Source organism: Pseudovibrio ascidiaceicola (assembly GCF_900114245.1).
Classification (GTDB): Bacteria; Pseudomonadota; Alphaproteobacteria; order Rhizobiales; family Stappiaceae; genus Pseudovibrio; species Pseudovibrio ascidiaceicola.
On the sequence record NZ_FOSK01000004.1, the window covers coordinates 230687 to 288357 of the forward strand.

The 57671-nt window shown below is 51.3% G+C and carries 57 protein-coding genes (2 of these 57 running past the window's edge); 13 read left to right on the forward strand and 44 right to left on the reverse strand.

Annotation, left to right across the window (positions count from 1 at the left end; genetic code table 11):
- The 3 genes from BM231_RS09600 to BM231_RS09610 all read left to right on the forward strand — a co-directional run.
- Window positions 1-503, forward strand: the 3' portion of a protein-coding gene (locus tag BM231_RS09600; protein WP_063295182.1) for a LysR substrate-binding domain-containing protein. It extends 391 nt beyond the left edge of the window; 503 of the gene's 894 nt are visible here — the last part of the coding sequence; its start codon lies off the left edge, out of view; the stop codon is at window positions 501-503.
- 110 nt (window positions 504-613) lie between these two features.
- Window positions 614-1465, forward strand: coding sequence for a 2,3,4,5-tetrahydropyridine-2,6-dicarboxylate N-succinyltransferase (dapD, locus tag BM231_RS09605; RefSeq protein WP_093518841.1), 852 nt, complete (start codon window positions 614-616; stop codon window positions 1463-1465).
- A gap of 199 nt (window positions 1466-1664) precedes the next feature.
- On the forward strand, window positions 1665-2123 hold the full coding sequence (locus BM231_RS09610) for a DUF4265 domain-containing protein (RefSeq protein ID WP_063309551.1): 459 nt from the start codon (window positions 1665-1667) through the stop codon (window positions 2121-2123).
- Window positions 2124-2771: 648 nt separating this feature from the next.
- Here BM231_RS09610 and BM231_RS09615 read toward each other — a convergent pair.
- The 8 genes from BM231_RS09615 to BM231_RS09650 form a co-directional block, all read right to left on the reverse strand.
- Window positions 2772-3389, reverse strand: a complete 618-nt coding sequence (locus BM231_RS09615; RefSeq protein ID WP_063309534.1) for an HAD family hydrolase — start codon at window positions 3387-3389, stop codon at window positions 2772-2774.
- A 94-nt stretch (window positions 3390-3483) separates the two neighbouring features.
- Window positions 3484-3954: a dienelactone hydrolase family protein gene (locus BM231_RS09620; protein WP_093518843.1), complete on the reverse strand. Its 471-nt coding sequence runs from the start codon at window positions 3952-3954 to the stop codon at window positions 3484-3486.
- Window positions 3955-4159: 205 nt separating this feature from the next.
- Window positions 4160-5341, reverse strand: coding sequence for an acetate/propionate family kinase (locus BM231_RS09625; RefSeq protein ID WP_057464150.1), 1182 nt, complete (start codon window positions 5339-5341; stop codon window positions 4160-4162).
- 25 nt (window positions 5342-5366) lie between these two features.
- Window positions 5367-6788, reverse strand: a complete 1422-nt coding sequence (locus tag BM231_RS09630; RefSeq protein WP_093519154.1) for a bifunctional enoyl-CoA hydratase/phosphate acetyltransferase — start codon at window positions 6786-6788, stop codon at window positions 5367-5369.
- Between the two features lie 364 nt (window positions 6789-7152).
- Complete coding sequence (locus tag BM231_RS09635; protein WP_208860242.1) at window positions 7153-7662, reverse strand: pilus assembly protein N-terminal domain-containing protein; 510 nt, start codon at window positions 7660-7662, stop codon at window positions 7153-7155.
- A 140-nt stretch (window positions 7663-7802) separates the two neighbouring features.
- Entirely contained in the window at window positions 7803-8672 is an 870-nt protein-coding gene (locus tag BM231_RS09640; protein WP_093518847.1) for a C40 family peptidase, read from the reverse strand.
- 63 nt (window positions 8673-8735) lie between these two features.
- Complete coding sequence (locus BM231_RS09645) at window positions 8736-9086, reverse strand: MarR family transcriptional regulator (protein WP_093518849.1); 351 nt, start codon at window positions 9084-9086, stop codon at window positions 8736-8738.
- Window positions 9087-9197: 111 nt separating this feature from the next.
- The gene (locus tag BM231_RS09650; protein WP_093519156.1) at window positions 9198-10580 is read right to left on the reverse strand and encodes a leucyl aminopeptidase family protein; all 1383 of its coding nucleotides are present in this window, start codon (window positions 10578-10580) and stop codon (window positions 9198-9200) included.
- 212 nt (window positions 10581-10792) lie between these two features.
- On the opposite strand from BM231_RS09650, the gene BM231_RS09655 reads away from it, so the two are divergent.
- On the forward strand, window positions 10793-11575 hold the full coding sequence (locus tag BM231_RS09655; protein WP_093518851.1) for a tetratricopeptide repeat protein: 783 nt from the start codon (window positions 10793-10795) through the stop codon (window positions 11573-11575).
- Between the two features lie 4 nt (window positions 11576-11579).
- On the opposite strand, the gene BM231_RS09660 is transcribed toward BM231_RS09655, so the two are convergent.
- From BM231_RS09660 to BM231_RS09720, 13 genes are all read right to left on the reverse strand, one after another.
- Complete coding sequence (locus tag BM231_RS09660) at window positions 11580-12554, reverse strand: type II secretion system F family protein (protein ID WP_167550285.1); 975 nt, start codon at window positions 12552-12554, stop codon at window positions 11580-11582.
- Window positions 12555-12564: 10 nt separating this feature from the next.
- Window positions 12565-13584, reverse strand: coding sequence for a type II secretion system F family protein (locus BM231_RS09665; RefSeq protein WP_093518853.1), 1020 nt, complete (start codon window positions 13582-13584; stop codon window positions 12565-12567).
- On the reverse strand, window positions 13577-15058 hold the full coding sequence (locus tag BM231_RS09670) for a TadA family conjugal transfer-associated ATPase (protein WP_093518855.1): 1482 nt from the start codon (window positions 15056-15058) through the stop codon (window positions 13577-13579). The genes BM231_RS09665 and BM231_RS09670 overlap by 8 nt, the downstream gene beginning before the upstream one ends.
- 41 nt (window positions 15059-15099) lie before the next feature.
- Complete coding sequence (locus tag BM231_RS09675; RefSeq protein WP_093518857.1) at window positions 15100-16380, reverse strand: CpaE/TadZ family protein; 1281 nt, start codon at window positions 16378-16380, stop codon at window positions 15100-15102.
- 11 nt (window positions 16381-16391) lie between these two features.
- Window positions 16392-17126 carry a CpaD family pilus assembly protein gene (locus tag BM231_RS09680; RefSeq protein ID WP_084403579.1) on the reverse strand — a complete coding sequence of 245 codons (735 nt, stop codon included), beginning with the start codon at window positions 17124-17126 and terminating at the stop codon, window positions 16392-16394.
- An 11-nt stretch (window positions 17127-17137) separates the two neighbouring features.
- On the reverse strand, window positions 17138-18589 hold the full coding sequence (locus BM231_RS09685; protein ID WP_093518859.1) for a type II and III secretion system protein family protein: 1452 nt from the start codon (window positions 18587-18589) through the stop codon (window positions 17138-17140).
- 10 nt (window positions 18590-18599) lie between these two features.
- Window positions 18600-19379, reverse strand: coding sequence for a Flp pilus assembly protein CpaB (gene cpaB / locus BM231_RS09690; RefSeq protein WP_093518861.1), 780 nt, complete (start codon window positions 19377-19379; stop codon window positions 18600-18602).
- A 230-nt stretch (window positions 19380-19609) separates the two neighbouring features.
- Window positions 19610-20122 (reverse strand): A24 family peptidase, encoded by a 513-nt coding sequence (locus BM231_RS09695; RefSeq protein ID WP_093518863.1) that lies wholly within the window; start codon window positions 20120-20122, stop codon window positions 19610-19612.
- 108 nt (window positions 20123-20230) lie between these two features.
- Complete coding sequence (locus tag BM231_RS09700; RefSeq protein WP_093518865.1) at window positions 20231-20446, reverse strand: hypothetical protein; 216 nt, start codon at window positions 20444-20446, stop codon at window positions 20231-20233.
- A 132-nt stretch (window positions 20447-20578) separates the two neighbouring features.
- The gene (locus BM231_RS09705; protein ID WP_208860244.1) at window positions 20579-21523 is read right to left on the reverse strand and encodes a 2-hydroxyacid dehydrogenase; all 945 of its coding nucleotides are present in this window, start codon (window positions 21521-21523) and stop codon (window positions 20579-20581) included.
- A gap of 89 nt (window positions 21524-21612) precedes the next feature.
- A complete protein-coding gene (locus tag BM231_RS09710) occupies window positions 21613-22611 on the reverse strand; it encodes a carbon-nitrogen hydrolase family protein (protein ID WP_093518869.1) in 999 nt (332 codons plus the stop codon).
- A 255-nt stretch (window positions 22612-22866) separates the two neighbouring features.
- The gene (locus tag BM231_RS09715) at window positions 22867-23865 is read right to left on the reverse strand and encodes a carbon-nitrogen hydrolase family protein (protein WP_093518871.1); all 999 of its coding nucleotides are present in this window, start codon (window positions 23863-23865) and stop codon (window positions 22867-22869) included.
- A gap of 10 nt (window positions 23866-23875) precedes the next feature.
- The gene (locus BM231_RS09720) at window positions 23876-24301 is read right to left on the reverse strand and encodes a VOC family protein (RefSeq protein WP_063295161.1); all 426 of its coding nucleotides are present in this window, start codon (window positions 24299-24301) and stop codon (window positions 23876-23878) included.
- 172 nt (window positions 24302-24473) lie between these two features.
- Between BM231_RS09720 and BM231_RS09725 the strand changes: the two genes are divergently transcribed.
- Complete coding sequence (locus BM231_RS09725) at window positions 24474-25391, forward strand: LysR substrate-binding domain-containing protein (RefSeq protein WP_093518873.1); 918 nt, start codon at window positions 24474-24476, stop codon at window positions 25389-25391.
- 4 nt (window positions 25392-25395) lie between these two features.
- Here the strand turns inward: BM231_RS09725 and BM231_RS09730 are convergent, their stop codons facing one another.
- On the reverse strand, window positions 25396-26619 hold the full coding sequence (locus BM231_RS09730) for a DNA recombination protein RmuC (RefSeq protein ID WP_208860245.1): 1224 nt from the start codon (window positions 26617-26619) through the stop codon (window positions 25396-25398).
- 232 nt (window positions 26620-26851) lie between these two features.
- Between BM231_RS09730 and def the strand changes: the two genes are divergently transcribed.
- The 4 genes from def (at window position 26852) to truA (ending at window position 30035) form a co-directional block, all read left to right on the forward strand.
- Window positions 26852-27379, forward strand: a complete 528-nt coding sequence (gene def / locus BM231_RS09735; RefSeq protein ID WP_093518877.1) for a peptide deformylase — start codon at window positions 26852-26854, stop codon at window positions 27377-27379.
- A 139-nt stretch (window positions 27380-27518) separates the two neighbouring features.
- Entirely contained in the window at window positions 27519-28457 is a 939-nt protein-coding gene (fmt, locus tag BM231_RS09740; protein WP_093519160.1) for a methionyl-tRNA formyltransferase, read from the forward strand.
- Window positions 28458-28512: 55 nt separating this feature from the next.
- Window positions 28513-29052 (forward strand): GNAT family N-acetyltransferase, encoded by a 540-nt coding sequence (locus tag BM231_RS09745; protein WP_063309516.1) that lies wholly within the window; start codon window positions 28513-28515, stop codon window positions 29050-29052.
- Between the two features lie 152 nt (window positions 29053-29204).
- Window positions 29205-30035 (forward strand): tRNA pseudouridine(38-40) synthase TruA, encoded by an 831-nt coding sequence (gene truA / locus BM231_RS09750; protein ID WP_093518879.1) that lies wholly within the window; start codon window positions 29205-29207, stop codon window positions 30033-30035.
- 62 nt (window positions 30036-30097) lie between these two features.
- Here truA and BM231_RS09755 read toward each other — a convergent pair whose 3' ends face one another.
- From BM231_RS09755 to BM231_RS09860, 22 genes are all read right to left on the reverse strand, one after another.
- Complete coding sequence (locus BM231_RS09755; RefSeq protein WP_093518881.1) at window positions 30098-30916, reverse strand: DUF2189 domain-containing protein; 819 nt, start codon at window positions 30914-30916, stop codon at window positions 30098-30100.
- Window positions 30917-31010: 94 nt separating this feature from the next.
- Window positions 31011-31619 carry a hypothetical protein gene (locus BM231_RS09760; RefSeq protein WP_093518883.1) on the reverse strand — a complete coding sequence of 203 codons (609 nt, stop codon included), beginning with the start codon at window positions 31617-31619 and terminating at the stop codon, window positions 31011-31013.
- 24 nt (window positions 31620-31643) lie between these two features.
- Entirely contained in the window at window positions 31644-32813 is a 1170-nt protein-coding gene (gene dapE / locus BM231_RS09765) for a succinyl-diaminopimelate desuccinylase (RefSeq protein ID WP_093518885.1), read from the reverse strand.
- A gap of 102 nt (window positions 32814-32915) precedes the next feature.
- Window positions 32916-33359, reverse strand: a complete 444-nt coding sequence (locus BM231_RS09770; protein WP_093518887.1) for a DUF805 domain-containing protein — start codon at window positions 33357-33359, stop codon at window positions 32916-32918.
- Window positions 33360-33609: 250 nt separating this feature from the next.
- Window positions 33610-34659 (reverse strand): histone deacetylase family protein, encoded by a 1050-nt coding sequence (locus BM231_RS09775; RefSeq protein WP_093518889.1) that lies wholly within the window; start codon window positions 34657-34659, stop codon window positions 33610-33612.
- Window positions 34660-34706: 47 nt separating this feature from the next.
- A complete protein-coding gene (locus BM231_RS09780; RefSeq protein ID WP_093518891.1) occupies window positions 34707-35699 on the reverse strand; it encodes an aldose epimerase family protein in 993 nt (330 codons plus the stop codon).
- Window positions 35700-35841: 142 nt separating this feature from the next.
- A complete protein-coding gene (locus tag BM231_RS09785) occupies window positions 35842-36351 on the reverse strand; it encodes a retropepsin-like aspartic protease family protein (RefSeq protein ID WP_208860246.1) in 510 nt (169 codons plus the stop codon).
- A 182-nt stretch (window positions 36352-36533) separates the two neighbouring features.
- Complete coding sequence (locus tag BM231_RS09790; protein WP_093518893.1) at window positions 36534-37196, reverse strand: phosphoribosylanthranilate isomerase; 663 nt, start codon at window positions 37194-37196, stop codon at window positions 36534-36536.
- Window positions 37197-37367: 171 nt separating this feature from the next.
- The gene (gene upp / locus BM231_RS09795; protein WP_063309508.1) at window positions 37368-37997 is read right to left on the reverse strand and encodes a uracil phosphoribosyltransferase; all 630 of its coding nucleotides are present in this window, start codon (window positions 37995-37997) and stop codon (window positions 37368-37370) included.
- Window positions 37998-38124: 127 nt separating this feature from the next.
- Entirely contained in the window at window positions 38125-39360 is a 1236-nt protein-coding gene (locus BM231_RS09800; RefSeq protein ID WP_063309507.1) for a DUF1688 family protein, read from the reverse strand.
- Window positions 39361-39603: 243 nt separating this feature from the next.
- Window positions 39604-40605, reverse strand: coding sequence for an adenosine deaminase (locus tag BM231_RS09805; protein WP_093518895.1), 1002 nt, complete (start codon window positions 40603-40605; stop codon window positions 39604-39606).
- 3 nt (window positions 40606-40608) lie between these two features.
- The gene (locus BM231_RS09810; RefSeq protein ID WP_063291341.1) at window positions 40609-41484 is read right to left on the reverse strand and encodes a phytanoyl-CoA dioxygenase family protein; all 876 of its coding nucleotides are present in this window, start codon (window positions 41482-41484) and stop codon (window positions 40609-40611) included.
- A gap of 250 nt (window positions 41485-41734) precedes the next feature.
- On the reverse strand, window positions 41735-42955 hold the full coding sequence (locus BM231_RS09815) for a phosphopentomutase (RefSeq protein ID WP_063317513.1): 1221 nt from the start codon (window positions 42953-42955) through the stop codon (window positions 41735-41737).
- A gap of 99 nt (window positions 42956-43054) precedes the next feature.
- Entirely contained in the window at window positions 43055-44371 is a 1317-nt protein-coding gene (gene deoA / locus BM231_RS09820) for a thymidine phosphorylase (RefSeq protein WP_063305557.1), read from the reverse strand.
- Window position 44372: 1 nt separating this feature from the next.
- A complete protein-coding gene (gene deoC / locus BM231_RS09825; protein ID WP_093519164.1) occupies window positions 44373-45152 on the reverse strand; it encodes a deoxyribose-phosphate aldolase in 780 nt (259 codons plus the stop codon).
- A gap of 14 nt (window positions 45153-45166) precedes the next feature.
- Window positions 45167-45973 carry a purine-nucleoside phosphorylase gene (locus tag BM231_RS09830; RefSeq protein WP_063286755.1) on the reverse strand — a complete coding sequence of 269 codons (807 nt, stop codon included), beginning with the start codon at window positions 45971-45973 and terminating at the stop codon, window positions 45167-45169.
- 2 nt (window positions 45974-45975) lie between these two features.
- Window positions 45976-46380, reverse strand: a complete 405-nt coding sequence (cdd, locus tag BM231_RS09835) for a cytidine deaminase (protein WP_063291339.1) — start codon at window positions 46378-46380, stop codon at window positions 45976-45978.
- A gap of 11 nt (window positions 46381-46391) precedes the next feature.
- Window positions 46392-47360 (reverse strand): ABC transporter permease, encoded by a 969-nt coding sequence (locus BM231_RS09840; protein ID WP_093518897.1) that lies wholly within the window; start codon window positions 47358-47360, stop codon window positions 46392-46394.
- Between the two features lie 10 nt (window positions 47361-47370).
- Window positions 47371-48474 carry an ABC transporter permease gene (locus BM231_RS09845; RefSeq protein WP_093518899.1) on the reverse strand — a complete coding sequence of 368 codons (1104 nt, stop codon included), beginning with the start codon at window positions 48472-48474 and terminating at the stop codon, window positions 47371-47373.
- 61 nt (window positions 48475-48535) lie between these two features.
- Entirely contained in the window at window positions 48536-50074 is a 1539-nt protein-coding gene (locus BM231_RS09850; protein WP_093519166.1) for an ABC transporter ATP-binding protein, read from the reverse strand.
- Between the two features lie 306 nt (window positions 50075-50380).
- Complete coding sequence (locus tag BM231_RS09855) at window positions 50381-51379, reverse strand: BMP family lipoprotein (protein ID WP_082596979.1); 999 nt, start codon at window positions 51377-51379, stop codon at window positions 50381-50383.
- Between the two features lie 69 nt (window positions 51380-51448).
- On the reverse strand, window positions 51449-52429 hold the full coding sequence (locus BM231_RS09860; RefSeq protein ID WP_181951976.1) for a sugar-binding transcriptional regulator: 981 nt from the start codon (window positions 52427-52429) through the stop codon (window positions 51449-51451).
- Window positions 52430-53118: 689 nt separating this feature from the next.
- On the opposite strand from BM231_RS09860, the gene BM231_RS09865 reads away from it, so the two are divergent.
- The 4 genes from BM231_RS09865 to hrpB all read left to right on the forward strand — a co-directional run.
- Window positions 53119-53934: a DUF1194 domain-containing protein gene (locus tag BM231_RS09865; protein ID WP_057464190.1), complete on the forward strand. Its 816-nt coding sequence runs from the start codon at window positions 53119-53121 to the stop codon at window positions 53932-53934.
- A 261-nt stretch (window positions 53935-54195) separates the two neighbouring features.
- Window positions 54196-54624: a methylglyoxal synthase gene (locus BM231_RS09870; protein ID WP_093518901.1), complete on the forward strand. Its 429-nt coding sequence runs from the start codon at window positions 54196-54198 to the stop codon at window positions 54622-54624.
- 14 nt (window positions 54625-54638) lie between these two features.
- Window positions 54639-55682, forward strand: a complete 1044-nt coding sequence (locus tag BM231_RS09875; RefSeq protein ID WP_093518903.1) for a glucokinase — start codon at window positions 54639-54641, stop codon at window positions 55680-55682.
- Between the two features lie 99 nt (window positions 55683-55781).
- Window positions 55782-57671: the 5' portion of an ATP-dependent helicase HrpB gene (gene hrpB / locus BM231_RS09880; protein WP_093518905.1), read on the forward strand. The gene runs 564 nt beyond the window's last position; 1890 of the gene's 2454 nt are visible here — the first part of the coding sequence; its start codon is at window positions 55782-55784; the stop codon falls past the right edge of the window.

Here is a 57671-nt window from a genome sequence, read left to right on the forward strand (position 1 = left end):
TTGACCGGGAGTCCTATGATTGCGCAATCCGGTTGGGGGATGGGGCCTGGCCGCATGTTGAGAGGCACCAGCTCTGGCAGGAAGATCTGGTTGTTGCCTTTGCTCCTCAGCTGAGCAACGGCGATCCGAACCCTGATATCAAGCTGCTTGATAAACTGAAATTGCTGCATACCTCCTCCAGACGTGAAGACTGGCCGCGTTGGTTGAATGGCACTGGCTTGCCGCACCCGGATCAGACCTCTGGTGCGATGTTTGAAAGCCGGAACATGGCTATTCAGGCTGCGGTTGCGGGCATGGGTGCGATTGCGATTGATACCCGCTTTGTTGAACAGGAAGTGGCAGCTGGTCATCTGGTGGTTCCGGACTGGCCGCGTCTTTCTCTGGAAAGTGGCTATTGGTTTGTACGTAATGCGAACCGTCCTTTGACCCGTCCGGTAGCTTCCTTCCACAAATGGCTGATGGAACAATCCCAGCAGCCATTCAAGGCACATGAAGCAACCTAAATTGATACATGAGACAACCGGAAGTCTGAGAGTATTGACTTCTGGTTGGGGCTTGCGTACCCCTCGGTAGCTCTAATTCGAAACCCATTAATTATGAGAGTCTGCCGCCAATGAGCCAGATTGATCTTGCTGCCCTTGAGGCCACCATCAACGCTGCATTTGATGACCGTGATAACATCAGCACCGACACCACAGGTGACGTGCGTGATGCAGTAAACACCGCACTGAACCTTATGGATCACGGCAAGTTGCGCGTTGCGGAAAAAACCTCTGGCGACTGGGTTGTTAATCAGTGGGCCAAGAAGGCAGTTCTGCTTTCTTTCCGTCTGAACCCAATGCAGATCATCAAAGGTGGTCCGGACCAGGCTCCTTGGTGGGATAAAGTTCCTTCCAAGTTTGACGGCTGGAGCGCGATCGACTTTGAAGAAGCTGGCTTCCGCGCTGTTCCTGGTTCCATCGTTCGTCGCTCTGCATTCGTTGGCAAGTCCGCTGTTTTGATGCCATCCTTCGTAAACCTTGGTGCGTTTGTTGACGAAGGCACAATGGTTGACACCTGGGTGACTGTTGGTTCCTGTGCTCAGATCGGTAAAAACGTTCACCTTTCCGGTGGTGTTGGCATCGGTGGTGTTCTTGAGCCACTTCAGGCAGGCCCGGTTATCATTGAAGACAACTGCTTCATCGGTGCTCGCTCCGAAGTTGTTGAAGGTGTTGTTGTTCGTGAAGGTGCAGTGCTCTCCATGGGCGTGTTCATCTCCGCAACTACCAAAATTGTGGACCGCACCACCGGTGAAATCTTCTACGGTGAAGTGCCTGCATACTCTGTTGTTGTTCCGGGCTCTATGCCAGGCAAGCCGCTTCCAGACGGCACTCCAGGTCCAAACCTGGGCTGTGCGGTTATCGTGAAGCGTGTTGATGCACAGACCCGTGCGAAGACCTCTGTGAACGATCTTCTGCGCGACTAAGTTTCCGATCACATCTGATCGATCAAAGCCGGGGCAAACGCTCCGGCTTTTTCTTGCTTACTTCCTTCAAATTTCCTCTGTTCTGCAGCTGGGCTTAACCTAAATTGCAGCCCGGTTACGCTATGAACACATTCCCTCAAGATGTCGGTTGCTTCGCCCGAACGCATGAGTATATTGCGCTTAGAATTTGTGAGGCCCCATGAATAAGAATAGCAATCTGCACAAACTTGTTTTCCAGCTGGATCCACATGACTGGCACGGCATTGACAGTGAAACTGTGTGGGTACGCTCGCTCGGTGGCAATCGCTATAAGCTTGAAAACACACCCTTCTTTGCTTGCGGCGTTGCCAATGGTGATGAGCTGCTTGCCAACCGACAAAAAGGGCAGCTTGTTTTTGACAGGGTCGATAAGGCATCGGGTCATTCAACCTACCGGATCATGGTGGAAGAGACGACACAGCCAGAAGAATTCTCCAAGCAGTGGTCCAAGTTGGAAAAGCTTGGCTGTACATGCGAGGACATTGACGCTGATCCACCGCTGTTCAGCGTAGATATTCCGGCAAAGGTCGACATCCATGTCGCCTACTCCATTCTGGAAGAAGGCGAAGGCCTTGGCATCTGGGCTTTTGAAGAAGGTCACTGCGGGCACAAGGTCTAGCATTTCAGCCCGCTCAAACTGACAAGCACGAATATCACCGCTGGATCATCCCGGCGGTGTTTGTGTTTGAGGTTCCCGCTTAACGGGTGGAGCAAGGCGAACAGGCTTTGCCTGCGCTACTTGTTAGATATGTTTCTTCGGCAATGGCTGTTCGCCTCGCCCGGGTCTTTTATCATGAACGCGCGGGCTCCCTCTCGAACAGACGTGAATGACACGTTCCCGTGTCACTGACAGGTTTCCCCGTCATTGGCAGTTTCCTGCCGGTGACAGATAGGAACTATCTGTCATAACCGGACGCCCTCCGGAACGACCCCAAGCTCCCTACTACCACTGTGGTCTCAATAGGGTATGGCGCTTCACCGGACCTCCCGACACGATACGTTACCTCATGCCGGTAGCCCAACCCCGCCCACGCCACGGAATGGGCGGTCCACTCCTGCCCGAATGCGTGGGCACGGGACTAAGAGTAAGCAGGATTTTGGAGAGGGGAATAAGTTTTGTAGGCGAAAGTCAGTTGCTCTTTGTCTCAGTCCGCCGCCGTCATCCCGCATATGATGCGGGATGTAGCCCAATATTCGCTAATGTCTAAGCAAGGTACTCTGGATCCCGGGTCTCCGCTACGCTTCGCCCGGGAAGACATCAGTGATCTTAAAGTGGCAGGCCGAGTTGCTTCAAGTCTGAGCGAAGTTTGCCCGCTTCAGAGAAATGCAGTGCCTTCATGCCAACGCCTTGAGCAGCTTCAACGTTCTTCAGCGTGTCATCGATGAAGACGAGGTTGGATGCCTCAAGCTGGTTTCTTTCCAGTAGCACATTGTAGATGGCAGCATCCGGCTTCAGGAGCTTTTCGTCACCGGAGATCACGGTATCGATGAAACTGTCTGCAAGGAAGGGGAACAGGCGCTTGGCGTCCTCAAACTTCTCGGTAGAGAAGTTAGTGATGGCATACAGAGAAATGCCCTTATCCTTCAACTCTTTCAGGAGCGTGACATTGGCCTCAATTGCACCGGCCAGCATTTCTTCCCAGCGCTCGTAATAGGCTTTGATCCATTCTTCATACTGCGGAAACTTGGCAAGCCGTTCGGCGATGGCATCGCCCCAAGGACGTCCACGGTCTTGCTCCAGATTCCAGTCGTAAGGGCAAACCTCATTGAGGAAGAACTGGCGCTCTGATGCGTCTGGGATCAGATCCTTATACAGGTTCTCCGGATCCCAGGAGATCAAGACATTACCAATATCAAACACGACAGCAGTGACCGGTGAGGACATAAGCCCCTCCTTTAGATGCAAAGATTGAGTTGGCTCAGTAGTATTTGCTCAGCACCCGGGATGCAATGCGTGGGATTACAAAATGACGTCTGGCTTACGCATGCGCGAGCATTGGCAGTGCGGGTTTCATATCACTTTTTGAGATGTAACTGGCAACCTGCTCACCAATACCAAGCCCGGAAATGGAGACGTCCACTGGCTCAACTTCCTCGACGCTTTCCAGCACCTGCAGACCTGAATGGACATTCGCCATAAGCTCATGCTGATGGTCCGTTTCAAGGATCGCTTCCACCAGTGGCTGGGCTTCTTCTTTTGACTGAGGGACCTTGCCGCCAAACAGATCAGGAAGGAACACTGCATAGCCTTCTTCTGCGATTTTCGCAGCCTGTAAGATCGCTTCTTCGGTTAATCCTGCCCAGTCATGAAACAGCACAAGTGCAGGCAGTTTCTTATCTGTCCGAGGCACAATGATGTAGGCTAAATTTCTTTGATGGTATTCCACCAGACGCAGCTCAGCAGCCTGTAAAGAGGCCGGTAGCGCTAATGTAGTTGCAGCGATGATCATAGGAATGCCAGTTTTTATTGAAGCTATATATAATAGAGATGCACGCCTCAATATATAACTTATTTTGATAATTCAACCTATGCAAATATGTTTGGGCAACTATCCCGTCTGCTCTTGTACGTATAGGCAAACAAAAGAGAAGCCGCACTTCTCCTTTAAGAAAAGTGCGGCTTTAACGCTGTGATCAACACCACTTTTAGGTCGATTACGACTCGCAAATCGCGCGGGTCTGGCGGGCAATCATAGCCTCTTCGTTGGTTGGGATCGCCATGACCTTAACCTTGGAAGATGCTTTAGAGATTGTGATTGCTTCTTTCGCACGCGCCTTGTTGGCTTCTTCGTCGATTTCTACGCCGAGGAACTCAAGGCCCTTACAAACACCAGCGCGGGTTTGGGAAGAGTTCTCGCCGATACCACCAGTGAAGACAATTGCGTCCAGACCACCCATGACAGCAACCAGAGCACCCAGCTCGCGCTTGATGCGGTTGTCGTAGTAGTCGAGGGCACGTTTTGCATCAGGGCTGTCGGAATTTTCCAGATCACGCATGTCCTGCGAGATGCCGGAAAGACCCTTCATGCCGGATTCTTTGTTCAGCAGGTTCGCGACTTCTTTCACGGACATGCCTTTTTCTTCCATCAGGTAGAAGATGACACCCGGATCGATCAGACCGGACCGTGTGCCCATTGCCAATCCGTCAACCGGGGTAAAGCCCATGGTGGTGGTGACAGATTTACCATTTTCGATCGCACACATGGATGCGCCGTTGCCGAGGTGAGCGACGACGACTTTGCCGTCTGCCACTTCTGGCGCCACGTTGTGCAGCTCTTCCGCGATGAAGTGGAAGGACTGGCCATGCATGCCATAGCGACGAATGCCTTCATCATAGTACTTGGTCGGAATCGCGTAGGCTTCGTTCTTGAATTCCTGCGTGCGGTGGAACGCTGTATCAAAACACGCAACATTCGGCTTGCCCGGGAAGGCCGCTTTGGAGCCAGCAATACCTGCAAGGTTGTGTGGGTTATGCAAAGGTGCAAGCGGATTGAATGTTTCAAGTTCCGCGGCAACTTCTTCAGTGACCAGCACAGGTGCAGAGTATTTGGAAGAGCCGTGAACCACACGATGACCAATTGCGTCCACTTCGAGGTTCGGGTCGAACTCTTTCAGCAGTGCAAGGATAACCTGTAGCGCAGTGTTGTGGTTCTGGGCTTCTTCTTCTGAGAGCGCACGATCCATGATCGTTGCGCCTTCAGCGGATTTACCTTTTACCCAAGCAGATGCACCCAAGCCGTCGATCTGGCCGGAAAGCACACTTTCTTCGCCTTTGAACAGCTGGAATTTGATGGAGGAAGACCCAGCGTTCAGTACAAGAATTGTTTCGATTGTCATTATTGTTTTCTCAGCTATCCCGAAATTACTCTGCGGCTTCTGCCAGATCCTGTTCGCCAACATACGCAGCGCCGTTGCGCAGGTAGTAGTCGTACATGGATGCCAGAGCACAAGAAACGAGACGAGCACGATCGTTGTCAGCACGGCTGGTGAGGATGATCGGCACGCGTGCACCGGTTACAAGGCCAGCTGTTTCTGCGTGGGCAAGGAAGGTCAGCTCTTTCACGACCATGTTGCCAGCTTCGAGATTTGGCACGATCAGCACTTCTGCGCGACCTGCAACAACGGACTCAATGCCTTTGGTGCGAGCAGCTTCAAGATCAATCGCGTTATCCATCGCCAGAGGACCGTCAACGATACCGCCTTTGATCTGACCACGCTCAGCCATCTTGGACAGCACTGCTGCGTCGATGGTGGATGGGATCGCAGGGTTCACGGTTTCAAGAGCGGACAGGATGCCAACTTTTGGTGGCTCAATGCCGATAGAACGGGCAACGTCGATTGCGTTCTGAGTGATATCAACTTTTGACATCAGGTCTGGTGCAATGTTGATTGCAGCGTCAGAGACAATGAGCGGTGTTTCACGACCTGGAACATCCATTACGAACGCGTGTGACAGGCGACGTTTGGTGCGCAGACCACCTTCACGCTTCACAACGTGGCGCAGCAGGTCGTCTGTGTGAAGGTGACCCTTCATGACAGAGCGCACACGGCCTTCGTGAACCAGCGCAACAGCTTTTGCAGCCGCAGAACCTTCATCAGGTGTGTCGATCAGCTCATAACCAGAGATGTCTGCGCCGATCTTGTCAGCTGCAGCCTGAATGCGTTTTTCCGGACCACACAGGATCGGGATGATCAGACCAGCCTGAGCGGCCATGACTGCACCACCGAGGGAGTTTGCATCGTCTGGGCACACAACAGAAGTCGGGATCGCTGGTAGCTGGGCAGCCGTTGCAACGAGGCGATCAAAGTGCTGGTGGCGCTTCATCAGCAGGCCTGGCAGCTCTTCGGCATCGTAAGAGATTGACTTAGTTGGCGCTTCTACCCGAGCTTCACCTTCAGCAACCAAAGTGCCATCATCGACTTTCACGCTGGTCGCAAGGCGGATGATGTTATCTGGCAGCTTTTCCAGAACGGTTACTGTGACGTCGAGAACCTGATCCACTTTCACCTTGTTATGGAAGGAAAGTGTCTGATCGCGGTACACGCAGCCAGGCCCTGGGAGGTAGTTGCCGACGACTGCTGAGATCAGAGTGGCGCCCCACATGAACGGTGCGGATGGGCCATCTTTCTTCTCAATGCCTTCCCACTGCGCGTTTGGCAGATGCAGTGGATTGATGTTGCCAGACGCATGCGCAAAAACGTAAAGATCGTTTGCTGTGCAGATGCGGGAGCGAGTGACGGAATCTCCGACCTGAATTTGGTCATAGGTCCGATTGGTAGCCATTGATAGCCTCTTTTCATTTTCCACATACCGCACCAGCCCGAGCTCATGAGTATTGCGATAGGGCTCATGAGGGGAGGTCTCAGCCATACTATCGCAGCTCTGTGACTGTTCAGCGATATGTGCGTTAAATTCTTCGCCAAGCTTGGGGCGCTTATTCAACATTTGAGCTAACAAATCTATCGGTAAAGATCCCAAAACAGCAGTTTTTGGCGATCTGCGAAGTTATGACACATCAATCTTTAGATTACAGCGCCAAATCTTACGTAGTTGTTCGTAACGCAATGTAACATTGGCTATTGTGATATTCTAGACAAGGGCTGTCGAGCAAAATCACGAAGCCCTTGAGTTAGACTGCAAGTTTCGTTTACTCATCATTGCCTGCCAAAATACCATTCTCTGCCAGTTCATTACGCAAGCTGATGGTTTCGGCGACATCCTCGATCTTTTTCTTATTGTCACCAAGACGTAGGACTTCATGGCAGTCGGGGTTGCAGGAGTAGGTGAAGCGGTTGTTGTTGCGTTGGATGGCGACGTAGCCGGCCATTTCTGCGGTTACGGTGATAAGTTCTTCAACAACGGGCTCGGAGGCGTCGTTCAGGACAACCAGGTTGGTGGTGCCGTAGGATTTGCCGGTGATCACGATTGTCAGGCGGTCGTGCACTGTCACATCTGCAATGCTTGGATTTCCAAGAATGATGGTTTCAGCAGGCTCTTCGAGACGGAAGACTTTTGCCTGGTCGGCAACCACTTCAACATCTGCATAAGCTGGTGCGATTGAAGTCGCAGCAATGCCCACGGTCATCGCAGTAGAGATTGCGACAGAGGCAATTTTTGACGAACGATCAGAGACCTGTTTTTGCAGCTTCCAAAACACGGCAAACCCCACCGAATAACTGTTAAATTTTACCAGTTATTTGTGCGATAATTTTAGTGAACGAAAACCTAATTTGCGCGTGTTGATGGGGCAGATATGCCGATAATGCGCTTTATGGTTAAGCACGAGTAAACATCGGCTCAACTTAGCCTCTTCACAGAGGTGAGCTGACCAAATTCGTTCTCGCCAATGCGTTTGAGAGCTGCCTGAATCCCCTCATAAGCAACTGTCATTGTGTAACCGTTGGCATGCAGCAAGGTCTCAGAATCAGACATTACGCCCACGTGCCCCTTCCAAAACATCAAGTCGCCGCGCTGCAGAGTTGGAAGGTCACCGGAGAGGTCGAGCTGCTCACCCAGCATAGCTTCCTGCATATCCGCATCACGAGGGGCATTTACACCGCCTGTTTGCAATGCAAGTTGGATAAGGCCTGAGCAATCCAGCCCAAGTGTTGATCGTCCCCCCCACAGATATGGCGTTCCGACCATAGCTTCAGCTGCTTTCACCCAGTCAACCGCTTTCTCAGCCTGCTCTACCAAGTGTTTTTTGACTATAAACGAGCCATCAGCAAGCTTTGCAAACTCCAATCCTCGTGTGGTCTCGTGTCCTACCACGCTTACGAGCGCTCCCATTGAGACCTGCCCTAATACTGGGCGTTTCATTTCGGCTTCCGGGTAGCGGTAGGTTCTCAGAGCCGTCACTCTGTGGGTTGTTTGCTCAACTGGGCCTAGCGCGTTCGTCGGCAACCAGCCAACATAGCCGTCTGTTTGCAGCTGACCCCAAGACCATCCTTCTGGCGTTGTCTCGAATACACGAAAGGCTTCGCCGAAATTCAGTTCGGTATCGATCCCGCACGCAAAGTCTGGCCGAGCGCGTAGTTCAACCTTGTCTGCTTTTACAGAATAGTTTGTCCCCTCAACAAAGCGCTCGGATTGCACCTGACCGCGATAGTCAGTCGAAGCCAGATCTGGCCTTACCGGATGTAAACGGCGGTCAAGTTGAACAGTCATGTGGGAGCTCTCTCCAATCAGAATGGCATAGCGGAATGATAATGTCTTGGTTCCGCCTTTCGATCAACGCGAAAGGCCTTGAGCTTTTTCTGATACCAGATCACCAAGCTGTTCCAGATACAGCGCCCCTGCAACTGTGCGTGTGACAACGACATTGCGTCGATCATTTTCATCACGCTTTCTGGAAAGCAGTTTGTTTGTTCCAAGGGTATCCAAGGCACGCGTAATTGCAGGCTTGGTAACCCCTAGCTTTTGCGCAAGTCCGCGCACGGTATGTGGTGGAGGCTCAAGATATACAGTTAAAAGAATAGACATTTGGCGAGCAGTCAAATCCTGATCTGCTGCGCGCACCAATTCCAACACTACATCATGCCATAGCTTAAGCGCCTGCGACGGGCGGATCTCTACGGGCATATTTATTCGTCCTAATCCCTATTGCAGGCTAAAACCTAGCCTGCAAATCATTTCGGGACCCTTACCAGATTGAGGTATTAAGTAATTTTGACAGCGCAATCCGTACTTTGCTTAGCCCAATCGGGTCTTCAACATGTCAAAAAGTGCCCGAATTGCCTGGGCTTCTCCTCCATGGGTCCTAAAATCTTTCTCAATTGGGGTCCAACCGTAGATATCAAGATGTACCCAGCTGCCTGCGTTTTCAACGAATCTCTGAAGGAACAAAGCTGCAGTGATTGAGCCTGCAAAACCTGCTCCGCTTGTGTTGATGTTTGCCAGATCAGCTGTTTTGGAGGTGATGTACTTTTTGTATGGCTTCCAGAGCGGCAAGCGCCACAAAGGATCATTCACCGCTTCACTGTGAACAGCGATCGTCTCAGCCAAGTCCTCATCATCTGTATAGTATGGCGGCAAATCAGGCCCCAGTGCGACACGGGCTGCACCTGTCAGCGTTGCCATATCAACAATCAGCTCCGGGCTCTCTTCATCAGCCAGCGCAAGTGCATCTGCCAGGACCAGGCGTCCTTCAGCATCTGTGTTGCCGATCTCGACAGAAAGGCCCTTACGACTTGTAAAAATGTCTGACGGGCGGAATGAGCGGCCCGAGATCGCATTTTCAACTGCAGGAATAATCACGCGCAAGCGCATTGGCAGCTCGGCTTTCATGATCATTGCTGCTAGGCCAAGAACATTTGCCGCGCCGCCCATATCCTTTTTCATAAGGATCATGCCGGCAGCTGGTTTCACATCCAACCCACCACTGTCGAAAATTACGCCTTTGCCGACCAACGTGATTTTCGGATCAGTCTCTTTACCCCAGGTCGCATCGATCAGACGCGGCGCTCTGTCACTGCCATTGCCGACAGCATGCACAAGCGGAAACTCGTTCTCCAGAACATCACCCATGATGATTTTTGAGGACCCGCCGTGATCTTCAAAAAGCTGAGAAGCTGCTGCGGCTAGTTCTTCCGGCCCCATATCATTTGCAGGGGTATTGATGAGATCTTTTGCAAGGTGCGCGCCAGCGATAATTGGTGCCAGCTCTTCCAAAATGCCCGGCTCGCTAATGACTAGCTGAGACTTCGGCGCAGGAATTTTCTTGTAGGCATCAAAACGGTAGGCTGCGAGAGAGAAACCGAGAGCGATACCAGCTGGATCTTCAAAGCCTTTTGAAAGTTCAAACGCGCCAGCTGGGAGCTTTTTGTTAAGAGCAGCGCCTGTTTCTAAAGCGTCTCTCTGGCTTTCGCCGTAGCCAAACAGAATAGTTTCAATCTCACCGGCTTCATTTGGAACTGCCAGAGTTTCTCCAAAAGCAGCTGTAAACTCCTGCGCGTTTGCCCAAGACTTTGCCATGGCACCAGAGGCATCAAGATGTGCGTCCAACTCACTCGCGGAGAGCGCGACAACCGGGATTGGATTTACTGTTTCATCGGCAGAAATTAACGGACCGTGCACCGGGAGCTCCATTTATGAGATGTTTGAAATTTGTGTTCTGTCCTATACAGACAGCGTTGTGGCAACCTAACGACGTTACTTGTTCTGCGCAAGGCATTCGGCTTGCTGCTCCCCCGTCCAACCAAGGGCTCAGCCAAGCCAAATTAACCAGAAATTAGGGATAATATTAGATTTTCAAACAATATTTGAATTGCTTCGTTGCTGAGGGTTCCATGGCCGTATTTGACCGCACACACACAACCAAGATGTCTTCTGGCATTTTAAGAAGTGCAACAGCTGTTTCACTGCTGCTGATTTGCGGGCTTGCACTTTCCGGCTGCGCGACCAACAAACCGCGTGCTCAGGCATCTATCTCACAGAGCCAGCAACTGAAGCCCGGCTCACAAGAGATGCAGCAAGCCCTCGCCTACTGGGGCGGAGTGTATGCCAAGGACCAGAAAAGCCCACGTACAATCCTGAACTTTGCAGCAGCTTTGAGAATTGACGGCCAGGGCGAGCAAGCAGAGGCCATTTTGCGGCGTGGCGTCATTGCTAATGCAGACAACACCACGATCGCAGCAAGCTATGGCAAAGTGCTGGCTGAAAACGGTAAGCTGCAGGAAGCGCTCAACGTTATTGACAATGCGTTTGACCCAGCCCAACCGAACTGGAAAATGCTTTCTGCCAAGGCAGCAATTCTGGATCAACTTGGTGAGACAAAGCAGGCACGTACGACTTATCAGCAAGCACTAAAGCTCTCACCAAATGAGCCATCAGTTTTGAATAATCTGGGAATGTCCTACCTGCTGGGAGGCGACCTGCGCAATGCAGAAACAACTTTGCGAACAGCATTGGATACAGGCAAAGCTGCCAGTCAGGTACGCCAGAACCTTGCTCTGACCCTCGGCCTGCAAGGCCGCTTTGACGAAGCCGTTCGCGTCGCCCAATCCGACATAGACCCACGCCAAGCCGCCGAGAACGTGGCGTATTTGAAGACGATGTTGGGTAAGGCGTAACGGGTTAGAATGTTTGCATCGCCTGAATTACCGCAGGACCGATGATTACGATGAACAACACAGGTAAGAAAAACATTATCATAGGAACTGTTAGTTTCGGAGGCAACGCTGCAGCTTTTCGCTCAGCTTCCTGCATCCGAGTTTGCCGGTTCTCATCTGACAAAACTCTAAGAGCATTCCCGATTGGCGTACCATACCTTTCAGCCTGAATTAGAGCAATAACAACATTATTGACGCCTTCAAGGCCAGTCCTCTCTGCTAGGTTTTGGTAGGCCTTCTTTCGCTCATCTAAGTAGGAAAGCTCTGCGTTGGCCAGCACTAGTTCTTCAGCTAGTGCTGCAGATTGCGCTCCAATTTCTTCCGCAACTTTCTTGAAAGCCGCTTCAATCGACATACCAGATTCAACACAAATAAGCATTAAGTCCATCGCATCTGGCCACGCCATGCGAATAGTCTCTTGCCGCTTCGAAATTTGATTCTGCACAAAAATACTTGGGGCATAGAAGCCAACTGCAGAAAATAGGAGGCTGATACAAAGAGTACCCAAGATCGGAATATCTAACTTTAAAACAATTACTAGATAAGCAAATGCAAGAGCAAAAAAACCTATTGGTAATACAATCTGCAGAAAAAGGTATGAATAGAGAGGGGATGGCCCTCTATAACCCGCCATCTTGAGTTTTTTTATTACGCCATCATTCGATAAAAGATTCTTCAAGTTATATTTATCGACAAAGTCTCGCACACTTTCTTTAGGGCTACTCCTAAGCGCTGCACGTTGAAACTCTTTGCTATTGGCAAGGCGATTACGCTCGCGTGTTCTAATTTTCTCTCTCTCAAGAGCAACTGACTTCATGCGGTTTTTAAGTTCATCGCGCTCAAAAAAAGGCATCAAAAGCGTATAAGCAGTTCCAGATACTGCAAGCAATGTGAGAATGACTACAAATAAGTTGTTATTTCCAAGATCTGCAATTGTCATCTCTGGATTCCTATATCTTGAAGTCAATCATTTTCCGCATGACGAAGATCCCAATAGTCATCCAGGTAAGGCCAACAGCTACGAGAATTAGACCAATATCAGTATCCACGAGCAAACGAATATAACTTGGGGCGATTAAGTACAACATGATCGTCACGATGAAGGGGAGGGAGCCGATGATTGCTGCCGATGATTTTGCTTCTTGGCTGACCGCTCGAATTTTTCCTTTCATCTCCTTGCGCTGTCGTAATGTCTTTGAAAGATTGTTGAGCGCATCTGAAAGGCTCCCGCCAGCTTGCGCTTGAATAGCAAAGACAATTGCAAGGAAGTTTGTTTCCTGCAAAGGCACTCTTTTAGGCATATTCTGAATTGCTTCAGCCAGCGGTATACCCATTTGCATTTTATCTAAAACCAGTGCGAACTCTAACCCAACTGGATCTTTTGCCTCAGAAGCAGCAACATGCAGACATTCCCCTAATGGCATGCCAGACTTGATGCCACGAACTATGATATCGACTGCATTTGGAAATTCATCAAGGAACTGATTGAAGCGTTTTTTACGCCTCCTTGAAACGTAGAATCGCGGTATACCAAAGACTCCTACAAATAAAAGCGCTATTGAAATCCATAAGGACTGTCCTGAAAAAAAACTTACCGCGAAGACAATGCAACCACAGACCACTGAAATGAAATAGAACTTGGACTTAGACCAAGACAAACCAGCTTGTCCTATCCAATCCGTAAAAATAGGTTTGTCTGCATTTTTCTTCTTCGCAGCTTGCGCCGCTTCCATAGCGTTGAGCTGGTCCTGAACAGTTTTCCTACGGGCCGTGACATCAATTTTCTGAGACCGCCCACTTTGTTGAGTTCCATTTTTCTGAACCAACCCCTCTTTTCGTTTCCCAAGTTTGTCTTTGGAAAACAGAGGCATCAAGAGTGTGAACGTGATTCCGACTACACTCACCACAATCAATGCTGAGATCAAATAATCAGCAAGTGGAGAAACCAGAAAACTATTCAAGTCAGCCATGTAATCCTCCAGAGACATCTGAAGCATCCAACGCACGGGCGAGACGTTCTTCTTCGTTGAAGTATCTTGCTCTTTCCCAGAAGAGCGGTCGGCCAATGCCGGTAGAGCGGTGTTGACCTACAATCTTACCGTTCGCATCTTCTCCTGTGATGTCATAGGTGAAGAGATCCTGTGTCGTGATGACATCTCCCTCCATTCCAACAACTTCGGTGATGTGAGTAATGCGGCGCGAACCATCTCTTAGGCGCGCGGCCTGAACAATCACATCAATCGAACCAACAATGATCTCGCGTACTGTTTTAGATGGAAGAGAGAAGCCACCAAGGGCGATCATGGATTCAATACGCTTTAGACACTCCCGTGGTGAGTTGGAGTGGATCGTGCCCATTGAGCCATCGTGACCGGTGTTCATCGCCTGAAGCAAATCAAATACTTCCGGGCCACGAACCTCACCTACGATGATACGTTCAGGACGCATACGCAGGCAGTTTTTTACGAGATCACGCATTGTGATCTCGCCTTCACCTTCCAGGTTTGGAGGTCTGGTTTCCAATCTGACAACATGTGGCTGCTGAAGTTGAAGTTCAGCACTGTCTTCGCAAGTGATAATGCGTTCCGTGCTATCGATATAGCGTGTCAAACAGTTCAAAAGCGTAGTTTTGCCTGAGCCCGTACCACCTGAAATAACCGTGTTACATTGTACCCGGCCTATGATTTCCAGGATCTCAGCGCCTTCACGCGAAATCGAACCAAAATTCACCAGCTGATCGAGGGTAAGCTTGTCTTTCTTAAACTTACGAATTGTAAGTGCTGGCCCGTCCAATGACAACGGTGGGGCGATCACGTTCACACGAGAGCCATCAGGTAGGCGCGCATCACATATTGGGCTGGCTTCATCAACACGACGGCCAACCTGAGACACAATCCGCTGACAGATGTTCATCAGCTGACGATTATCGCGAAACTGGATGTTTGTTTGCTCCACCATGCCAGCTGTTTCAATGTAGATGGTGTTCGCCCCGTTCACCATGATATCGGCAATGTCATCACGGGCTAATAGCGGCTCAAGTGGTCCGTAGCCCAGCACATCGTTACAAATGTCTTCGAGCAGGTCTTCCTGCTCAGCAATCGACATGACGAGGTTTTTGAGGGCAATAATGTCATTGACGACATCCCGGATCTCGTCACGTGCATCTTCTTGATCCAACCGGCTCAACTGCGAAAGATCGATTGCCTCCACCAATGCATTGAAAATCGATGCTTTGGTTGCATAGTACTCCTGAGTTCTTTTGGTCTCCGGTGCTGTGTCCTTTGGCTTTTCTTGCTGAACTTCTACAGCAGGCGATTTAGATCTTATGGCGCTTGGCGTGTCTTGAACAGCAGGCGTTACCGACTGTTTCTGTATCACTGGGTTTACAGGAGCAGACTTTGGACCTTTATTTCCAAATTCACCGTTGCCACGTCTACCAAACATATTCTTCCGCCTTTGAAATCAGCACAAACTCAACCAGAGGACTATTTGCGGACTTTTTTAATAAGAGATGCGATGAGCGACTTACTTTTCGTGTGCATTTCAGCCTTGCCCGTGACCTTCGCTGCAATCTCCTCAAACAAACCGGCAACAGCGTGTCTGCTATCAAACTCTGCAATCATCTGACCATTGTTGGAGGCAGTCCCAAACAATGCTGGTTCAAACGGCATTGCAGCCAAAGAAACAACATCTAAGGCGCTACTAAATTCATCCGGCTTGATCTCAGGACGCTTCGGAATGCCAACTTTATTCAAGACCAAATATGGTTTTGTGTCATTTGGTCGAAGTTGAGCAATGCTATCGACAAGGTTCTTTGCATTTCGAAGATTTGCTAAGTCAGGCTCTGCTACGATCAGAACTTCATCTACATGAGCAAGGATATGCCGGACCCAGCTGTTCCATGTGTGGGGCAAGTCAAGAACAACGGTCGGCGTTCCTTTCTGCATCACTTCGATTACCTGATCGAACTTGTCAGTATCGAAATCATAGGTCTGTTCAAGCGTTGCAGGAGCAGCAAGTAAACTTAACCGGTCATTACATTTAGCAAGCAGACGATCCAGCAACGTGTCATCAAGGCGATCTGGAGATGCGATTGCTTCCATTATACCTTGCAGTGGATCCTGATTGAAATCTAAACCTGCGGTGCCAAATGGTAGATCCAAATCAGCAATTGCAACATCATTGTCGAGCGTTTTTGCAATTGACCAGGACAGATTATGAGCGACAGCAGACGCTCCACAACCACCCTTTGCACCCAGAACCGCAATTGTTCGCCCGAATGGCTCCGCATCAATATCAGAATAAAACTGACCAATCGTATTGATAAGCTGCGCGATATCTATGGGCCCAACAATGTACTCGCCCACACCACGCTGGATCAGCGCGCGATAGAGATTTACGTCATTAACACGTCCAATAACCAAAACATTGGTGCCGGCATCACAAACCTCTGCAAGCCGATCGAGCTCTTCAATCATCTCGCTTGAGCTTGCAAGTGACTCTACTATGAGAAAATTAGGTGTCGCCGCACTTTGAAATGTCTCAGTAGCTGCCAGGATACCGCCTTGCCGCACCATTGTATGGGTCTTAGACATCCGACGATCTGCGCTCGCCTTCTGGATTGTTTCTGCAGTTTGGGCATCCAAGCAAAAGGCTTGTACTGATATCCGAGGGATACTAACAAGATTAAAGTCTGAAGTTGAAAGCTGACCAGATACATCATGGTTCTGTTCAACATCCAATTTAGAATGTGCAAAATCATTCATATTTTGGCCCACTAATTCTGTCCAATGGCTGAAATTGTTGCCCCGACGCCAGTTTTGTATTCGCCTGCTGTTACAGCACCCGAACGGTTGTTTGTCAGGATAACATTTGTCCTAGCTGGGTCGCCCGGCCCCAATGGGCGTGGACGCAATAGATCGTTTGGCTTATCGATCATTGCAGCTAAGTTTGCCTGAGTTGCACACCCAAAGTTGTAGTAATCTGCGTTTTGGTTATCGCCTAACATTGCATTGGGCCAATTGCCGCAATCACGAACAACGCCTTTAACACGCATAAATGAAAGCCGAACGGGAGCAGATGCAGCCATGTCCGATACCGCATAACTTCTCATGACAATATGATCGGCTGCTACTCCACCTTTTTTCAATGCAGTACGGATCTGCGGCGAGACTGCTCTCACGGCGGCCTCATTCCCGGAGCCTGATGGAACCAAAACCTCAACAAATCCATTTCCATCTATGCTTGCTTGCTGACCAAAAGCAGCAACAGCCGTTTTCATGGATCCGTTAATTTTGCGCATCTCCCCAGCTACGGGAATATCAAAATTTTCAGGCGCTTCTGTAATGACAATTGGATGCCTTTTTCTATAGTCAAAATCCACAATCGACTGCTGTTCGACATAGGATGGTTGCGACTGGCATGCCCCGAGCATGACAATAGTACTAAGCACGACAGAGGCTGCTTTCAACTTAGTGACACATTTGAAAGTGGGCGACAGCAGGGTACTCATTTCACTTGTCCTCACTCGTAAATGTAACCAATTTTGCCGTGATAACTTCCTTTCACAGGTGCATCTGTTGTCCTGTAAATACGGCTCAATTGATTTAAGAATATTGTAGACTGATCGCTTGGCGCTGCAAAATTTTCATCAGGGCGCACGATCTGAGAGCGTGCAATAGGCCTTACAACATAAGGCGTTACAAAGATCACAAGTTCAGTTTGGCGATTGATGTAATCACGGCTCTTAAACATTGTGCCAAGAATCGGGATATTCTTTAGTCCAGGTATCCCATCAATTTCTTGCCCATAATTATGCTTCAGAAGGCCTGCCATAACCAAAGTTCCTCCTGAGGGCAGTTCAAGTGTAGATTCAGCTCTACGTACTTTAAGTGCTGAAACTGAAATAGCGCCTGCAATACTTACAGCCCCTTCAGAACTCAATTCACTGACTTCAGTCCTTACACGAAGTTTGATCCGTCCTTCTGACAAAACGACAGGAGTGAAATCAAGTCCAACACCGAAAGGCTTGAACTCAAGACTAACTTTGTTGTCTTCATAAGCGACAGGGATAGGGAACTCGCCACCAGCCAGGAAGCTGGCGTTCTCACCGGAAACTGCAACTAATGTTGGTTCCGCCAGCGTTCTCATCACCCCCTCGCGCTCTAGCGCTTTAATTGTAGGATTGAGTGTTCCGCCATCAAACCCTAACTTTCCTGCTAGGGTGCCAGCATTCACAACAGAAGGGTTGATGTTATATGCAGGTGACGTGTTGAAACTTGCATCAAGTGCGCCGATTTTGAGTGAGCCCTGAAGGTTCACACCAAGTTGTTTGATCGTTGTGCGTTCAATTTCAGCTACTGTAACTTTGAGCTGGACTTGATCTTTCTCGGCGACGGCAATTGTGTTGACGATCTTTCTTTCATCGTTGCCTACAAACTTCAGCGCAATATCGTAGGCTTGTTGGGCTTCGAGGGCGGAGATTGCTGTTCCTGAGAGGACAACGCTTTGATTGACAACATCGGCATTGATCGCAGAATTCGGTAGCAATCGTTGGATGAGTTCCACCAGGCCTGACGGATCAGGTTGTACGCTCAGATTGAACGATGCCAGTTGGCGGCCACCATTGCCAAACAGAACTAGTGATGCCTGGCCAATTTTGTTTCCGAAGACAAATACGCGGGTTCTGGTGCGGACAACAGCATCTGCAATTTCTGGATTTGAGACGAGGACGTCACGGACTTCCTCGTTTGTGTTGAGCACGATAGATCTTCCCTCACCAACATTCAGCTGGCGAACTTTGCCACGGTGCTGAGAGGTGACTTCCACAGTCGCTTCGAAGTTACTCTGAGCGAATGCTATCTGCGGTCCGACTAAAACCAAGGCAAAGACCAGAAGGAACTGTAAGAGAGCTCCTTTGAAGCAGTCTTTATGCGGTAAACTTCTCGCCAGACTAATTTGTCGATGAAAAACCATAGTTTACCTACTAATTTCCGTTAACAGACTGGGAGGCAATCCCATACTTTACAAACTTCACACCACCTTTGACGCGCGGAGGCTGCTTCACACCGTCTTTGGAGTCTGCTGCGCTGCGCAATGAAAGTGAGAGAGTTCCCATCTGGGTTGCGCGAGCGATGGTTTCTGCCTCATGAGGGAAGAGTTCCAGTGTGGCTGTCTGGTCCGGAGACATTGCCTTCTCGCTGTTCTCAGAGGCCGTCGTGGTATCGATAGCGAGCACCTTGATATTCTCAAGGAGCGTTTCACTTATAACGCCATCATCACGTTTCTTGGCTTGCATGGTAACCAACACATCGACTTTGTCTCCGGGAAGGATGAAACCACCTGCGGTAGAGACTGCGTCAACAGGAACAGCAACGGCGCGTTTTCCTTTTGGGAGGATCGCTGCCAGGAAGCCTTTCTCCGTATCGATGAGACGCTCTGCGCGAATTGGTTCCCCGCCGAACATCGCTGCTTTGATGATCTGTCCCAAAAACTCGTTGTCTGCATTTGGACTTGAGCGGCGCAAGATTACACCGTCAGATACAGACTCTTCTGGCCACTTAGCCCAGGCTAAATCACCCTCTGTGAGCGAGGTGCCGACTTTGAGGTCCTGCGCTGCAACAAGAATTTCCAGTGACGGTATCTCTTGTTCCTGCACAACAATGGTTGGTGACTGCTCCCGGGAACCGGAAGACAGGTTCAACCATGCGGCCAACCCACCGGCGCTTAAAGCAATAATTAAAACTAGTAATCTGGAGGCCTTCATGTGGCACCCACCCTCTAAGAGATTTAGCTAAGCAGCATTCGTTAACCCTAATTTGAGCAAAAATTGTCAAGACATAGTTAACATTCCGTAACATCACTACATTTGTATTTTTTACTTATGTGCATAGAGTCAAATTAGTAATATGCATGAACAGCAATAGGTTAGCGCTAGTGAAAGCGCACTAGTTCAAAACATTAATACTTTACTAAGATGATTTGCTCGTGAAATGCTCAGAAAGTTGGAATTTGAGCAAACCAGAAGGTATTCGGGTACACCTGAATCCCTGCAATTGCGATTGCAATCCCGTATGGGACACCTGCTTTTCTGTCATGCAATCTTAAGAGCCATTCTTGCCCATGCATGAACTGCGGGAAGTACGGAACCTTGCGCAAGCCCAAGATAACAAGCGTTAATGCACAGCCATAAACGCTGGTCAGCAAAATGAAATCCAGCATGTTCATCGAAAGGCCGAGCCAAAGAGAGATTGCGGCGAGGAACTTCACATCTCCGCCGCCCATGACACCGAGCGCGAACAATCCAAAGCCGACAACCATCACACCGAAACCGAGTGCGAAGCTCATGCCGACCTGTTTCAAGGGCAGCTGCAATAAGAAGGCTAAACTGACAAAGGCAACGACAATAATCAGGTTGAGTTTGTTTGGAATCGTCATTGTGAAGAGATCAAAGAATGCAGCGATTGCAAGCAGCAATGGAAAAATGATCAATAGTCCATTTGCAATCATGTCGTGATCTCCCCCACAAATACCATGTCATGGTTTTGCAAGGGTAATTCCAAAGAAGGCCTTAACACCTGATATTTTTATCTCGTTAAAACTCATTTATTTACAAATTTAATTGTTTGGTTTCACGAGTTCCCACAATTGAAGATCTGGCTCGGCTGCATTGGACTGCGAAGTCGCATTCTCAGCAATAAAAGAGGAGTTGGTGAGCGTTGGCGCGGACACCATGGCAAGAATCGCCAGAGCAATGAGGCCGGATATGAGGCTGAATTCAATAGTCGCGCTGCCCAGATCTCGCTGGAACAAACCTCGGAGTATGGAGAGCATCAGGTCACAACTTAATTGTTATAGTTGTGTTTGATGCTACTCCTTGCAGCTAAACCTTAGATTGATCCGCGCATTCAACTTCTTCAGATATTTGGCACTCTAAACTAAGGTTTCATCAAGAATTTGATAAACCTAGTATCCAACATCAAGATCGACGAGGTTTTCGAGCGCGTCACCACGTTCAAAGCCCTTGATTTGCTGCGCAACATATTCTGAAAGAGCTTGCGGATCGCTCTCAGCTGCGACATGCGGTGTGATGATGCAGTTTTTCTGCTGCCAAAGTGGACTTGCTTCCACCAGAGGCTCGATTGCGAACACATCAAGGCTTGCCCCTTTGAGCTGACCGGATGTCAAAGCCGCATCGATCGCGGCTTCATCTTGTGTCGCTCCGCGTCCGGCGTTGATGTAGACAGGTCCGCCTAATGCGCCTGTATGAGGTAACATGGCCAATCGTTCTGCATTGACCAGCTTGTGCGTGGCAGGTGTGGAGGGCAACAGATTGACCAGAATGTCTGTGCGGTTCAAGAATGGTTCCAGTTTGTCTTCACCGGAGAAGCTCTCAATACCGGCTACATCTTTTGGAGTGCGAGACCAGCCGGCAACGTTGAAGCCCAGCGCTTTGAGTGCTTTTGCTGAATCTAAACCCAGCTCACCAAGCCCCAGAATACCAACGCGCACATCTTTTGCTGCCCATTGCCTGTGCCCATTCCAAACACCTGCTTCTTGCTGAGCCGCGTAAGTCAGGTGTTGACGATGGTGGAGTAATGTTTGGAAGACCACCCATTCAGTCATACGACTGGTGAGATCTGGATCAACAATCCGGACTAAGGGGAGCTTGGGGAGTTCTGGCAATGAGGTCAGATGATCGACGCCAGCCCCTAGCGAGAAGATTACTTTGAGGTTGGGCAGCGCGGAAAAGGCGGCAGGATCCGGCTTCCAAGCAAGGAGATACTCTGCTTTTTCGGGCTCAGCTACACCGCCATTCCAACCCTCGATCTTTCGATTGGGAAGAAGCGCCTGCAAACGGTCGATCCACTCAGGTTCGTTGAAGCTTTTGAGAGATAAGACCAGGTTCATGCAGCACTCCATTGTTGAGCGTATTCTTATTTGAGACCCAGCAGGTCTATCTGTTAAACACGCTGTAATATATCAATCTGGTTTTTGTTTTATTCAGAATCGACGAATTCAGCAAGCTGTTGGCGCTTACGGTCGACGACAAGACGGGTAACATCCGGTCGGCTGTAGTGACCGGTCGGGTCAAAGAGTTGGCGGTCAGCTCGCACCAAGGCGTGGTCCAGTTCTGCTGTGATCAAGAGTTCTTTGCCAACTTGTGGCGCCACCACCCAGGATCCATCTGGCGCAGCGATGCAAGATCCACCATCAGCAAGAAACTCACCGCTGTTTTCGAGAATTTCGGTTAATTCTGGCGTATCCTTTGGGAAATCCTCCGCACGCATCAGCCCTGAGACTGACAGCACGTAGCTTCTGCTTTCTTTGGCCACAAAACGTGTTGGATCCTCTGTGTTTCGCAGGCCACCCGGCCAGACGGCTACGTGCAGGTCTTCTCCTTGCGCATACAGAGCAACGCGTGACAATGGCATCCAGTTTTCAGCGCAATTCAGGCCACCAACCGTAAAGCGGCCCAACGGATGGACACGTAAGCCGTTGCCATCTCCCGGAGCCCAAGCCAGACGTTCTGCATAGCTTGGCTGCAATTTGCGATGCGCAGAACCGATCTCACCATTCTGGTCGATATAGACCAGCGTGCAATAAAGGCTGTGTCCGCTTCGGTTTGCAGCCCGCTCCATTACGCCGAGATAGACTGAAATACTGTGTTTTTGCGCCGCGGCGCAAAGTGCATCCAGATGACCGTCCTCAATCACCACGGCTTGATCAAGGCATTTGGCGTACATGGCCTTTTGCTTTGGGTCATTGAAGCGAGCACCGTCTGTGCGTTCTATCCAGAACGGATAGCCTGGAACCAGTGTCTCTCCAAACGCCACAAGCTGGCAGCCCTGTTTGCCAGCAAGCTCGACTGCATCAATCACTTTGTCCAAGGTCGCTTCACGCTTCAACCAGACTGGAGCGATCTGTGCGAGAGCGACTTTGATTTTGTCTGATGCGGACGGATTGTGAGATAAATGCGTTGCTTCCAAAATTTCCATGATTCAATACTCAGCTTGCAGATACGAAGATCACACTCGGGTTTGGCAGGGCTGCAAACAACAGTGTCCATCACTCAGGCAGTGAAACACGTCAACATCACCTGCTTTGAGATTCTATTGTTCCAGATCTTGATCTTACTATGAGGCAGGGGTGCCTGTAGCTGGCTGTTTCACTCAACTTTACTGAATTTTTTGAGAGACGAAACCTAAGCTAATCAAAACCCTGCCCCAATAAATCTGCCTGAGTACTTAATTTTATTCAGCGTCGATGAAATCCGCGAGTTGTTGGCGTTTTCGATCAACAACCAAACGGGTCACGTCTGGTCGGCTGTAATGGCCAGTTGGGTCAAAGTTCTGACGTTCGCCGCGCACCACGGCATGATCCAGTTCTGCTGTGATCAGAACTTCCTTACCAACTTGCGGCTCTACCACCCAAGATCCATCTGGTGCAGAGATACAGGAGCCGCCATTTGCGAGGAAGTCATCGCTGTTCTCAAGGATCTTTGCGAGCTCAAGCGTGTCTTCCGGAAAGTCTGTTGGGCGCATCAGGCCGGAGACTGAAATCACATAGCTTCTGCTCTCTTTGGCAACAAAGCGTGTTGTGTCTTCGGTATTGTGCAGCCCGCCCGGCCAAACTGCGACGTGCAGGTCCTCACCTTGCGCATAAAGAGCGGCACGGGACAGAGGCATCCAGTTTTCGAAGCAGTTAAGACCACCTACGGTGAAGCGGCCCAGCGGATGGACTCGTAAGCCATTGCCGTCGCCCGGCGCCCACGCAAGGCGCTCTTCGTAGGTTGGTTGGAGTTTGCGGTGTGAGGAGCCGATCTCACCATTCTGGTCGATGTAGACTAGCGAACAATAGAGACTATGACCGCTTCTGTTTGCAGCACGCTCCATGACACCGAGATACACAGCGATGCTATACTTTTTCGCAATCACGCAGATATCATCCAAGTGACCGTCTTCAATCACCACGCCCTGTTCAAGGTATTCCGCGTAAATTGCTTTTTGCTTCGGGTCGTTGAAACGTGCACCGTCAGTGCGTTCTATCCAGAACGGGTAGCCCGGGACCAGCGCTTCGCCGAAGGTGACAAGCTGGCAACCTTGTTTGCCTGCAAGTTCTACCGCATCAGCCACTTTTTTCAGTGTTTCATCGCGCTTCAGCCAGACCGGAGCGATCTGTGCGAGCGCAACTTTGATCTTGTCAGATGCGGCAGGGTTTTGTGTTGTATGTGTTGCTTCTAAAATTTCCATGGGGATCTACTCAGGTTGCGAAAATGTCAGAGTCACTGGCGAATGCCTTGAATTCGAGAGCATTGCCCGAGGGGTCTTTAATGAAAAAAGTTCCCTGCTCTCCCGGTTGCCCTTCGAACCTGATCTTAGGCTCCAACAACCATTCAATAGTTTCATGTGTTTTCAGTCGATCAGCAAGCATCTTCCATTCATCCATTGGCAAAACAACGCCGAAGTGAGGAATGGGCACAGCGTCGCCATCAACGACACCAGTGACTCCAAGGGGAAACTGTGTTTTTTCACGAAGGTGGGCGGACATCTGGTGTCCGAACAGGTCAAAATCGACCCACTTGCCTTCAAGTTCTCGGCCTTGCTTACACCCAAGCACGCCCATGTAGAACGTTTTGGTCTGTTCCAGATCATCAATCGGAAATGCCAGATGGAATGGACGCGCCATGTTCAGCCTCACCTTACTTGCAAATTAAAATCCGTATTCTGGTAGAAGCCCTGAAGGCCACTTACCTAGAATAGGCTCTATACCCAAAACTCATGCTGGAGTTGTTTTAAACTACGTAAAATCTCATAGATAGACCAATGACAGTCACATAGACATGAGTTAAACTCATAGTATGAGCCGACATAGTCTTTCGATCACTTCGCAGATCCTTTCCGTTCTTCCCGTTTTCGATGCAGCAGCGCGCCATGGGAGCTTTACCCGGGCGGCACGGGAGCTTGGCATCACGCAAGGGGCTGTGTCCCGCCGCATTCAGAATTTGGAAGAGCAGTTGGGACTGGTGCTGTTTTCGCGTCAGGGAAAAACGCTGGCACTTACTCAAGATGGGTTGCTGCTGAGCCAGAAAGCAAAGAATGCGTTGAAGCTGGTTGAGGATCTTGAGCATGAATTGAAGGGGTCTGTTTCAGGTCAGCTGCGTATCGGGACGCTACCCTCACTTGCCAATCTCTGGTTCATGGAGCGGATCAAAGGCTTTAAGCAGGCCTATCCCGCCATCAGCGTTGATCTTGTTACCATCCCGGCCGACTTTTCCGCCGGTCATAAAGATCCGGTGAACTGGGATCCTTCCAGTGTGGATGTGGCACTTACTGTTGGGCGTGGCAGTTGGCCTGCTCTGGAGAGCTTCCAGATTTGTGATGAAGAGATGGTTCTGGTCTGTCACCCAAGCCTGTTGGGGGATACCCAGCCGGAGAGCATAAAAGATCTTCTGGGTCTCCCCCGCCTCATTCATTCCACACGCCTGGGCAGTTGGGAATACTGGGCGGAGGCACACAAGCTTTCAAGCTACTTGCCCGGAGACACCTCCCTCTCCTTCGAGCATTTCTTCATGGTATTGGAGGCCGCGCGTCAGGGCCTTGGCCTTGCCTTGCTTCCCTCTCTGCTCATTGAGAAAGATCTGGCGGACGAGACACTGATCGAGCCAGTCCCTGCACGGCATATGACGGGGAACATCTATTACATTGTTGGGAGTTCAGCCGCCTGGAGGCGTCCGGCAGTGGCTGCCTTGCGTGATCATCTTCTACAGAGCGAATAGGCGCTTACCGCCGATCAAACTGAAAGGGCGATGGCAACTCATCTTCTGCAAGGTGTGTTGTTTGTGGGGCTTGTGATGCAGCTGAGGAGACGTGATCTGTTGCTTTGCCGCCCAATTGCATCTCATCAATCTTGCGAGCTCGATTTCCGATTTTGTCGCCTGAGATCATGATCTGATCCAGATCTTTGTTGGTCTGGGCAAAATGGGTTTGCAGTTTGGAGACACGCTCTGTCAGACGGCCAACATCCAGCAGGAGCTTGCCAACTTCAGCCTGAATGAGATGAGCCTGTTCACGCATGCGGGCATCGCGCAGCACAGATTGGATAACCTGCACAGCAAGGACAAGTAGAGACGGTGAGACGATGACCACGCGCAGGCGGTGGGCTTTTTGCGTCAGGTCTGGGAAGCCTTCGTGGATCTCAGCAAAGAGGCTCTCAGAGGGCACGAACATAAGCGCCGTGTCCTGTGTTTCTCCCGGGAGAAGGTATTTACCTGCAATGTCTTCGAGATGCTTGGAGATATCCTTTCGGAAGCGAGCGGCAGCTTCTTTCAAGTCCTGCTTGGTTTCTGCATCCTTGATGGCAGCGAAAGCTTCCAGAGGGAACTTGGCATCCACCACAAGCGGCGGTGCGCCAGTTGGCATATGGATCAGGCAGTCAGGTCGTGAGCGATTGGAGAGTGAGCTTTGAAACGAGAAGCTTGTTGGTGGCAATGCGTCATCAATGATTGCCTCCATTCGTCCTTGGCCAAATGCACCGCGGGTTTGTTTGTCATTCAAAACCATCTGCAGGTCAGTCACCTGCCCTGCCAGCTCACCCATGGTTTTATTCGCTTTGTCGAGCAGTGCCATGCGCTCCTGCAGGCCTGTCAAACTGGCATGGGTTTGGCGATGGGTTTCCAGAACAGACGCACCCAGCGTTTTGCCAAGACCATCAAGTCGATCATTCACCACACGCATCAGATCTGACTGACGAGAGCCAAAAACCTCTGCCATGGTTTGCATACGGCCTGTCATTTCTCCTTGAGAGCGGACCAGATCTGCCAGCGCGGCTTCTGTGTATTCTGCCCGCTTTTGCTCCAACACCGATGTACCACGCACTTTGTTCAGTTTTGCGCGCAGGCTCATGATCCAGATGAGCAGCAAAAGGAAAAAAAGGCCCCCACTGACTATGGTTGCCTGAATATATGAGAGGGTGAATGCACCGTATGTGAAGACTGTCTGTTCCATGAAACAAACATAGAACACTTTGCAACACCGCGATACCTCTCAGCTTTCTTGGATGCACTGCAACCCACATCCTTCAATTGATGGGGAGTATCCATTAATAGCCGCTAACCAAAAGCCTATAGTCAACGACTTGGCAAAGTTCTTATAAGAGGATATGAAGCCTAAACAACACTATCAGCTGGCCTCACGTTGAGCAGACAGCTTTGCAACGAGAACAACTTCAAAAGTAATTATGACGATTCGCGAGATAAAATTTGTCCCGGAAAACTGCCTTCGCGAGAAGTGCACTCCGATTGAAGACATCAACGACGAAATCAGAAAACTTGCCGACGACATGCTGGCGACCATGTATGACGCGCCGGGCATTGGCCTTGCAGCAAGTCAGATTGGCGTTTTGAAACGTATGTTCGTTCTTGATGTTGCAGAGCGCGAGAGCGAAGAAGACGATTCCGTTGAGAAACAGCCAATGGTGTTCATCAACCCAGAGATCACCTGGTCTTCTGAGGAGAAGAGCACTTATCAGGAGGGCTGCTTGTCCATTCCTGGTGTTTATGAGGATGTTGAGCGTCCAAGCGAAGTGCGCGTTTCCTTCCTTAACGTTGAAGGCGAGAAGCAGGAAATTGAAGCTGCCGGTTTGCTGGCAACCTGCATTCAGCATGAGCTGGACCATCTGAACGGTGTGCTGTTCATCGATTACCTGTCCCGACTGAAGCGTGACCGGATCGTGAAGAAGATGATCAAGCAGGCAAAACAAGCCTGATCATCCTGACATTGCGAGTGGATTAAGCGGCCTTCTTTGGAGAGCCGCTTTTTTTGTTGTTTTTTCCTTGTCCTTCCCTACCAGCTGACGCATTAAGTCTGGAATACAAGAATTACAGCCAAGCAGGTCAGCTATGTCATTGCGCGTCATCTTTATGGGTACTCCTGATTTCTCCGTTCCGACACTCTTTGAGATCGTCGGGCAAGGTTGGGATGTGGTCGCTTGTTACTCGCAGCCACCACGCAAAGCCGGACGCGGCATGGAGCTGAAAAAGACGCCTGTGCACGAAGCTGCTGAAAGCCTCGGTATTCCTGTTTTCACACCAACATCACTGAAGAGCGAAGAAGAGCAGGAACGGTTCCGCTCCTTTGAAGCGGATGTGGCTGTTGTGGTCGCTTATGGCTTGCTGCTGCCGAAAGCCATTCTGGACGGCACCGAGCACGGCTGTTTGAATGGCCATGCCTCGCTGCTTCCACGCTGGCGCGGTGCTGCGCCTATCAACCGTGCAATCATGGCTGGAGACAAAGCTTCCGGCATTCAGGTGATGCAGATGGAAGAAGGACTGGACACTGGGCCGGTCTGCATGTCTGAGACCGTCGCAATCACCCCGGACATGACAGCAGGCGAGCTGCATGACCGCCTGTCTGCTTTGGGCGGCGATTTGATGATGCGTGCACTTTCTGCTCTGTCTCGTGGTGGTCTTGGGTCTACACCTCAACCTGAAGAGGGCGTGACCTACGCCAAGAAGATCCAGAAAAGCGAAACACGCATCGACTGGTCATTGCCAGCTGAACAGGTGCACAACCACATTCGTGGCCTGTCTCCGTTCCCTGGCGCATGGTGTGAGATGGATTTGGGCGGCAAGAACCCTGAGCGCGTGAAAATCCTGCGCAGCAGCTTAGCTGATGGTTCTGGTGCAGCTGGTGAGGTTCTGGTTGTTGACGATACCACGCTGACGATTGCGTGCAGTTCTGGCGCGATCAAGCTGGTTCAGGTTCAACGAGCTGGTAAAAAGGCGATGTCTGCTGAGGAATTTTTACGTGGCTCTAAGCTTAGTGCCGGAGACATGGTTTCCTGACCCTGATTAATCATATAGGCTTTTCTTAAGAAACATCAGGAAACACGGAGGCATCATGGTTGAATTCCACCAGATTGGGGAGGATCAAGTTGGTCTCCGTACGCCTGAAAAGAAAGACGAGCCTGCCATTTTGTCTTTGCTCGTCAAAGCCTTTGGTCAGAGCAACGAAGGACGTCTGGTTGAGCGACTGCGTGCTTGTGGTGCGCTGGTTCTTGAGCGGATTGCGACGGATGATGATGGCAAATTGCTCGGCCACCTCGCGTTTTCTCGTGTGACGGGTACGGGAGAAGGACACCGCCTGAAAATCAGCTGTCTTGCACCAGTTTGCGTTGATCCCGCCTCTCAAAACAAGGGCGTAGGCACGAAGCTCATTCAGGAAGCTCTGGATGACTTACAAGGGCTGGGGGAAGATCTGGTTCTAGTGTTGGGATCTCCTGATTACTACTCCCGCTTTGGCTTTGACAGCGAGCTGGCAAAGAAGGTGCAAGGGCCGTATGCCGGGCCAATCTTCATGGCATTGCCTTTTACGCAGGCGGGGCGCGAAGACCTGCCGGTTGAGGTTACCTATGCAACTCCTTTCCGAGAGTTCGAATAGGTTCCTTTCAGGCTTACCGTCAGGTCTGGTCTTGCCCTTTCAAATCTGATAGTACAGCGCAAAATTTCAGAGATATCCTGCAGGCTCATGCCTGTCTCATGCCCTGCAAACTGGCTTACAGTCTGCTTGCCTAACCTTTGCAAAGAACAAGAATGCCGCGTTACAAAATTACCATTGATTATGACGGACGCCCTTTTGTTGGCTGGCAGCGTCAGGACAACGGGCCGACAGCCCAAGGTGTTATTGAGCGCGCAATCAAGTCTTTCACGGGCGAGACCGTCACCATTGGCGGAGCCGGACGCACGGATTCTGGTGTGCATGCGACTGGACAGGTGGCGCATCTGGATCTTGCAAAGGATTGGCCTGCAGAAACAGTGAAGAATGCGCTGAACTTTCATGCGCAACCGGACCCTGTTGCTATTCTGGCTTGCGAGAAGGCAGGCCTTGGTTTTGATGCCCGGTTTTCAGCAATCCGCCGCCATTACCGCTTTAAGATCGCGAACCGCCTGGAACCACTGACCCACGACCTTGGGCTGGCATGGCATGTGAAGCCTGAGCTGGATGCGGAGGCTATGAATGAGGCTGCTCAAGTGCTTCTGGGTCATCATGATTTCACAACCTTCCGCCATACGCGTTGTCAGGCGAAGAGCCCATGGAAGACGATGGAACGAATCTGCGTTTATCGTCAAGGATATCACGTGTTCCTTGAATGCAGTTCCCGATCTTTCCTTCACAATCAGGTTCGCTCCATGGTGGGGAGCCTACGCCTCGTAGGTGAAGGGCGCTGGACTAAGGACGATCTGAAGGCGGCACTCGAAGCCTGTGACAGGCAGGCGTGTGGACCTGTTGCCGTGCCTGAGGGGCTTTATCTTACGCAGGTCGATTATCGCACCCCAGAAGAAGATGAGGCGTCGTTCCTTACCTATCAAGATAGCTTGAAGAGCGTTGGTGCTGATGAAGCCCCAGCGGATGAAGAAGACTAGGTTTTCTTCAACCTGTTAGCTTAGTAGGAAACCGGAGGCCGTCCACCTCCGGTTACATAAGCTTACTTTTCTTCGAATGACACGACCCGTTTGTAAAGGTGCCACGTTGTGTGGCCGAGCACTGGCAATGTAACCAGTAAGCCGACAAACATAGGGATCATTGAAGCCATCAATATCGCCGTGATAAGCAATCCCCAGCCCACCATGATCACCGGACTTCCCGTCACCACCTTGAAGCTTGTGATCATTGCAGTCACGAAATCCACTTCCGTGTCCAGCAGCATCGGGAATGACACGACACTGACCGCGAACAACAGAATGGCGAAAAACGCTCCGACAAGGTGACCTGCGATCAAGAACAAGACACCGTCTGAAGTTTCAAAGATCGTCTGAGCGAATTGCAAGAATGTACCGTAACCCTGCATCCCCAAGAAAAGCGCGAGCAACAGGTGAACCTTAAACATCCATAGGAACTGGATGAAGATGACGACAAAGGCCATCCACGCAATCTCGCCGCGGCGTTGCTCCCACATCAACGTAAACAGGCCGCTCATGCGCGGTGTCTCGCCTGCCTGCAGTCGTCTGGAAACCTCATAGAGCCCCAAAGCTGCAAATGGTCCTAACAGCAGAAAGCCGCAGGCCAATGGGTAGCTGATGTAGCTCATGTCCACCCAGAACGAGAGCAGCGTGACCAGTACCCCTCCGACGACAAAGAAGGCGCCAAAGGTCAGACCAATAACAGGCGTCTTCACAAAGTCCAGAATTCCAAGCTTCAGGGAGCTTGTTATATCCTCCAGGGTAACCTGACGAACGATAGGCTTCGCCAGTTTATGCTGTGAGTTTTGCGCGCCCGTAGGCACAGTCAGATGATTGTCTGACATTCCGTCCCTCCCAATTTTCCTCCACGTCAAGTGTGCGCGGAAACTGGGATGAGCGCTACTGAAAATTTAAAGGGGCGGCGAAAAACAGGTTTAGCTAGGCAAACAGGCGAGTAAAAGAGGCGCTGATCAGGATGGAAAGCACCAGATCCAGAACCACTAGTCCGATTGAGATTGAGAAGCTGCAACCACCTGCCACACGTGCAATCTGGAACCTGTACCACAGCACCCATCCGATGATCGGGAAGGTCAACATAACCAGCAGCTCCGATGGAATAATCCCAGCCATATAAAGCAGATACAGAACCGTCTGCGGGAGCAGGATAATGAGTGTGCTCCAGTTGCGAACGATGATGTATGGACCGTAGTTGCGTTTCAGCCCCAACGACCCAGCGAGAAACCCGACAAAGATAGGGAATGTAATCCAGTCAACAAAAAGGGAAAGGAACTTGCCGAGATAGAGTTGGAAACCACCAACAGCCAACTCAGCGTTCTCTTGCCCTTGCATCGCGAAGTGCTCCACCATCAATGCATGTTCTGCAATCAGGCTTAGCAGATAAAACGGAAGCAGGAGGAAGATGACCAGAAAGGAGCGCCAGAAGCCATCAGCAGACAAATCAAACTGCTGTAACGCTTCTGTCTCACCCCTCATGATCCTCCAGGATGCAATGCAGGACTGGCGAATTTCCTGTGTGCCAAGAACCATCACAACACCCTGTTCCTTATTAGCTTAAGCCTGAAAGTAATCTTGCAGGAAGCGGAGGTAAATGTCTGCAAGCTGCTCAATGTCAGCTACAGCAACGTGTTCATCAACCTTGTGCATGGTCTGGCCGACAAGGCCGAACTCGACTACAGCACAGTAATTCTTGATGAAGCGTGCATCTGAGGTTCCGCCGCCGGTGGACAGCTCAGGTGTGCGACCAGTAACCGTCTTGATGGAATTGGACAGGGTCTGGATCAACGCTTCATCGTGGGTCAGGAAGCTGTCGGTGGCTTCTCTGGCGAACTCAATACTCCAGTCTAGACCTTCCGGTGCAGCATCGTTCAGAAGCTTCTCAATGTGCTGGCTCAGAGAGCTGACGGACCACTGATCGTTGAAGCGAATGTTGAATTTCGCCATGACGTGGGCTGGAATGACGTTGGTCGCGGTGTTGCCAACGTCAACCGTGGTGATTTCCAGATTGGATGGCTGGAACCGCTCGTTGCCTTGGTCCAGCTCGACCTCAGCAACCGTACTCAGAAGTTTGAGCATGCCCGGGACTGGATTGTCCGCAAGGTGCTGATAGGCAACATGGCCTTGGGTTCCGTTGACTTTGACCGTGCCTGTCAGAGATCCGCGGCGGCCAACTTTGATGGCATCGCCCAGTGCATCCGGGTTGGTTGGTTCGCCAACGATACAAGCGTCAAAGACGTGACCCTGTTCTTTAGCCCATTCCAGAAGCTTCACGGTGCCATTGATGGCTGGGCCTTCTTCATCCCCTGTGATCAGGAATGAGATCTGTCCCGGAATGCCATTTGGATGCGCCTTGACGTAATCAATTGCAGCGGCGGCAAAGGCAGCAACGCCGCCCTTCATATCTGCGGTTCCGCGACCGTGAAGCATGCCATCAGCGATGGTGCCGTCAAACGGGCCGTGGGTCCAGGCTGCTTCATCTCCAACTGGCACAACATCAGTGTGGCCTGCAAACACAAAGTGTGGTTTGCCGGAACCGATGGTTGCGAACAGGTTCTCGATGTTGGGTGTGTTCTCGTCGGAGAACATCACACGGGAGACGTCGAAACCGGCATCAGCGAGCAGCTTTTCGAGCGTGGTGAGGGCACCACCTTCAGCTGGTGTGACACTTGGACAGCGGATTAGGTCGCGGCAGATCTGTACCGCAGGAGAAAGCGTATCAGTCATGCTTCGAGATTTAGCTGTGCTGCGCCTGATGGTCAATCACGAGTTGCCAGCACTTCGTGATTTTCACTGGCACATAGCAACGCAAAATCTCAACATAAACGCTTATTTTTTACGTTGGAATGGGCGAGTGTTGGATGCTGGACCGTATTTATTCGGGCCTTCCTGGCTCTTTAGGAAACCAACGATGATTGGCACCAGAAGGTTCAGGAATGGCAAGAAGAGTGTCAGCGCGACGAAGCCAGTGACACCGCGGTCCTGTAGCCGTTTGATCACCAGCATAAACACCATGAAGTTTGCAACAAGCAGCAGCGGATACAGCAACGGATTCGTGGTCAGCAGATCACTGTAGGCCTGCGCCAATGTGAGATCTGATGTTCCGTTATCGATATAGGTGTCGGCAAGCGAACTTGTGGCGACGTTTACTGCGATGGATAGAATACAGAAGATCAGTGCTGTTGCCAGCCAGTAGACGCCTTTGGAGATGCGTCCAAACGGATTACAAAATAACCACAGAAGGCTTGTTTTTCTTAGACTTTGCTCTGGCATTCTTTGATCACTTAAAGTGGCCGCCTTTCGTCAAACTGGCTGTGCCGCTTTAATCCCTCGTGGTCTTGCGTGTTGTTATCCGTAAACCGTTCCCCACCTTACGGGTATACGCTTTAAGAAATTTCAGTTCGCAAGGATGTACGCATATTGTGGTCCGCTTTCAAGAGGGGCAATGCGGCAAGACACAAGTGGCGGGAAAGTTCTTTCCCCGTCACCACATAAAACACAGCATTTGGAGCGGGTTAGGCGGTCAGGAGCCAACCTTCACAGTATCGAGATATCCGCTCAGCGCTTTGGTGCAGTTGACGCCCAAGTCCCCAACCGCGTATCCGCCTTCCATCACAAACATGGTCGGCTTGCCTAGTTTGGCAATGCGTGCGCCGATTTTTGCGAAATCATCCGTCTTCAGCTTGAACTGAGAAATCGGGTCATTCTCGTAAGGATCCATGCCCAAAGAGATTATGATGACATCAGGCGCAAACTTCTCGATGGAGCGGCAGGCGTCTTCCATTGCCTCCTCCCACTGAGCCCACGCAGTACCGTGTGGCAGAGGATAATTGTGATTGTATCCTGCGCCCTCTTTCAAGCCGCGTTCATTTGCGTGGCCGAGGTAATATGGAAACTCAACCTTTGGGTCTGCATGGATGGACAGAAATTGCACGTCAGCGCGGTCATAGAAGATTGCCTGAGTGCCGTTGCCATGATGATAGTCCACGTCAAAGATCGCCACCTTACCAACGCCCTGATCGCGCAGATATTGGGCGGCAATTGCTGCGTTGTTCAGGAAGCAATATCCACCATAGAGGCGGCGGTGTGCGTGGTGGCCCGGAGGACGGCACAGCGCGAAGGCAGCGTTGTCGCCTGACAGGATCAGTTCTGCCCCTGTCAGAGCGGTTTCTGCACTTTTGCGCGCTGCAACCCATGTGTGTTGGCCCATGGGAGAGCCTGCATCGAACGAATAGAAACCAAGTTTTCCGTCGATGTGATCCGGCACAATGTCGTGCCTAAGACCATGCACGGGCCAGACGAACGGGAAGACCTCTTCTACTGTGCGCCCTTCAGCCAGCCAAAGCTTCCAGAAATCCTGCAGGAAGGTGACATAATCCGCATCATGCACCTTGAGGATTGGGTCCAGAGAAAACTCGTTTGGTGTAAGCACCTCACCGAACTGCGCTTTTTTTAGATGCGCAAGAACAATTTCGGCACGAGACGGGATTTCATTGGCAGGAACCAACTTCCCATCAGAGATTTCTTTGGTCGGGGCATGCAACAGCTGATCAGGCGAGAAAATGGTCTTCACTGTTATCGTCCTTTACAACAACTGATGTGCTGTCTCTCCTTTGCACATCAGATGAAACGGTACTCGGTTACTTGTAGATAGTGCTCAGTGGGTTGAAGCGTGGAACACGCAAATTCTTCATGGTTCGGGCTGTCCGGCCAGCATTGAGGCTCCAGGCACAGGCCTGCTCTTGGGCCATACATCTTGCCATCAAAGCCCGGGACCGGGGTATTGAGGGAGCTGCCGTCGTAGAACTGGATGCCCGGTTCGGTTGACCAGACTTCCATCTTGAGCTCGGTCTCTGGCTCAAACACTACAGCGGATAGCTCGGGCTTCTTCAGGCGAAACTGTCTGAGGCAGAAATTGTTGTCGAAGCGAGAATCTTGCGCATCGGCGATCTCACGCATCTCACGGAAATCAAAGGGCGTTCCTGCAACATCAACGATCTCACCGGTTGGGATCAGCTGATCAGAAACAGGGAGGTAAGAGCGTGCCGGGATCATGATCTGATGCTTAGTGACATCCTCATGGTCTCCCAGATTGAAGTAGCTGTGGTGCGCTGGGTTCAGAAGGGTTGGCTTGTCTGTAGTGCCAGAAAACTCAATGCGCAGGGTATCATCTTTGGTCAGCGTATAGCGGCAGGTGATTTGAACGGTGCCAGGATATCCCTCTTCTCCATCCGGAGATTCCAAAGAGAGGAGAACGCTGTCTTCGCTGGCTTCCTCAATGGTCCAAATTCGATGGGCAAAGCCTGTGTGTCCGCCGTGTAGGTGGTGCCGTCCGCCTTCGTTCACCGTCAGCTGGAACTCTTCAGAACCAATTGAAAAACAACCGTTTGCAATGCGGTTGGCGCAGCGGCCTGCAGTCGCGCCCATGTGGGGGGAGTGAAGTTCGTAGTCACGCAGATTATCAAAGCCGAGTGTAAGGTCGCGATCTCCCAGTTGCAGTCTGCGAACTGTGGCGCCGTAGGTGAGGATGCTTGCGGTAAGGTTGCCGCCATGCAGTGTCACTTCTTTGACAATTTCCCGGTTTTCCAGTTCACCGAAATCACGAATAGCCACTGCTTTCCCTTTCCATTGCAGACCTGCCTCCCCTCAGGTCATTCATTCCATACCAACCTCCTATGAAACGAGAATTAGTACAAGCAAGACAAAAGGATACCGCCAGTCTAAGAGCAGTAGAAAGCAGGGTTTATTTTTTTGCTTATCTTGGCGCGATCACCAGCTCTTTGTTTCCGAGCGTGATTTTGCCAAGCCTGTTCAACGCAGACATCCCTAAAAGCACCTGCGAGAGCGCTTCATCTTTAAGGATAAGACTTTTAACGTTGCGTATATGAATTGAGCCCAAATAGAGATTTGAAATTGAGGCTGATACCCCCGACGTGATGCCGTTTGCTGTGCGCACTTCGACGGTGAAATCTTCGTTGCGCACCCTTATGCCAGCCTTACGGGCGATGCTGTAAGGTATGGCGAGCAGACTTGCACCCGTATCGATCAGGGCTGGTGTCTTATGACCATTGATTTTGATTGTTGCCATGAAGTGGCCATTGGGAGACTTGCGAATTCTGGTGATGCGTTTTGAGGTTTTCTGAGGCTCATTTGCGGATTGAGATTCGTGCACCTCAACGACGCCCAGCAAGCGCTCCTCGAGCACCTTGGGCACGATCAACGCGACACAAATGACGACAACCATGACCCAGATATAACGTTGCACGCGCGCCCCCACATCTTCTGGACAGCACAACATCACAGTGCGCAAACTGACGAAAGCAGAATGCCTTTACCTTGGATCGCTCGGTGTATTGCCCATTACTTTTCATAGGTATACAGCCGAGGCCAAGAAAAAGGCAAGAATTCTAATTAAAAACCGAGGTTTTCCGGAGGCGGCAGTTGGACTCAGGTGCAAGAAATAGCGGCCGCAAACTCGGTGAGCTTAGATGAGTTGAGACGACCATTCACACGCACGCCGCTGCAAACATCTACGCCGTAGGGTTTTACAGTCTCAATTGCCTCGATGATGTTCTGAGGGGTCAGCCCACCTGCAAGGAATACCGGAATGTCGAGTTTCTCGACAATATGGCGGCTCAAATCCCAGTTGTGCGTTCGGCCTGTTCCGCCGAGTTCATTTTCTGAAGGGCGGCCAGAATCGAGCAGAACCGCATCTGCAACGCGGCTATATTCCTGTGCAATTTCAAAGGAATACTCATCCTCAACATGAACAACTTGCACGATGCGTGTGCTGGCTGGCAGGTCCAGACGCAGTTCCTGATATTCACCCGGATCAATTGGTTTGACAATTTGAACCGTGTTTGTGCCGCAGGTGAGCACATGTTCGACGATATCTTTAGCAGTGGTGCGAGATGTGAGGAGCCAGGTTGCAACAGCGGGGGGGATTTGCCGGGCGATGTTGAGAATGAGGTCATCTTCAATCACACCGGGGCCGGACGGCATGTGGGCAACAAGGCCGACAGCATCGGCGCCACAAGCAACAGCGGTGGCTGCTTCGCCCGATGTTGAAATACAGCAAACCTTCAAACGGGTACGAGCTTTATTAGGCATTCCATCATCCCCTTGCGCGCATGACCTTACAACACGGTCTACACCTCATAAAAGACGAATACACAGTTTTGATGTGCGTATCGTCTCCGGTATTTCTGTCTGTATTTCTTGAGGATGCCTCCAAGAAAAAAGCGCCAGACCTGATGCCTGACGCTTCTAAACCAAGAAAGTTTATTTTGTACCGTACATCCGGTCACCAGCATCACCGAGACCCGGGATGATGTAGCCCTTTTCGTTGAGCTTTTCATCGATGGACGCGGTGTAGATTGGCACGTCAGGATGCGCTTCGTTGAAGCGTGCAACACCTTCAGGAGCAGCCAGCAAGCAAACGAACACCATGTTGTTTGCGCCGCGCTTCTTCAAGCGGTCTACAGCAGAGATTGCGGAGTTTGCAGTTGCCAGCATTGGATCAACAACGATCACCAGACGCTCGTCCAGCTCCTGAGGCGCTTTGAAGTAGTATTCAACGGCTTCAAGGGTCTTAGGATCGCGGTAGAGACCGATATGTGCAACACGAGCGGATGGGATCAGCTCAAGCATGCCTTCCAGCAGGCCGTTACCAGCGCGCAGGATAGAGGCGAAGCAAAGCTTTTTACCAGCCAGAACCGGTGCATCCATTTCAGCGACAGGTGTCTCGATGGACTGAGTGGTCATCTTCAGGTCGCGTGTTACTTCATAGCACAGCAACAAAGAGATTTCGCGCAGCAAGCGGCGGAAGTCCTGCGTCGGGGTTGTTTTTCTCCGCATGTGGGTCAGCTTATGCTGGACAAGCGGGTGTGCGATTACGGTTGCGCCGGACATCGTGTTCCTCTTTTTCAACCCAGTCGGGTCTTTTATATGCAGCTGCCTTTTGTCAGCATGTACATGGCAGTGCGTGTCTTAGTTAGGCACCTGATAGTTTCGGGTGCAATTGACGAAAGGTTATAGATCAAAAAACGGTTCCATCACTGATAATCATCAGGGGTGGAGATCCATCACCTCGTTTTTCAAGGGCAATTTGTCGTCCTGCAGCCCAAGACCCACCTTCCAGCACACATGCCAGTGGAAGCTGGTCCCGGGAGACAGACAAATCTGCCCGAATCCAATCCGCGAGCTTATCGAGAAGAGCGATCGTGAGCGCTCTCCATTCAACAACCAGCTCGCTGCTTACTTCGTGTTTGTTCAGGGACTGTTTCGGATCTTTCAGGCGCAGCACGCCCGTGTCCAAAAACAATCCGCCGTTGCGATACTCAGCAAGGCCAGTCAAACCATCAATGTTTGCCATCTCAATACCAGCCCACGACAGAGGTTCAACTAAAGAATAAGCAATCCATTGAGAAAGTTTGTGAAGAGGGACAAGATTGGTGGTTTTGTCCTGAGTTGTGACCTTGGAATGGCGCCATGTATCCCCGAGGATCACACCGTCAATCTGCTCACGGTTGGGCCAGATCGGCCCTAACCCATCCAGAACCAGTTCCAGAATACGTTCTGCATCCAGAGGGCCTTTTTGACCCTCCTCATAGAGGATATCAAAGAGACCGCCCGGGCGTGGTTCATCTTCTTTGCCAAACAGATCGTCACGAAGGGAAACGGCCTCTCCCAGACGGTTTAGCAAAGACAGTCGTCCATCCAGCCCAATGAGCTGGTTCTTCTCTGTGATTTGCAGGCCTTCTGCCAGTTCATCTTTATCCAGACGGAACAAGGTGATGGCGTCTGCTCTGAGTGGGTCCAGCGGTTCGTGAGAGAAGAAACCAGCCGAGAACATGGCCAGTGAGCCAATCGCCAGTCCTTCAGAATGTTTGAAGGTTTCGTTGGTGATTGCTTCGCGATACGTCCAGTGCTCACCAGCGGCAGCATCCAGCAGCGCAGAAACAATGGCCAGATCGCAGGCTGCACGGCCCATGCCCTGCACATCAGAAAAGCGTCGTGCACCAGCCAGCATGCCCCAGCGGTCTATGCCACCGGTCTCAAACTGGCGCCAGCGGGCATGAAACGGAATTTGCCGATCTGGATAGGTGTTGTCGGTCGCAGCGAGTGTTCTGCGGGCAGCTTCTGCAAGGTGAGACAGATCAACAGCAAAATGCTCAAGTTCGCCCTGCAATCCCAGCTCCAAAAGCATATGTGAGCGTTCACGGACTGCTTTTGCGTTGAGCAAGGACAAAGCCTGCGATGCTTGCATCTCCATCTTCGTCGGTTCCTATCGTTTTGCCTGGTGAGGCCTGTAAAGCACTCGTATTTCTGGTTTGCCGGAATCGGCCTTATGCAACGTCTGCCCCGAAGCTTAAAATGCCCCAGTGATCTACGCTATAAAGCCCGCACCTTTTTATGAAGGTACGGGCTTTTTGCAATCTATGCTCTGAGGTTTTGAGCATAAGAAACCCGGCTATGCCAGTTTTCCTGCTTATGCACACTCAACTCAAGCAAAAACTCATGCTTCTTCAGTTAAAGTGTCCAAACGCTTTAGAAGAACAGCACGGGTTTCCTCATCAACAAACGCTGCTTCCAGCGCATTCTTTGTGATGGATTTCTGGATGTCACGCGTCCAGCCAAACACACGAGATGTTTCAACATACTCGTGGCCAAGCGTTGTGTGGAAGAATGGCGGATCATCGGAGTTGAGAGTGATACGCACACCTGCCTGACGCAGCATGTTTACCGGATGGAAGCGCAGGTTTGAGTAGACACCGAGCGCAATGTTGGAATGCGGGCATACCTCAAGGGTGATTTCCTCATCCACAAGACGCTGAACCAGTGCGTCGTCTTCGACTGCACGCACACCATGACCAACACGGGTGATCTTCAGGTAGTCCAATGCATCACGCACGCTTTCAGCACCGCCGAACTCACCAGCATGGGCTGTGAGGCCGAGACCAGCTTCACGGGCCATAGCAAAGGCTTTTTCGAAGTCCTTTGCCGGGCCGATGCGCTCGTCACCTGCCAGACCGAAACCCGTCACCATTGGGTGTGGATTGTCGATGACGGCCTTGACTGCACCTTCAACGGACTCAGCGCCTTCATGACGCACGCCGAGTGGAACCAGACGGCCTTCGATGCCTGTGTCTGCTTTCGCGCGTTCCAGACCAGCTATGAGGCCTTCCAGATAGGAGTTGTAGCTCAGGCCTGCTTTGATTGCATGATCTGGAGAGATAAACACTTCCGCATAGATCACGCCTTCAGCTGCCAGCATTTTGTAGTAGGTTTCAGTCAGTTCTGCATAATCGCCCGGACGGCGAAACAGAGAGGCTGCAACATCGTACTGCTGAATAAAGGTGGTAAAGTCATGCCAGCTGTAGGCTCCGTTGGTGTCGAACAGATCACCCAGATCTACATCATAGCGTTGAGCCAGCTTTCTTACGAGCGTTGGAGGTGCTGCACCTTCAATGTGGCAGTGCAGTTCGGCACGTGGCACCACGTTCTGCTTTGGTCTCATTTCTTAAAATCCGTGCATTGGCTTGTCTTTAGCCCGAACAATCCAGTTGTCATCCGACCATTTAGCAGTTCCGTCTACCATATGCACTGCATAGGCATGGCGGGACTTATCAGAGCGGTTCGGAGCAGATTTGTGCGGCACAAGTCCATGAAGGATAACAAGCGTCCCTTTCGGGGCAACAAGTGGCGCCGCATCATCTGCAGATTTTTCGAGTGGGGTTTCGTCTAGGGTCTCCATCACAAGGCCCTCGCCGTTGTAATGGAAGCGTTTGCGAAGCGGTCCTTGGTGACCACCTGGAACGCCATACAAACCACCGTTGGTTTCATCCGCATCTTCCAAAGCGAACCAGAAGCCTGTGCAGGTCAACGGCGCTGTGTGGAGGAATGTGGAGTCCTGATGGTTGTTTACTTCTCCGCCGATGTGAGGCGGTTTGAAGATGTACATGGACTGAGCAAGCAATGGCTCTGTCAGTCCGATATCTTTGGCAACACGTTCCATTTTCGGGGAACGTGAAAACTGTTCAAACACAGGGTCATAGTCATGCAGGGCATGGCCAACTTTGTTCAGTGCCTGATGTTTGTCTTTGGTCAGAGCACCATTTTCGTCAAATGCTTCTGCCTCGAAGAAGAAACGGATTTTATCACCGCTTTCACGGAAATAAGCGTCCTTCGCATGCGTCTGCGCATTGGTTTCGAACACGGACGCGACTGTTGACGGGTCAAACTCGTCAATCAGGTGAGCCATGCGTGCTTTCAACTGATCGCACTCTTCCGGCGATGCAAATCCTTCAAGAACGAGGAAGCCATCCTCTTCGAACGCCTGTTTCATCTCAGGCGTTAAGCTTCCATCTTGCTGTGCAGTAAACGTACGAGCCTGCATGTTGCATTCCCCTCTCATGTAACACGACGGATGCCTCTCCCTGCATCCTCAGAGCATGCCGCGTTCATTTACATTCACGCATCATGCTCCAACATTTTTATTGGAGTGAATTCTCGTCGTTTGATTGTGTCCAAACAAACGGAACGCACTCTAACAATTGCAAATCATAGGCAATTCAGAAATATATCGCGGTACACTAAACCGGGCAAACAATGCTTGCCCGGCTTATTTTCAAAATTTCCTACTGGATCTACAGAAAACTATTTCCGTTTTCGCCAGCTGAAATTCCAAGATGTTTGGCAACAGACTCGCCCATATCAGCGAAAGTCGGGCGTTTTCCGATGTTGGAACCCTTCTCGCCTTTCACCAGAGCCAGTACAGGAACATGCTCACGTGTATGATCTGTGCCTTTCCAGGTTGGGTCACAACCATGGTCGGCAGTCAGAATGAGCAGGTCGCCGTCGTTCATCTTTTCGATCATCTCTGGCAGACGCTTATCGAAGTGCTCCAGAGCTGCGGCATAACCTGGCACGTCACGGCGGTGGCCGTAGAGCATGTCGAAGTCAACAAAGTTGGAGAACACGAGGTCTCCGTCTTTCGCCAGATCCATTGCTTCCAAAGTGCGGTCAAAGAGCTGATCGTTGCCAGCACCCTTCAGCAGTTTGGTGATGCCTTGTGCTGCGTAGATGTCGGAGATCTTGCCGACTGCAATCACCTGACGGCCAGCATCTTCCAGACGATCCAGAACAGTTGGAGCCGGTGGCAGAACAGAGTAGTCGCGACGGTTTGAAGTCCGCTCGAAGCCAGCCTCAGCAGAACCCTCAAACGGGCGGGCAATCACACGACCGATGTTGTATTCGTCTACCAGCGTGCGGCACTTCACGCAGAGATCCAGCAGGCGCTCAAGGCCAAAGCTCTCTTCGTGTGCAGCAATCTGAAGAACACTGTCAGCAGAGGTGTAGATGATTGGCTTGCCAGTTTTGACGTGCTCTTCACCGAATTCCTCGATGACAACAGTACCAGAACCGTGTGTCAGACACAGAACGCCCGGCAGTTCACCAACTTCAATGATCTTTTCGATCAGCTCAGCAGGGAATGACGGGTTTTCATCCGGGAAGTAACCCCAGTCGAATGTGACTGGTACGCCAGCAATTTCCCAGTGACCAGATGGTGTGTCTTTACCGTTGGAAACTTCAGCAGCAAAACCCCAATGGGATTCTGGCGTGCCGGAGAAGTCCAAGCCTTTAATGTCTTTACCGGTGGATGCACGAGCGGCAGCACCCAGTCCAAGACGATCCATGTTTGGCAAGGAGAGAGGACCGCTGCGCAGACCTTCTTTATCGCCTTTACCTTCTGCACATGCATCGGCAATGTGACCGAGGGTGTCGGAGCCGACATCGCCAAACTTGTCAGCGTCGTCGGCTGCGCCGATACCGAAGCTGTCGAGTACACACATAATTGCGCGTGGCATTCGCGTTTCCTTAGTTTTTGGAGGACAGCTCTCAATCAGATAATTGTCTGCTCAAAAGAGGTGAGAGGCTGTCCTGCCAGTTAATTATTGCTGCGCAGATTAAGGCGCAATACGGTCACGGATGGTGTCGAACTCTTTGACGTCCGCTGCAGAACCGAAGGTGTAAGCATCACGCAGAACTTTCTCTGCACGCTCTACCTGATCTTCGGTGTGTGCGTGGATGACGGCGATTGGAGTTTCGCTGTCTACGGACGTACCAACACCAGCGATGTCTGTGAGACCTACAGCAGGATCGATTTCATCCGCTGCGGCACGACGACCACCACCAAGTTCAACAACTGCGAGACCAACTGCACGTGCATCAACACCAGTCACCAAAGATGCTTCTGGTACATGGATTGCGCGCTGGATCGGAGCCTTTGCAAGGTATGCTTCCGGCTTCTCCATGAAGTCATTTGGACCGCCGAGTTCACCGACCATCTTGCCGAAGAGTTCAGCTGCCTTACCGGAGGTGAAGGCTTCTTCCATCTTCTTCTTACCGTCATCAACGCTGTCAGCAAGACCTGAGTTGGCAAGACCTTCTGCACCAATTGCAACGGTCACGTCCCACAGACGATTGTCAACGTGGGTGCCTTTCAGGAAGTCTACAGCGTTCTGAACTTCGATCGCGTTACCAGCTGCAGATGCCAGAGACTCGTTCATATCTGTGAGCAATGCGGTGGTTTTAAGACCTGCACCGTTTGCAACAAGAACGAGACTTTCAGCCAGAGCTTTGGCGTCTTCGTAGTTCGCCATGAATGCGCCGGTGCCCCACTTCACGTCGAGAACCAGAGTTTCAAGGCCAGCTGCCAGCTTCTTGGACAGGATGGACGCGGTGATGAGATCAATGCTCTCAACAGTCGCGGTCACGTCACGGATACCGTAGAAGCGCTTGTCAGCAGGTGCGAGGTCACCAGTCTGGCCGATGATCGCACAACCAACTTCACGAACAACCTTGCGGAACAGTTCGTTGGATGGTTTTGCGGAGTAGCCAGGGATGGTTTCCAGCTTATCCAGAGTACCACCGGTGTGGCCGAGGCCGCGACCGGAGATCATTGGAACAGCAGCACCGTTTGCAGCAAGTGCAGGTGCGAGCATCAGAGAAACGTTGTCGCCAACACCACCAGTGGAGTGCTTGTCAACGATTGGTGCGCCGATGTCGGACCAGTCGAGAACGTCACCGCTGTCACGCATGCCGAGTGTCAGAGCAACACGCTCATCAACACTGAGACCCTGGAAGAACACAGCCATTGCCAATGCAGCAACCTGTCCTTCTGTTACGCTGTTATCAGTGATGCCCTTTACAAAGAACTGAATTTCTTCAGCTGTCAGGACTTCGCCTTCACGTTTCTTACGAACGATTTCTTGAGGAAGCATATCAGTAGGTCTCTTTAGTGTCGTTATCACGGCCTTCGATGCCAGCGAGCACTGCATCAAGCAGGCCACTTGCGCCGAAACGGAACGTTGCTGAGGATACCCAGTTGCTGCCCATCAAGTCGTCAGCTAGCTTCAGGTATTCAGCTGCTTCTTCTACAGTGCGCACACCACCAGCTGGCTTGAAGCCAACGACACGGTGATCTTCTTTAGACGTTTCACGCAGCACGTTGAGCATGATTTCCGCAGCTTCGAGAGTCGCGTTGACTTCTACCTTACCTGTTGAGGTTTTGATGAAGTCTGCGCCCTGTGCAATTGCAATTTCAGAAGCCAGGTGGATCAGACGAGGATCTTTCAGCTCACCGGTTTCAAGGATAACCTTGAGCTGTGCTGGAGCAGGAATTGCTCCACGAACCTGTTTGATCTGGTCTTCGGCGAAACCACGACGGCCTTCTGCGAATGCGCGATATGGCATGACGAGATCAACTTCGTCCGCGCCGTCAGCAACAGCCTTTTTGGTTTCTTCGATCACTGCTGCTGTGTCTTCACCGCCAGCCGGGAAGTTTACAACGGTTGCGATGCGAACCGGAGAGTTCTTCAGCAATTCAGCTGCCTGCTTAATAAAGCGAGGCCAGATGCAGATGGCTGCAGTATGCCCGTAAGGTGTAGAAGAGCGCTCAATAAGTGCTGCTACATCTTCTGCGGTGCAGTCATCGTTCAGGTTGGTTAGATCGATAAGTCCGAGAGCACGCTTTGCTGTTTCTTTTATAGATGCTTCAGTCATTTTGCCAATTTCCTTCAAGCCATGTTTTTGAGGAAGGCACGCAAAATCTTTTTGATCTTGGCCGCTCCAAGCGGGGCCATTTCCTTGGTTTCATCATGAGAGAGGCCGTGGGCTTGTAGGCCAGCTCCCATATTGGTGATGGTGGAGATTGCTGCGACGCGCATGCCGAGGAAGCGAGACATAATCACTTCCGGTACGGTGGACATGCCAACGGCATCAGCACCGAGCACCTGAGACATGCGAATTTCTGCCGGAGTCTCGAAAGACGGGCCGGAGAACCACATGTAGACGCCCTCTTCGAGGTCTTCACCAGTTTCAGCAGCTGCTTTTTTGAGCTGCTCGCGAAGCTCTGGGTCGTATGCGGCGGAAAGATCGAGGAAACGACTCTCATCTTCTTCGCCGATGAGCGGGTTCAGACCAGACCAGTTGATATGGTCGTTGATCAGCATTGGAGAACCCGGCTTGATATTTTCACGCAGGGAGCCTGCAGCGTTGGTTGCAACGATTGTGTCACAGCCAAGTGCCTTGAGGGTCTCAAGCGGAGTGCGCATCACGGATGGGTTGCCGCTCTCATAGTAGTGTGCGCGACCGGACAGAATAACGACCGGAACACCTTCCAGAGTGCCTGCAACCAGCTCACTTGCGTGCGCGGTAACAGAAGAAACAGGGAAACCAGTGAGACGGTTGTAAGACACACGAACCGCGTCTTCCACTTCGTCAGCCAGAGAACCCAGACCAGAACCGAGGATCATCCCAACTTTATAATCACCTGGGCGAGCAGCGCGTACAATTTCCGCTGATTCCTTACCAAATCCGCTCATAATCAATCCTCAATCTGTTCATTCAATTCAAAGCCAGCAGGCAGCAGTTCTTCCATGGTGAAGGTTTTACGCAGACCTTCGAGGTTCGCGACATGGATTTTGATCTGCTTGTTGCTTGCAAATTCAGAAAGTTTTTGACGACACCCACCGCATGGTGTGCACAGCGCGGCGTCTGCCAGCACTACAACTTCATTGATCTTGGTGGAGCCACCGCGGATCATTGCCGCGATTGCTCCGCCTTCAGCACAGGTGCCTTCCGGGTAGGCGCCGTTTTCGACGTTACACCCGGAGACGACTTTGCCATCAGAGGTGAGCAATGCAGCGCCCACCTTGAAGTTGGAGTATGGCGCATAGGCGGTTTCTCGTGCCGCCTTTGCTTCTTCAAAAAGCTTGTCAAATGCGCTCATTATTATTGTCCTTATGTACGCTCTTTAACATATGGGATACCAGATGCTTTCGGTGGGATTGCGCGACCGATAAAGCCGGCAAGAAGAACCACAGTCAGCACGTAAGGCAGAGCCTGGAAGACCTGAACAGGCACTTCACCAATTCCAGGAATTTCCTGGCCCTGAAGACGGATTGCCAATGCATCTAGGAAACCAAAGAGAAGGCAGGTGAACATGGCGTTCACTGGCTTCCACTTTGCAAAGATAAGAGCTGCCAGAGCAATAAAGCCCTTGCCCGCACTCATATCTTTAATAAATCCGGCGCCCTGAGCAACAGACAGGTAAGCACCAGAGAACCCGCAGAGAATACCACAAATGATTGTCGCACGGTAACGTAGCAGTGTTACTGATAGACCTGCTGTATCAGCTGCGGAAGGGTTCTCGCCTACTGCGCGAAGACGCAGACCAAAGCGGGTTCTGAAAATGATCCACCAGGTCAACGGTACGGCAGCGAAAGATGCGTAAACCAGAATGTTGTGACCGGAGATCAGATTGGCATAGATCGGACCCAGCACAGGCACGTTTGCCAGAGTGTCAGCGAATGGCAGCGTGATGCTTTCAAAGCGGGTTGCCGGAGACAGAGCCGGTGTTCGTCCACCTTGAGAGAACCATGCCTGACCCAGCAATACGGTCAGACCAGCTGCAAGGAAGTTGATCGCCACACCGGAAACCACCTGGTTACCGCGTTGGCTGATAGATGCATAACCGTGCACCAATGCCAGCATAACGGAAACCATGATACCCGCCAGAAGGCCGATCCACGGGCTCTGGAAGACGTAGGCTGCGGCTGCGGCAGCAAAAGCTGCGCCGAGGATCTTACCTTCCAGACCGATATCAACGATACCGGAACGCTCTGAAAACAGGCCAGCAAGGCACGCAAACAGAAGAGGAGTTGACAGGCGGAATGTGCTGTCGAGAACAAGAATGATTGTGTCTAACATGTCCGTCTCCCTATGCTTCTGCTGTGTCAGAAGAGAAGCGATCGAAGAACGCTACGACTGCTGGGCGGAACATATGCTCAAGAGCACCAGCGAAGAGAATAACCAGGGCCTGAATGACCACGATCATGTCGCGTGAGATTGTTGGGATTTCGAACGCCAGCTCTGCGCCGCCCTGATAGAGCAGGCCAAAGAGCATGGAGGCGAGAATAATCCCGATCGGATGCCCTCGTCCCATCAACGCCACCGCGATACCAACGAAGCCAGCACCACCTGCGAAGTCGAGAAGCAAGCGTGTCTGCTCACCCATCACAACGTTGATGCCCATCAAGCCAGCAAGAGCACCGGAAATCAGCATGGTTACAACAGTAATGCGAACCGGGGAGATACCAGCGTAGGCTGCTGCATCCGGGTTTGCACCGAAGCTGCGGATTTCATAGCCAAGTTTGGTGTGCCAGATAAGAAGCCAAACCACCACGCAAACAGCAAGAGCGAGGAAGAACGCCAGGTTCACAGGAGACTGACCGAAATCGAAGCTTGTGAAGACGTTTCTGAGCAGAGGAAGTTGACCGCCAGCCTCGAAGTTACGAGAGGATGGGGACATCGTGCCCTGAGGGATCAGGATGTTAGACAGCAGGTACACCATCAACGCGGATGCGATGAAGTTGAACATGATCGTCGTAATAACGATGTGAGAGCCGCGCTTTGCCTGCAGGTATCCCGGAATGAATGCCCAGGCTGCACCGAATACAGCACCACCGATAATCGCGAATGGGAACGTCACCCACCATGGAACAAAGCGGTCCATGGCGAGACAGACCAGAGCGATACCCAGACCGCCGACATAGGCCTGACCTTCACCACCAATGTTAAACAGACCAGCATGGAAGGCGACTGCCACTGCCAGGCCGGTAAAGATAAAGTTTGTAGCGTAGTACAGTGTATAGCCGATGCCTTCACCGTACCCCAGAGCGCCCCAGACGAGCCACTTAACGGCTTCGAACGGATCTTCGCCGATTACTACAACAACCAAGCCAGAGATGATGAATGCCGCGAGCAGGTTGAGGGCCGGTAAAACACCGTAGTCAACCCAACGAGGAAGTTGCCCCTTACTCATTTCTGTGTTCCCCCAAATGTCAGGTCAAAGCAAATTTTGTTGTTAAACAGGGAGTTCATGATCATTCTGCTGCCTCTTGATTGACACCAGCCATGAGAAGACCAAGATCCTGCTCTGTTGCTTCTGGCCCGCGTTCACCAACCACGTTGCCATCAAACATGACAATGATGCGGTCGGAGAGTGAACGAATTTCTTCAAGCTCCACGGATACAAGAAGGACAGCTTTGCCCTGCGCGCGCATGTCCATGATCCGGTTGTGGATGTACTCAATCGCACCAATATCAACACCACGTGTCGGCTGACCAATCAGAAGAACGTCCGGGTTGCACTCAATTTCACGTGCCAGAACGATTTTCTGCTGGTTGCCGCCAGAGAACTTTGCAGCTGTCATTTCGGTGGTTGGAGGGCGAATGTCGTATTTCTCGATGCGTTCCTTAGCTTCCTTGCGGATCGCATCTTTATTGAGGAACATACCTTTTGAGTACTTCGGTTCGCGGTGATACCCGAGAATGGAATTCTCATATTCTGCGAACTTGTTGACCAGCCCCATCCGGTGGCGGTCTTCAGGTACGTGGCTCATTCCTTTGGTGCGCATTTCAGCTGCATCATGTGCCTCTGAAAGATCCAGCTTCTCGCCTGACAGCTCCATCTTGCCGCTTTCAGCACGGGTGATGCCGGAGAGAGCTGCGAGGAGTTCAGACTGACCGTTACCGGAAACGCCTGCGATACCAAGAACTTCACCTGCACGCACTTCGAAGGACACATCCTTCACACGCAGAACACCACGGTCGTCTCTGACATTGAGGCCTTCCACTTTGAGGAGAGGCTTGCCAACTTCAACTTCGGGCTTGTCCACTTCAAGAAGAACGCTGCGACCAACCATAAGTTCAGCCAGTTCTTCCATAGAGGTTTCTGCAGTTTTGCGAGAAGCGACCATTTCACCACGACGCATCACGGAGACCGTATCGGTCACATCCATGATCTCACGCAGTTTGTGGGTGATCAGCAGAACTGTTTTACCCTGATCGCGCAGCACACGAAGAATGCGGAAGAGGTGATCAGCTTCAGATGGTGTCAAAACACCTGTCGGCTCATCAAGAATGAGAATGTCTGCACCACGGTACAGAGCTTTCAGGATCTCTACTCGCTGCTGCAAACCAACTGGCAACTCACCCACGACTGCGTCCGGGTCAATTGTCATGTCGTATTCGTCTGCCAAACGCTTAAGTTCGCGACGTGCGTTTGCTACACCATCTTTCAACAGTGCGCCGCCCTCAGCGCCAAGAATAACGTTTTCTAGAACTGTGAATGGATCGACGAGCATAAAATGCTGGTGCACCATACCGATGCCCTGCGCAATCGCGCTCTTCGAATCAGGAATAGTGGTTGTCTTGTCATCGATCTTAATTGTTCCGCTATCGGCATGGTAAAAACCGTAGAGGATCGACATCAAGGTGGACTTGCCCGCTCCGTTCTCACCAATGATGCCGTGAATGGACCCTTTTCCTACAACAAGGTCAATGTCCTTGTTGGCTTGAACAGGCCCAAAACTTTTACTTACGCCAATTAACTCGATGGCAGGTACATTGCTTTCAGCCACTGTTGCCCGGCCTTTCTGGTCTATCAAATCAATAACTTGCGCATCAATCTCGTTCCTGCTTTCGAAGTACACCGTTTCAAAAGCGTTGCCCCACCCCCAGGAGAAGCAGAGAACAGATCCCAATGCAGTTATCCTCGTTTCCCCCTCAACCTTCGCTCCCAAAGGCTGAAAACTCTACTCGGGCTACAGGGGCGCAAGTCCCTCATAAATCCCTTCAAGACTGAAAGTCTGGAAGGAGTGGTCGTTCCGAAGAACCACCGTAAGCGAAAATGCCCACACCAGATAGTGCGGGCACTTTTCATTAAATTAGAACGGGCAGGAAGAATCCACCATGTAATCGTGAACTTCTACTTTGCCAGAAATAATATCCATCTTTGCCTGTTCAACTGCAGACTGCATTTCTGCTGTGATGAGAGGCTTGTTATACTCGTCGTATGACCAGGAAACACCATTTTCGGCAAGGCCGAGAACTTCAACACCTGAAGTCCACTTGCCTTCTTTAGCGTCTGTCAGCGTCTTATCGACAGCAACATCTACCGCTTTGATCATGGAAGTCAGAACAGAACCCGGATGCAGGTGGTTCTGGTTGGAATCCACACCGATGCCCAGCTTGCCTTCATCAGCTGCTGCCTGAAGAACGCCAGTGCCGGTCAGGCCTGCTGCATGGAACACAACATCTGCGCCACGCGCGAACTGTGAACGAGCAAGTTCACCACCTTTGAGTGGGTCAGTCCATGCTGCGCCGGTGGTTCCGGTCATGTTTTCAATGATTTCAATGTCAGGCTTCGCGTATTTCGCGCCCTGTTTGTAACCACATGCAAACTTGCGGATCAGCGGAATGTCCATACCGCCAACAAAACCAATGGTGTCGGATTCAGTTGACATTGCTGCCAGAAGACCAACGAGGAATGAACCTTCACCTTCTTTGAAGACAATGGAACGTACGTTTGGCAGGTCTACGACGGAATCAACGATTGCGAAGTGCGTGTCAGGAAATTCCTTAGCAACTTTCTCCAGTGCAGCTGCCTGAGCGAAACCAATCGTGATGATTGGATCGAGACCACGTCGCGCGAAGTTACGCAGAGCCTGTTCACGCTGAGATGGATTCTGGATCTCAAAATCGCGGAACTTGATGCCTGTGCGTTCTTCGAACTGCAACGCGCCTTTGTAAGCAGCTTCATTGAAAGACCGGTCATTACGACCGCCGAAATCATAAACGACTGCGGGCTTGAAAGTTTCTGCCATAGCTCCAGTCGTCATGACTGCTGCTAAAGCAACTGCACCGAGGATTGTTGTGGTTTTCACGGTTTCTTCCTTATTATATCTTCCCGTAGAGCGGAAAGGACTCTCCCTTAAGAAGAACAGACTCCCAACTTATGTCGTTGCTTCGAGCTCGTTCTCTTTCAGCAGGCCAGCGAGTTCTCTGGCCAAAACCTCATCGATGATCAGATCCTTGATGATGCCGGTCGCCAATGCTGCCAGTGTTGCTTTCGCCTTGCGGTAACCGCCAACGATCGCGACAACATGCGCCTTACGGACGTCATCAAAGTGCAATCCAACTGCTTTTTCGTTTAGAGAACAGGACACTTCGTTGCCGTCAATGTCGACGAAGCGGCCCATCACGTCAGAACACGCACCGCTTTCCAGCAGCTCTTCACGTTCTTCGGAGGTAATCAGCTTGCGTTGTACAAGGTGGCCTTCCTTCTCAACGGACCCGATGCCGATGATGAAGAGTTCTGCGGCCTTCGCTCTTGCGAGCAACTCCTGAACAGCGCCCTGAGACACAAAGGTGTCTCTTTCTGCTTTGGTTTCAGCAATATAAGGAACAGGAAGATAGAAACCTTCACCGCCTGTCTTCGCACATAGCTGCTGCACAACATCATACGGGTTGGCAGAAAGACGACGGGTGAGCGAGCCGGATACGGACAGCAGCTCAAGCTCAGGAAGGTGAACACGAGGCATTGCCTCGATGGTGGACTGGAGCGTGCGCCCCATACCTACGCCAATGCGCTTAGGTGGATTCGTTGTAAAAAGTGAATGAAGGTATTGGCCAGCAAAAGATGAAACTGCAGTGAAAGAGTCTGTTTCGTCACCGCTGCCAAGATCTGGAGCAATAAAGCAATTTTCCAGATTCATTCGCTTACAGAGAAATTGTTCTAATTCAACGCATTCAGAAGGCCGGGCTTCGATATGAAATTTTATCAAGCCTTCTTTTTGAGCATGTGCTATTAGGCGATGAACTTTTGCAGGAGAAACCCCAAGGCGGCCAGCAATCTCTCCCTGAGTGCTTCGGCCAATGAAAGACATCCAAGCGGCCCTAATGGCCAAAGATGTGGTCCATTCGTCTGCCTTCATGGTCTAGCCTCTTATATTCCTATATGGCTTTCTGGAAATACCTCCAGAATCCATTCCCAATTTTCCTACCGAAATGCTCAGTTTCAGAGCTTCTGAGCACTCCCCCAAATCAGAGAAGAATATTTCTTCACCACGTGAGAAATATTTCAAACACACATTTGCATTAGGTGAAACGGAAGGTCAAGGAAATAAACCGCGCGATTTGCAGAATCTTATTGCTAGCTAACTAAACCACTGTTTTTGCCATACTAATAAAATCAAATAGTTTCAGTTCAAGTACTTGCGGAAATTACTTAGGTTACGACTCACGTCTCAGGTCAAATTCGCAAAGCGATCATGAAGAAATTAATCAACTTTATGTAACATTTGATCAACTCTCAATATTTGTAAAATAAACAAAATATTTTCAACGCACTAACTGGCACAACATTTGTCGCCGCAAAATCTTCAGATTGCGTTTACTGGCAAATCAAACAGTTATTTTCCGCAGAGCCAGCTTAATACAACCCTATATATATCAATGCTAGTGAATGGTCTTCCACATTCATGGATGACCGTGGGAATACTATGGATGTAACCTGTTTTCGTTAGCTCAGTGCCGATTGCAGCAAAATAAAAAAATTGAGGCGGGGAGGTCCGTGACCGGGACACCCTGAACCTTGCAAAAAAGGAGGCTGAAAATGCGGCCCATGTGCACAAAACCCCTCACTGCGATTGCGGGCGCATTCGCACTTGGTGGTTTCTTGTTTTCTACCCCCATCCTGGCAACTTCCAATACTCATGCATCTTTGAACTTCGATATGTCCAAGGAGGTGGACCTTGAACTGGTTCTGGCCGTGGACATTTCTCAAAGTATGGATCCAGAGGAACAGCGCATTCAAAGAGAAGGGTATGTTGCAGCACTGACATCTGACGAGGTGCTTGATGCGATCAAATACGGCCCCATCGGTCGCATTGCTGTTGCCTACATGGAGTGGGGTGGCAAAGACGAGCACTTTGTTGTTGCGGACTGGACCATTATTTCGGACGAGGCAACTGCGGGTAAGTTTGCAGGCAAGATTGCCGAGGCCCCGTTGCGCCGGGTGCAACGTACTTCCATCTCCTCCGCGTTGACACAGGCGGTCAATCTGGTCATCGCAAACGAATACAACGGCATGCGTCAGGTCATCGACATCTCCGGCGATGGACCGAACAATCAGGGCAGTGCGGTTACTGAAGCGCGTGATGCTGCAATCGCGCAGGGAATGACAGTCAACGGCCTGCCTTTGATGCTGAAGGAAGAAAGCATTTCGTGGCAGTCCATGCTGCATCTGGACCATTATTACGAAGACTGCGTTATTGGTGGTCCTGGAGCCTTTTCGATTCCAGTCCGCTCCAAGGAAGGCTTCAGTGATGCCATCCGCATGAAGCTTGTGCTGGAGATTGCGGGCCTTGTTGACGACAAACCCAAATTCATCCGCGCTAAGTCACGCAGAGATATGGTCATGTGCTCTTTGTTTGACTGATGCTGCGATCTCCGAAAAGTTTCGGAAACCTGTGTATGACCTGCTGCCGTTTGTCCCCGCTCAAATATCAGGCACAAACGGCGCAAGTTGACTCTTTCAAAGCCTGTCAAGACGCGCTAAAGGATAAGTAATCCCAAGAGACTTAGAGCATGCCGTGCACAGTTTCAGGCAAGCTCTAAGTTTTTGTTTCTGCGTGTCCCTCTCCGAAAAACGGAACCACCTTTCAGGGATGCGCTCCAGCGACGTGTTGACGGAGCCCAAATGACCGAGCGTAGAACTCTCGCCCTTATCGCCCACGATGCCAAAAAAGACGAAATGGTCGCGTTTGCCAAATTGCACGAAAGCAAACTCGCTGACTATAAGCTCTTTGCGACAGGGACAACGGGTGGCCGTATTCAGGATGCATGCCCATCTCTGGATGTAGAACGCATGAAAAGCGGCCCGCTTGGTGGTGACCAGCAGATTGGCGCAATGATTGCTGACCGCGCGCTGGATGGCCTGTTCTTCTTTGTCGATCCCCTCTCCCCAATGCCGCATGATGTGGATGTGAAAGCATTGATGCGCCTGGCGCTGGTCTACGATATTCCTATGGCGTTGAACCGTAGTACTGCAGACATTATTTTGCGCTCTGCACGCCTGGCGGGGCTTTCTACGTCCTCGCAAACACCAGAAATTTCCAGCCAATCATAAAGTCACACTCATACATGCTGCACTCTGCTCCGCTTTCAAGAAACCTACCCTACCCGGTCCTTGTCGCTGACATCGGCGGCACGAATGCTCGCTTTGCGCTTATCGAAGGCCCCAATGAGCCTACCAAGCTTTGTGGTCAGGAAGGTACGAAGGCGCATGCAACCATTCAGGATGCCATTCGTGCCGGAGTTTTGGAACAAGGCTACGCTGCACCTCGGTCTGCGGTGTTGGCTGTTGCTGCTCCAGTTTCCAGCGACCGGATCGCGCTGACCAATGCAAGCTGGGTGATTGAGCCCCCTGCCCTTATTAAAGAGCTCGGGCTGGAGCAGGTTGTCATTCTCAACGACTTTGAAGCACAGGCGCTTGCCTTGCCTTCCCTCTCACCAATGGATGTTGATCAGGTGGGCGGAGGCGTAGCTGATCAGAACGCAACCAAGTTTGTTGTTGGACCGGGTACTGGCCTTGGTGCAGGTGCAATGATCCGCTCCTGCGGAAAATGGATTCCCGTTCCTGGTGAAGGTGGTCATGTTGAGCTTGGCCCCCTGAGTGAGGAAGAATACCGCATTTGGCCGCATATCGAGCGCATTGGCGGGCGCGTTGGTGCTGAGCAGGTTGTCTGTGGTGCCGGCCTTGTGCGCCTTGCTAAGGCTGTGCTGCAGGCTGATGGGGTGCATCGTACTTATGAGAAACCATCTGATGTGCCTTTAGCGGCAGATGATGGTGATGAGGTCGCGCAGAAAGTGCTGCGATTGTTCTCTGCTGCACTTGGCCGTGTTGCGGGGGACTTCGCGATCACCAATCTTGCACGTGGCGGTGTGTATCTGGCAGGCGGCATTCCGCCGAAGATCTCGCATTGGCTGCATGGTGGTGAGTTCCGTGCTGCTTTTGAGGCGAAGGCACCGCATGAAGGCATCATGAAGTCTATTCCGACTTACATCATCACACATAAGAGCCCTGCCCTTGAAGGCCTTGCAGCTTATACCCGTGCACCTGATGATTATCTGGTAGACCTGACTGGCCGCAGTTGGCACTGCAAAGACACCAAGGCCCCGGAGTAGCACCGAGCCCAAATTCCAATTTGACTGGAAGCAGCTTTGCATAGATTAAGGTCTGTGGAGCTGCTTCCTCTTTTTTGACGCCTACATTTTGCGGAGCCCATGACGTCTTCCTCTTTGCCAATCGAAGCGATCTTGCCAGATTTGCTCTCTGCTCTTGAGCAAAACACCAATGCGGTTCTTGTTGCCGAACCGGGCGCGGGTAAAACAACCCGTGTGCCGCTGGCTCTGCTGGATGCTCCATGGCGAGGCGATGGTAAGATCATCGTGCTGGAGCCTCGGCGCCTTGCAGCGCGTGCTGCTGCGCGGCGTATGGCCCATACGCTGGGTGAGAGCGTTGGCGAGACGGTTGGTTACCGCGTGCGCATGGACAGCAAGGTTTCGGGCAAAACCCGCATTGAGGTGGTGACTGAAGGCGTCTTCACTCGCATGATCCTTGATGACCCTGAGCTTTCCGGTGTGGCTGCGGTTCTTTTTGATGAATACCATGAACGCTCCATGGACGGAGATCTTGGTCTGGCGTTTGCTTTGGATGTTCAGGAAGCTTTGCGCGACGACCTGCGCATTGTGCCGATGTCTGCAACACTGGATGCGGCTGAAGTTTCCAAGCTTCTGGATGATGCACCAATCCTGAAGAGTGAAGGCCGGCAGTATCCGGTTGAGACGCGCTACATTGGCCGTGATCCGCGTGGAAGGCTGGAAGATCAGGTGGCGCGGGCTGTTCGTTCAGCATTAACTGAAGAGACAGGCTCTGTGCTTGTATTCTTGCCGGGCCAGGGTGAGATCAAGCGCACGCAATCCTTGTTAGAAGGACGCGTTGCTGCTGATGTGAGCATTGCTCCTCTTTATGGCGCTTTGGATAGTAAAGCGCAGGATCTGGCTGTTCGTCCTGCCAAGCCCGGTCAGCGAAAAGTGGTGCTGACCACAGCCATTGCGCAGACATCCCTGACCATTGAGGGCGTGCGTATTGTGATTGATGCGGGTCTTTCCCGTGTGCCGCGTTATGATCCTCAAACAGGACTGACACGTCTTGAGACCGTGAAGGTTTCTCGTGCAACAGCGGGACAGCGTAAAGGGCGCGCGGGCCGTGTGGAATCAGGCATTTGTTATCGGCTTTGGGAGGAGGCACAGACGAAGGCTCTGCCTGCTGCTGAAAAACCGGAGATTCTGGAGAGTGATCTTTCTGGATTGGTGCTTGATGTCGCCAATTGGGGTGTTTCTGATCCCGCTCAGCTGAAGTTCATGACACCGCCACCCGCCGCTGCTTGGTCTGAAGCTAAAGAGCTGCTCGAAGAACTAGACGCTCTGGATGCAGATGGCGGCCTGACCAAAGCTGGGCGTGATCTTGCTGGACTACCGCTGCACCCTCGCCTTGGACACATGCTGGTGCAAGCGAGGCAAGAGGGACAAGCGGAGCTGGCATCGCTGATTGCCGTGATAATTGGTGAACATGGTTTGGGCGGTCGATCGACTGACTTGCGAGATCGCTTACGCCGCTTGATGCAAGACCAGAGTCCACGAGGCAAAGAAGCCCGTGCACAAGCCAAGCGCTGGGTGAAACTTGTTGGCGGACGCTCCTCTGAGCGTGCCAATTTTGAGGATGCGGGCGATATCCTGAGCCTTGCTTATCCTGACCGTATCGCACAGCAACGCGGCGCACGAGGAAGTTTCCGCCTTGCCAATGGGCGTGGAGCTCAGCTGGAAGAGAGCGAAGCGCTGTATGCCGAGAAGTTCCTGTGTGTTGCCGAAGTCACAGGAACAGCCGCCCGCGCACGCATTTTGCTGGCGGCGCCACTTTCCTTCAGTGAACTCGAAGCGCGCTTTGCCTCGCACATCCGCGAGAAGGAGCAGGTGCAGCTGATGCCAGACGGTGCCATCAAAGCGGTTCGGCAGCGGGTCCTTGGCAAGTTGGTGCTGAACGAGAAGAAAATCTCTGATCCTGATCCGGAAGCGATCATCGACGCGTTGTTGGAACAGATTGCCCGCAAAGGC

Excerpts from the sequence above, each read along its gene's own strand:
- BM231_RS09675 (WP_093518857.1), bottom strand. The coding sequence starts at position 16,380 with ATGAATGATTTTGCACATTCTAAATTGGATGTTGAACAGAACCATGAT.
- BM231_RS09705 (WP_208860244.1), bottom strand. The coding sequence starts at position 21,523 with ATGAACCTGGTCTTATCTCTCAAAAGCTTCAACGAACCTGAGTGGATC.
- BM231_RS09715 (WP_093518871.1), bottom strand. The coding sequence starts at position 23,865 with ATGGAAATTTTAGAAGCAACACATACAACACAAAACCCTGCCGCATCT.
- BM231_RS09680 (WP_084403579.1), bottom strand. The coding sequence starts at position 17,126 with ATGAGTACCCTGCTGTCGCCCACTTTCAAATGTGTCACTAAGTTGAAA.
- BM231_RS09815 (WP_063317513.1), bottom strand. The coding sequence starts at position 42,955 with ATGCCACGCGCAATTATGTGTGTACTCGACAGCTTCGGTATCGGCGCA.
- BM231_RS09710 (WP_093518869.1), bottom strand. The coding sequence starts at position 22,611 with ATGGAAATTTTGGAAGCAACGCATTTATCTCACAATCCGTCCGCATCA.
- BM231_RS09745 (WP_063309516.1), top strand. The coding sequence starts at position 28,513 with ATGGTTGAATTCCACCAGATTGGGGAGGATCAAGTTGGTCTCCGTACG.
- BM231_RS09670 (WP_093518855.1), bottom strand. The coding sequence starts at position 15,058 with ATGTTTGGTAGACGTGGCAACGGTGAATTTGGAAATAAAGGTCCAAAG.
- BM231_RS09865 (WP_057464190.1), top strand. The coding sequence starts at position 53,119 with ATGTGCACAAAACCCCTCACTGCGATTGCGGGCGCATTCGCACTTGGT.
- deoA (WP_063305557.1), bottom strand. The coding sequence starts at position 44,371 with ATGCTTCCTCAAGAAATCGTTCGTAAGAAACGTGAAGGCGAAGTCCTG.
- BM231_RS09695 (WP_093518863.1), bottom strand. The coding sequence starts at position 20,122 with ATGATTGCAAATGGACTATTGATCATTTTTCCATTGCTGCTTGCAATC.
- cdd (WP_063291339.1), bottom strand. The coding sequence starts at position 46,380 with ATGAGCGCATTTGACAAGCTTTTTGAAGAAGCAAAGGCGGCACGAGAA.
- BM231_RS09640 (WP_093518847.1), bottom strand. The coding sequence starts at position 8,672 with ATGACTGTTCAACTTGACCGCCGTTTACATCCGGTAAGGCCAGATCTG.
- BM231_RS09720 (WP_063295161.1), bottom strand. The coding sequence starts at position 24,301 with ATGGCGCGTCCATTCCATCTGGCATTTCCGATTGATGATCTGGAACAG.
- deoC (WP_093519164.1), bottom strand. The coding sequence starts at position 45,152 with ATGACTGAAGCATCTATAAAAGAAACAGCAAAGCGTGCTCTCGGACTT.
- upp (WP_063309508.1), bottom strand. The coding sequence starts at position 37,997 with ATGTCCGGCGCAACCGTAATCGCACACCCGCTTGTCCAGCATAAGCTG.
- BM231_RS09830 (WP_063286755.1), bottom strand. The coding sequence starts at position 45,973 with ATGAGCGGATTTGGTAAGGAATCAGCGGAAATTGTACGCGCTGCTCGC.
- BM231_RS09625 (WP_057464150.1), bottom strand. The coding sequence starts at position 5,341 with ATGACAATCGAAACAATTCTTGTACTGAACGCTGGGTCTTCCTCCATC.
- BM231_RS09810 (WP_063291341.1), bottom strand. The coding sequence starts at position 41,484 with ATGCAGGCTCGTACGTTTACTGCACAGCAAGATGGAAGCTTAACGCCT.
- BM231_RS09615 (WP_063309534.1), bottom strand. The coding sequence starts at position 3,389 with ATGTCCTCACCGGTCACTGCTGTCGTGTTTGATATTGGTAATGTCTTG.
- BM231_RS09755 (WP_093518881.1), bottom strand. The coding sequence starts at position 30,916 with ATGTCAGACAATCATCTGACTGTGCCTACGGGCGCGCAAAACTCACAG.
- def (WP_093518877.1), top strand. The coding sequence starts at position 26,852 with ATGACGATTCGCGAGATAAAATTTGTCCCGGAAAACTGCCTTCGCGAG.
- truA (WP_093518879.1), top strand. The coding sequence starts at position 29,205 with ATGCCGCGTTACAAAATTACCATTGATTATGACGGACGCCCTTTTGTT.
- BM231_RS09800 (WP_063309507.1), bottom strand. The coding sequence starts at position 39,360 with ATGGAGATGCAAGCATCGCAGGCTTTGTCCTTGCTCAACGCAAAAGCA.
- BM231_RS09760 (WP_093518883.1), bottom strand. The coding sequence starts at position 31,619 with ATGGTTCTTGGCACACAGGAAATTCGCCAGTCCTGCATTGCATCCTGG.
- BM231_RS09875 (WP_093518903.1), top strand. The coding sequence starts at position 54,639 with ATGCTGCACTCTGCTCCGCTTTCAAGAAACCTACCCTACCCGGTCCTT.
- BM231_RS09620 (WP_093518843.1), bottom strand. The coding sequence starts at position 3,954 with ATGATCATCGCTGCAACTACATTAGCGCTACCGGCCTCTTTACAGGCT.
- BM231_RS09610 (WP_063309551.1), top strand. The coding sequence starts at position 1,665 with ATGAATAAGAATAGCAATCTGCACAAACTTGTTTTCCAGCTGGATCCA.
- BM231_RS09630 (WP_093519154.1), bottom strand. The coding sequence starts at position 6,788 with ATGGCTACCAATCGGACCTATGACCAAATTCAGGTCGGAGATTCCGTC.
- BM231_RS09665 (WP_093518853.1), bottom strand. The coding sequence starts at position 13,584 with ATGGCTGACTTGAATAGTTTTCTGGTTTCTCCACTTGCTGATTATTTG.
- BM231_RS09770 (WP_093518887.1), bottom strand. The coding sequence starts at position 33,359 with ATGCCAGAGCAAAGTCTAAGAAAAACAAGCCTTCTGTGGTTATTTTGT.
- BM231_RS09655 (WP_093518851.1), top strand. The coding sequence starts at position 10,793 with ATGGCCGTATTTGACCGCACACACACAACCAAGATGTCTTCTGGCATT.
- BM231_RS09845 (WP_093518899.1), bottom strand. The coding sequence starts at position 48,474 with ATGAGTAAGGGGCAACTTCCTCGTTGGGTTGACTACGGTGTTTTACCG.
- BM231_RS09840 (WP_093518897.1), bottom strand. The coding sequence starts at position 47,360 with ATGTTAGACACAATCATTCTTGTTCTCGACAGCACATTCCGCCTGTCA.
- BM231_RS09725 (WP_093518873.1), top strand. The coding sequence starts at position 24,474 with ATGAGCCGACATAGTCTTTCGATCACTTCGCAGATCCTTTCCGTTCTT.
- BM231_RS09660 (WP_167550285.1), bottom strand. The coding sequence starts at position 12,554 with ATGACAATTGCAGATCTTGGAAATAACAACTTATTTGTAGTCATTCTC.
- BM231_RS09730 (WP_208860245.1), bottom strand. The coding sequence starts at position 26,619 with ATGGAACAGACAGTCTTCACATACGGTGCATTCACCCTCTCATATATT.
- BM231_RS09790 (WP_093518893.1), bottom strand. The coding sequence starts at position 37,196 with ATGCCTAATAAAGCTCGTACCCGTTTGAAGGTTTGCTGTATTTCAACA.
- BM231_RS09860 (WP_181951976.1), bottom strand. The coding sequence starts at position 52,429 with ATGAAGGCAGACGAATGGACCACATCTTTGGCCATTAGGGCCGCTTGG.
- BM231_RS09870 (WP_093518901.1), top strand. The coding sequence starts at position 54,196 with ATGACCGAGCGTAGAACTCTCGCCCTTATCGCCCACGATGCCAAAAAA.
- dapD (WP_093518841.1), top strand. The coding sequence starts at position 614 with ATGAGCCAGATTGATCTTGCTGCCCTTGAGGCCACCATCAACGCTGCA.
- BM231_RS09805 (WP_093518895.1), bottom strand. The coding sequence starts at position 40,605 with ATGAGACCAAAGCAGAACGTGGTGCCACGTGCCGAACTGCACTGCCAC.
- BM231_RS09645 (WP_093518849.1), bottom strand. The coding sequence starts at position 9,086 with ATGCCCGTAGAGATCCGCCCGTCGCAGGCGCTTAAGCTATGGCATGAT.
- BM231_RS09685 (WP_093518859.1), bottom strand. The coding sequence starts at position 18,589 with ATGGTTTTTCATCGACAAATTAGTCTGGCGAGAAGTTTACCGCATAAA.
- dapE (WP_093518885.1), bottom strand. The coding sequence starts at position 32,813 with ATGACTGATACGCTTTCTCCTGCGGTACAGATCTGCCGCGACCTAATC.
- BM231_RS09700 (WP_093518865.1), bottom strand. The coding sequence starts at position 20,446 with ATGCTCTCCATACTCCGAGGTTTGTTCCAGCGAGATCTGGGCAGCGCG.
- cpaB (WP_093518861.1), bottom strand. The coding sequence starts at position 19,379 with ATGAAGGCCTCCAGATTACTAGTTTTAATTATTGCTTTAAGCGCCGGT.